Genomic DNA, 53,990 nt, shown 5'->3' with positions numbered 1-53,990 from the left:
GTGAACGGACCGTACAAATCGGACCACTACCGTTATTAACCTGCATTTCTCACAACGATCTGCTGCAATGGCGGATATGGCCGCATTGACGGCGTTATGCTCGGTCATTCTTCTCAGCCATAGTGCTGCTATGCCTTCGAATAATGCCTGTCGCATGCCTTGTCACTACAACCATCTACGCCATTTCGCGACAATCCTTGTGGGAAACACAGGTTAGGATAAACAGCCGGCGGGCCGGTAACGGTCCGCCGGAAAATCTTGCCGCCGGGAGCGCAATCCCGGCCAAGCAGCATTCCGCCTGCTTATCCGGATTGAGTATGCGCACTCCGGGTCGACTAATTGCTATTTCAGTTTTTCACTGCGGGCTTTGAGTTCATTCAACAGGTGCATGGCCTGCAAGGGGGTGATGGTGGAGATATCAATCTCTTTCAGACGTCCGCGAATGTCGTCCCAGGCCTCTATCACCGCTGAATCCGGGAAAAGGCTGCCGGCTTGCGGCCGGATTTCCTTGATCCGTCCGGAGATGCGTTCGGTGATCAGGCGATTGAGTTCTTTCTTTTCAAGGTTCAGCAACACCTCTTTGGCGCGTTCGATGACGGTATCCGGGATGCCGGCGATACGCGCGACGTGGATGCCGAAACTCTGGTCCGTGGCTCCCGGCGAGACTTTATGAAGGAAAACCACGTTGTCTTGCCATTCCCGCACCGCAATATGGTAATTGCGCACCCCGTCGAATATGTGGGCCAGCGCCGTCAATTCGTGGTAATGCGTGGCAAACAGGGTTCTGGGTCGCGGTGGAGATTCGTGCAGGGTTTCGATCACCGCCCAGGCTATGGAAAGCCCGTCATAGGTCGATGTGCCGCGGCCGATCTCATCCAGCAGGATCAGGGAGCGAGCCGTGGCGTTGTTGAGGATGACAGCGGTCTCGATCATTTCCACCATGAAAGTGGATTTGCCTTCCATTAACGAATCCGAGGCACCGATTCGAGTAAAAATCCGGTCACATACTCCAATCTCCGCGCTCTCGGCCGGGACGAACAAGCCGGCCTGGGCCATGATGACGATGAGGGCGTTCTGACGAAGGTAGGTGGATTTCCCCCCCATGTTCGGTCCGGTGATGACCAGCACCTGTTCCCCGCTCCCGTTCATTTTTGTGTCGTTGGGGACAAAGTTCACTTCCGGATTGGTCTCGACTACGGGATGTCGGCCCCCGCTGATATGGAGGCGGCAATGATCGCTCACAGCCGGGCGGACGTAATTTCTCCGCCGCGCCAATTCCGCGGCGGCCGTCAACACGTCGAGTCGACCCATCAGCTCTGAGTTTCGCGCCAGCATTGCGGCATGGTTCTGGATTCGCGATATGATCTTTGCGAACAACTCTTTTTCCAATTGGATGCTTTTTTCTTCAGCCCGCAAAATACGATCTTCCAATTCCTTGAGCTCAGCGTGGACGAAGCGTTCGGCATTGACCAGGGTCTGTTTGCGTGTATAGGTGTCCGGGACCAGTGCCAGATGGGTCTTGGTGACCTCGATGAAATACCCGAACACTCTGTTGTACTTGATTTTCAGAGAAGAAATTCCGGTCTTTCTGCGTTCTTCCCTCTCCAATGCGGCGATGAGTTCGCGCGCATCGCGACTGATTGCACGCAAGTTGTCCAGTTCCTTGTGGTATCCTGGGCGGATCACTCGTCCTTCATTCAGGTTCGGGGCGGGATCAGTATCAACGGCCGCATCGATCATGGCCACAATCGGCTCCAGGGGGTCCAATCCGGAGTGGATATCGTTGATAATCGCCGTGTTGAATGCGCTCACGAGTTCCCGCAGTTCAGGTATGCGGCGCAATACATCCGCCAGCTTTATCAAGTGGTGAGGCTGACCCACGTTCAGTGAAATGCGAGAATTCAAGCGGGCAAGATCTCCGGCATCCTTTAATACGCGGCGGATTTCCGTACGCGTGATCAAGTCGCCGGCACAGGCTTCAACTCCATCCAGGCGTCGCTCAATGGCTGCGGGGTCTGCCAGAGGGTAGGAAAGCCAGTTGCGCAGCAGCCGTTTTCCCATTGGCGTAACCGTAAAATCAACCGCCCATAATAAACTGCCCCGGTTTGTCTGAGTACGAAGATTTTTTAAAATCTCCAGATTGCGATAGGCAACGGCATCCAGGATCAGGTGTGAAGCCAGGGGGACAAATCGCAGTGAAGTGATGTTTTTCAGCGCGGTTTTGCGCACGGACTGCAGGTACTTGATCAGTACTCCGGCGGCGCATATTGCCGCGCCAAATCCGGATAAGCCCAAACCTTCGATGCTTTCGATCTGTAACTGGGTGGTCAGGCGTGTTTCGTTTTCCACCTGGTGGTATTCATGCGATGCCATTCTGGTTATGGGAATCCGGGTCAACTCCGGAACCAGCCGTTCCAGTTCGCGCCAGTCCGTTTCATTGTTTTCCGGGATGATGACTTCATTCGGGGCCTTGCGGTAGAGTTCATCCGCCAGGGACGCCAAATCCCCGCAGTCGACACTTCTCACTTCGAATTCCCCTGCCGCAATGTCCGTAGTGGCCAGCGCGCCATGCACATCGTCCAGGAAAAGCGACGCCACCACCCGGTTCTCGGTGTCTCCGGTATCCATTTCCAGGGCTGTTCCCGGAGTCAGGACACGCGTGACTTCCCGCCTCACGATTCCTTTCGCCACGGCCGGATCTTCGACCTGTTCACATACGGCCACCTTGTAGCCGCGGTTCAGCAGTTTCCTGGCATAACCATCCAGGGCGTGGTAAGGCACACCACACATGGGAACAGCGTTGACTTTGTTTTTGTCGCGCGTGGTGAGTACTACTTCGAGCAACGGCGCAGCCGTACGGGCGTCTTCAAAAAACATTTCGTAGAAATCCCCCATGCGAAAAAAAAGAATGGCATCCGGGTACTCTTTTTTGATTGCCAGGTATTGCCGCAGCATGGGTGTCAGCGAGCGATCCGGCATATCCAAATTATAGCACAGGGCGAGCCTGGCTCCCAAGGTTGCGTTTTGGAAATCACTTCATCAATCTGCTATAATATCCGCAAATGCCACGTCCGCATGACACGGTTAACCTGAATTTTTCCAGTAATTTGAAGTATACCGAGTTCTCTGTTCTGGTTATGGAGTATCTGGGCAACTTGCTGCAGATCAGCGATGAGCGGTTTTTTCAGATTGAGATCGCACTCAGGGAAGTCATAAACAACGCCATTGTTCACGGCAATCGTTCAGATCCCGAAAAGCGGGTAAATGTCAGTTTCTCCTGGAACAGTGAGTATCTGCGTATCCGCATCCGGGACGAAAATCCCGAGGACGTGGATTTCGAACGCCTCGTCCGCGAAGCGGAGCAAAAGGATGTACTTAGTCCCAGCGGTCGTGGAATGCTTCTCATGCAGAGTTACATGGATTCATTGAGTTTTGAGTCCACTACCGAGGGCTCGGTGATCACCATGGAAAAGCGACTGTGAGCCTGGTAGCCGGACTGGATACCACTTCACGCCATGCCTCAATCGCTTTGGTCCGCGACGACCAACTCGTCATTGAATATAACTTTGTAACCCGTGACGAGTTGTCGGCCACCCTGGTTCCCGCGATTTCTTTCGTGCTCAACAGCGTCGGTGTAGCTGTACGCGACATCGATCTTTTCGGGATTGGTGTCGGCCCCGGGTTGTTTACCGGCTTACGTATCGGTCTCACGACCCTGAAGGGGTTGCTCTTTTCGGATCCCCGCCCGGTGGTCCCCGTGGTCACCCTTGAAGCGCTGGCCTGGAAGCTGCGCCAGTCCCGGCGTGTCCTGGTGCCGCTGATCGACGCGCGGCGTCGGGAAGTGTACATGGCCGCCTACCGTTTCAGCGGCGATGACCTTCCGGAAGAGGTTCTTGCTCCAAGGCTGGTCTGCATAGACGAGTTGCCGGATATCCTTTCGGATTGGAAGGAAATGCGTTTCACCGGTAACGGCGTTTCCGCGTACAGGCGGGAACTGAATGCCATGTTCCCCGGTTTTCGCTCCAGGGGCCGCTCCTCTTTCCTGGCATCGGAGATCTGTCGCATTTCGGTTATCCGTCACGCGCGCAATGAATCGATCACTCGCCTTGAAGACCTCCAGCCGCTTTACCTGCGTCCACCCGATGCGGAAGCGACCAGGCGGGAATGATCATCCGGCCCGCTCAACCCGAAGACGTAACCGCGGTTACTCAAATCGACCACGCATGTTTTCGCGACGGCTGGAGTGCGGATTATTACCGGGATGAGATTGCGAATCCCATCGCCCGTCTGATAGTGACGGAAGAATACGGCGAAGTCAGCGGATTTCTCTTGTTCTGGTGCCTGCCGCCCCAGGCCGACATATTGCGCATGGCCGTGCCCATGGAACGCCGCAACGAGGGTATCGGTGTTCAATTGGTGGAAAATATGTTGAAAACGGCTCAAAGCGAAGGAACGCGTGAAGTGTTTCTGGAGGTTCGCCGTTCAAACGAAGTTGCCCGGCGACTATACCGGAAAGCCGGTTTTGTGCAAACCGGAATCCGCTCAGATTACTACCGCAACCCCCAAGAAGACGCGGTGTGCATGGTGTGGCGTCAGCGCAGGTAAAAATCGGGGTCCGCCTTGACGCGGCGGTCAAATGTTTCCCTTTCTCTCTGCCAGAATTCCAGGCCGGCATCGACAAAAACTTCCACCACGACGGGATCAAAAAGCTTGCTTTTGTTTTCCTGCAAATCATCCAAAGCGACCTGAAATGTCACGGCATCACTGTAGGGGCGCTTGGTCGTCATGGCGTCAAATGCGTCGGCAACCGCAAAGATCCGCGATCCCAGCGGGATTTTTTTTCTACGTAATCCATCCGGATAGCCGCTGCCGTCAAAGTGTTCGTGGTGGTGAAGAACGATCTGGGCGGATTCTTCAAGGAACTTGATTTTGCACAGGATTTCATATCCCAGGACCGGGTGGGTTTTCATGATTTCCCATTCAAGGGGGGAAAGGCGGCCGGGCTTGCGCAGGATGGCATCCGGGATGCCGATTTTTCCGATATCGTGCAAAAGTGCGGCGTACTCCAGAGCTTTCAGGAATTCCGGATCATTCAGCTCTAATCGGCGGGCCAATTCCATGGTATAACTCATGACCCGGAAGGAATGCCCCTGGGTTTCCGTATCCCGTGTGTCCAGTGCGGTTACCAGCGCGCTCAGAGTGAACCGATAGGTCTTGTCCAGTTCCTTGAGTGCATGTCGCAGTTCAATGGTGCGCGCCTCAACTTTGCGCTCCAGTCCACGCTGGTACTCACGGTTCTCCAGGATCAGGTGGCGTTTCTCAATGGCCTTGCCGGCAATGGCCGCGACTTCATTGAGTTTGAAAGGTTTGGATACATAGTCATATGCACCCTTTGACATGGCGGCAATCGCAGATTCCACGTCTTTGACCGCGGTGATCATTACCACCATCACATCATCGTCCAGTTTCTTGACGTCGTCGAGCAATTCGATGCCCGTACGACCGGGCATGCGAATGTCGGACATGATCAAATCGATGTCGGGGATGTTGCGAAACTTTTCCAGGGCTTCAAACGCGTCCGCCGCCAGGAGGCATTGGTAACCCTCTCCACTCATGAAATCCCCGAGCAATTCGCGGATATCCTCCTCGTCATCGGCGATGAGGATTGTACCTTTGTTCATGGATATCTATTTAGCATATCCGCCATGCATAGTAAATAACAGTTCAAACAACCGGATATCCGGCAATCCCGAGAATCAGATTCCGGCCAACTCACGGATTTTTTCGACGCGGTTTACCTGTTCCCAGGGGAAGGTGTCGCGACCGAAATGTCCGTATGATGCTGTTTTCAAGTAGATGGGTCGCCTCAGGTCCAATTCCCTCAGAATGTCGGCGGGTTTCAAGGGGAAGACCTGGCGCACGATCTGAACCGCGCGTTCTTCCGTTATCTTGCCGGAGCCGAAGAAGTTGACATTTACCGAAACCGGTTCCGCTACGCCGATGGCGTAGGCCAACTGGATTTCACATTTGTCGGCGATTTCCGCGGCTACCAGGTTCTTGGCGATATAACGGGCTACGTAGGTAGCGGAACGGTCCACTTTTGACGGGTCTTTGCCGGAAAACGCTCCGCCGCCGTGGCGTCCCATGCCGCCGTAAGTATCTACAATGATCTTACGTCCCGTAAGGCCGGCATCGGCAAACGGACCGCCACGCACGAACTGGCCTGTGGGGTTGACATAAAAACGTGTATCTCCGTTCAGCCAGTCACCGCAGACGGGCCGGATCACCTTTGCGATGACATCTGCCTCGATGCGATCATGGGGAATACCTTCATCATGCTGGTTGGAAATCACCACCGCGGTCACCCGCGTGGGTTTTCCGTCCCGGTACTCCACAGTTACCTGGGACTTGCCGTCCGGACCCAGGTAGTCCAGTTCTTTGGATTTGCGTACCTCGGCCAGGCGCTGGGTCAACTTGTGGGAGAGGTGGATGGCCAGAGGCATGAACTCGTGATTTTCTCGGCAGGCGAAGCCGAACATCATGCCCTGATCACCCGCGCCCTGCTCGTGCTCACTGGTGGCGGTCACGCCTTGATCGATATCCGGGGACTGCTCTTCCAAGTGTACCAGCACAGCGCAGGTTTCGGCATCGATTCCATACGATGAGCGGGTGTAGCCGATGTCTGTCAGGGTTTTGCGCACGATGTGGGGGATGTGAATGTAGCCGGTGGTCGTCAACTCACCCGCCACCACGACCATTCCCGTTTTTGTAAGGCATTCCACCGCAACCCGGGATTCGGGATCCTGGCGCAGGCATTCGTCGAGAATGGCATCGGAGATCTGATCGCAGATTTTGTCCGGATGCCCCTCGGTTACGGATTCAGATGTAAACAGATAGGTTCCTTTGACCATTTCGGTTTCCTCCAGGAAAAGAGACAGGATTGACTGTCAATATTAGCAAAAAACCGGGTAGGTGTCAATGCGGCCACGGCAGCCGGGAGCCATCCGCCTGGCTGCCGGGCGGTTCGGCATGATCACAGGTATTACTTCCCGGAATAAATCGCGAAGGCCTCTTCAACCGATTTGCCGTAAACCGTGATTGCGGTTACGGCGTTGGCCATGCGTACGGCTTCATCCAGGGGTTTTTGATGGATGTTTCGCCCGGTGGCGTTACCGGCGGCTCCCGAGACAAAAATCTGATCATGCAGCATCTGCATGAATGCCCTGGGTTCGATACTGGAACCGCCGGCACACAACACTTTTGTGCGACCGGCGGCGCGGGTGGCCTGTTTGAAAACCTCTTTGGAATCTTCTCCTTCCAGTTTTGGATAGTTCACCTTGACGAAGTCCGCTCCCAGAGTGGCGGCCACGCCGGTCGCACCGGCAATGATGTCCGGGTGTTTTTCGTCTTTTACCGCCTGTCCCCGGGGATAAATCCAAAGTACGGTGATCAATCCGTGCTGATGCGCCTGGAATACCGCCTGGGCGGCTTCACGCAGCATCAGGTGTTCGAATTCGCTGCCCAAATAGATGGTGTAGCCCACACCGAGAACATTGAGTCCGGAACGCCGCTTAAACGTAACCACCTGCTCGACGTCCACCATCTGCAGTGATACCGGATCACGCTGGACCGTTTTCACCAGGTTGGTCTTGGAATTCAATTTTACCAGGTACGGAACTTCCGGATAATCCCCGCCGTAAGCGGAGATCAATCCCAGCTGGGTGGCAAACACCCCGACTTCCGCGGTGTCGGCGATGCGGAACAGATGTTCCGGGTCATTGTCGTCCGCGGCGATTCCGTCACCAAAGAAATCCTTGTTCAGGTGTTCGATTTTCTGGTCGCCGGCAAACAACATCAAGCGATCGGATCCCAGAGTGATGTCGTCGTAGTTGTTGATATACTCGTTGATCCGGTCATTGGGCACATCGGCGGGAATATTGAACTGATCTTCCATGACAGCCTCCTGATTGCATACTACGCAATCAGGAAGGATTTTTCAAGGCAAGAAAGAAATCAATCATTCAAGGCGGGTGCGGGGGAGACGAAGTGATGTCTCCCCCGCCAGCCAATTCCGTGTTTAGAAACGATACGTAAAGGCGATATTGGGTACCACCATGGACATGCCGTGAATTCCCGGCATACCGTGTTTAAGGCCCACTGGAACCTCGCGATCCTCTCCGAATCCGAACTCCACCGCCACGTCCAGGCTGATTGAATCCGTGTGGTAGCCCACGCCCACAGTCGCCCAGTTGTAGGTAAATTGCGGCAACAGGATATTGGCGGTTTCCAGCGGTCCGGGAGCGGGATCGTAATAGTATCCGGCACGCAGGGCCCAGATGTCGTTCAGGCGGTATTCCATGCCGAAGCGCCACTGGATTTTACTCTCCCACTGCAGTTCGAACTTGCCGGCTTTGGCAAATGCCGCCTGCCAGGCCAGATTCTCGTAAGTGACCGGAATATCCGTCAGTTTTTTCCAGTCGGTGTACTGCAGGTCCGCAGTGATGGTGAGGCGGTCCATGGGTTTAACCGCAACACCGAATCCAATCCACATGGGCCAGTCGGCGGAACGTTCCGCATCCGAAGTAACGGAAAGCCCCAGGATGCCGGCACCGCTCATGGTTGCATCCCCTTTCATTTTCACGCTGATGGGAGTTTTAAAGGTCAAGCCGAAACTCAACATCTCAGAGGGCTGGAACATGGCGCTGATGGTTCCGCCCACGGCCATACCGGTCAGGTCTTCCTCGTATTGCACGAGTCCCGGGCGTTTGATCTTCAGCAGTCCGTAGTAAATGTTCAAGGCTGCTCCCAGGGTAAGCTGGTCGGTCACGCGTACAGCCACGGCCGGAGATAAGGCGATGATGCCCACCATGCTCTCCCATTCCAAAACAATGCCGGAGGACAGCGGAGTCAGATCGGCGCCGGGCCAGGTGGCCCCGGAACCGGAGGGCACGTAGCCCAGGATGCCAACCACCACTTTGTCGGAAAGTGGTTTGATGTAGCCGATGGCGCCCGATGGATAGGCTTTGCTTTCCGTTTCCGTGTTGATTCCGGCCATTGCGAATTCATAGGTCCCGTGGGGCATAATGGCACTGCCGTAAAGCGAGAAAATCGGTCCTTCCTGCTTGATCATGCCGGCGGGGTTCCAGAAAATGGCGCTGTAATCATCCGCCAGGCCCACAAAGGCGCCTCCCATCCCGATGGCCTTGGAGCCGACGCTGTTCAGGTTGAGTCCATTGGCCGCCAGGCTCGTGCTGAGAAGCAGAACCCCGGCAACCGCAAAAGCTTGTTTCAGAATGCGTTTCATGCAACCTCCTCTCTCAAATTGCAGTCCCGGAAATTATAATCAAAACGGTTTGCATTTGCAAACGTTAACATTTCACAAGATTAAAGTAGAAAAGTTGAAGAGTTGGAAAGTTCTCAACTTCTCGGTTCTTTTGTTTTCAGGGCTGTTTGCACCTTGGCGGCAAGTTCGCGAATGGTGAACGGTTTCTGGATGAAAAGGGTTTTGTTTTTTAGACTGATCTGTTTGTCAATGATCTCCTCTGAATATCCGGACATGAACATGATTTTACTGTCCGGGCGGTTGCGCGCCAGTTCGGCGGCAAGTTCGCAACCGTTCATGCCGGACATGATGACGTCGATGATCAGGAGGTCAATCCCGCCGGAAAATCCGCAGGAGACTTCAATGGCTTCATCCGCACTGTCGGCCGTCAGAACGTGGTAACCCAGTTCCTGAAGCATGCGTTGCCCCAGTTTCAATATGGGCGGCTCATCCTCAACCAGCAGGATGGTTTCTTTCCGTTGCCTGGGTGCACTCGGTTCCGGATCCGGCCCTGCAATGGATGGTCTCTCAATATGTCTGGGCAGGTAAATGTGAAAAGTGGATCCGCGGCCGGGCTCGCTGTAGGCGTGGAGGAATCCTCCATTCTGTTTCACGATGCCATAGACAGCGGATAAACCCAATCCGGGGGCCATGTTTGTTTCCTTGGTGGTAAAAAAAGGGTCAAACACGTTGGCCAGTGTTTCCCGGTCCATGCCGCAGCCGTTGTCACTTATGGAGAGGCGGATGTATTCACCCGGCAGAAAGCCGGCATGGAGGTTTAGCTGTTCATTCTCCACCGTCAGGTTTTTTGTTTCAATTGTGACCCGGCCTTTCCCGGAGATGGCGTCACGGGCATTGATGCACAGGTTGGCCAGGATCTGGTCGACCTGGGTGGGATCGATGTGTACCGGCCACACGTGTTCACCGGGTTGCCAGGACAATTGCACATGCTCGCCGATCAAATGTTTCAGCATGCGCACCATGCCGGCAATGGTGTCATTCAGGTTCAATCTTCGGGGCATTGCCGTTTGTTTTCGGGTGAATGTCATTAGTTGACGGGTCAGATCCGCGGAACGCCGGGCCGCGCGTCGGATTTCCTTTAATTCCATATGCAGGTCATCGGCGGGATCAACTTTCTCCATTGCTGTTTCGGCATGTTGCTTGATCACGCTCAGGATGTTGTTGAAATCATGCGCGACACCACCCGCCAGTCGTCCCATGGATTCCATTTTCTGGGCCTGGGCCATTTGCTCGCGCAAATATTCCCGCTCCTCTTCGCCGTGACGACGCTCGGTGATGTCCCGGATAATTCCCCCGACTCCCATGCGATCGCCTTTCAGGAGGATGGGAAACTTGGTGGTTTCAAATACCCTGTGGCCGATGTTTTCTTCCGTTACCCCAACCGAGTGGGTATTCAGCGTGCGCAGGTCAGATTCCCGGCGTTTTTCGGCCGCGGAAACTTCCATTAACTCGAAATCCGTTCGCGTGAGTACATCTTCGCGGGAACGTTTAAAGAACGCCACCATGGCATCGTTGACGACTACGTAACGGAATTGTTCGTCTTTCACAAAGATCATGTCGCGGTTGGCGTTTATGAAGGCCTGGTACAATTGCCGGCTTTCCTTTAACTCATCTTCCGCCCGGCGAATTTCGCTAATGTCCTCACCGGAAGAAAGTGTGCCGATAATTTGTCCGTGATCGTCCCTGATAACGGCGTTGTGCCAGGCAATCAGTTTTTGCTCGCCCCGCAGGGTCAGGACCGGGCCTTCCTGGTATTCACGACTTTTCTTTTTTTCCTGCACGATGTCCTGGAAAACATTTCGCACCTGGGCGCGTCGCGGTTCAGGAATGAAATGGCCAAACCAGTCCAGTCCCCGGATCTCTTCCGCTTGGCCTCCCAGTATCTCGCAACCGCGGCGGTTGATCATGGCAACCCGGCCGGAATTATCCAGCGCCAGTATCATGACTCCCGCCATATTTAAAAAGAGTTGGGCGCGTTCCAGTTCAAATCCGGGCAGACTGCGCAATGAACCGGTCAGGGTGGATTGATGCGGGCCATCCTTATTGTGAACCGGTTTCTTTTTTGCCATTGTGAATATCTCGGTCGAGGTTTTACTCTACTATTGTACTGAAATGATTTCAACATATCCAAAACGCGACACTTCGGCGATCATGAACCGGTTATGGTATACTTTGGTTATCCAAAGGAGCCTGATCCATGAAGTATCCCATTGTTTGCCTGATTATCCGCGATGGTTGGGGTTGGGGTCCCCCGGGGCCGGGCAATGCCATCCTGAACGCACAGACTCCCCACACCGACTATTACCAGGCGCGGTATCCCACTTGCCTGGTGGAAACTTCAGGCCGGGCGGTCGGCCTGCCGCCGGGGTACCAGGGAAACAGCGAGGTGGGACACCTGAATATCGGCGCCGGTCGTGTCGTGTACCAGAGCCTCACGCGCATTGATCAGGCCATTGAGTCCAAAGACTTTTACGAGAACGAGGAGTTAGTGGCGGCGGTCGAGATTGCCAGGCGCAACGGCACCTGGCTCCACCTGATGGGGCTGATCCAGGAAGAGGGCGTCCATGCCGCTACCCGCCACGCCCTGGCCATTCTTGAAATCTGTGCAAAAAGAGGGTTGGACCGGGTATGGATCCATGCCATCACCGATGGGAGGGATACACCGCCCCAATCCGCCCGCAAACACCTGGAATTTTTGCAGCAGGGAATGGAGCGTATCGGCGTGGGCCGAATTGCGACGGTAATGGGCCGCTATTACGCCATGGACCGGGACACACGCTGGGATCGCACACAACTGGCGTATGAAGCCGTGGCCGCGGCCAGGGGCTTTTCCGCTTCCGACTGGAGAGATGCCGTATCCCGGGCGTATAAAGAAAATGAAACCGATGAGTTCATCCGGCCGCGGGTACTGCCGGATTACCCGGGCCTGAAAGACGGGGCCGCGGTGATTTTTTTCAACTTCCGCTTTGACCGTACGCGCCAGTTGACGCGTGCCCTGGTGGAACCGGATTTCAGTGAATTTCCGGTTCAGCGCAGGGACCTGTACTTTGTGGCCATGACCCATTACTACGACAACGGCAATTTCAAAGAGGCTTTTCCGGAACTGGAGCATAAAAATGTTCTGGGCGAGGTGCTCTCTCTCAACCAAATCCAACAGTTGCGCATCGCGGAAACGGAAAAATTCGCCCACGTGACCTTTTTCTTTAACGGTTTGCGCAACGAGCCTTTCGCTGCTGAAGACCGTATCCTGGTCACCAGCCCGCGCGTGGCCACCTACGATCTGCAGCCGGAAATGAGCGCGCCGGAAGTGCGGGACCGCCTGGTTGACGACATCGAACATCTGCGTCACCCGGCGGTGATCTGCAATTTCGCCAATTGCGACATGGTGGGACATACGGGGGATTATCCCGCCATCGTGCGTGCCGTGAAGACCGTGGACGAATGTGTTCACCGGGTGGTGGAAGCCGTGCTGGCCAAGGGGGGCGTGTGCCTGATCACGGCGGATCACGGCAATGCTGAGCAGACCCGCTTGGAAGACGGATCACCCATGACCTCCCATTCCACGAATCCCGTACCCCTGACGCTGGTGGCCAAGGAACCCCCACGCTTGCGGTGCGGCGGCGGCCTGGCCGATATCGCGCCCACTTTCCTCAAATTGCTGGGCATCGACCCCCCCGCGGAAATGACGGGCAGATCATTGCTGGTCCTGGCTGATGAGGAGAACGAATGAATCGTTCCAGAGTCCGCCATATCCGCATTCCCGTGGGTGAACTGGAAACCAATACATACCTCCTGCATGCACCCGGTTCCGCTGATTGTCTGTTGGTGGATCCCGGGGCAGAGCCGGAGCGGATCCGGGACAGTCTGGAGCAACAGAAACTCATTCCCGTTTTAATCTTGTTGACCCATTGTCATATCGATCACACCGGGGCTGCAAGCGAATTGGCACGGCGGTACTCGGTTCCTGTATCTGCGCACGAACAGGCGGCTCCCTTGCTAAAGAATCCGTTCAACGCCGAGATGGCAGCCGCTTTCGGGTTGGACCTGCCCCCGGCCGCGGACCGCCTTCTCCGGGACGATGAGGTGCTGAGCGTTGCCGGGCTGTCATGGCGGGTGTGGCACACACCGGGTCATTCGCCGGGCTCAATCTGCCTGCTATGCGCTGACCTGCTGGTTTCCGGTGACACCTTGTTTGCCGGTTCCGTGGGCCGCACAGATCTGCCTGGAGGAGATTTTGCCCTGCTGCAGGCGTCATTGGATCGGCTCAAAACCCTGCCGCCCCATACTCGCATCCTGCCCGGTCACGGAGAAGAGTCCATCCTGGAGCGGGAACTGCGCCATAACCCTTTCATGTAATATCGGAGTCATCATGATGAATGACCGGGTGCGCAAGGGCACGGGTTGGAGCGATGCCGCCTTTGAGCGGGACCGGCGCAACTGGATGGCCTACCTTCGCATGGAGCGCGGCCTGGCGGAAAACACATCGTGTGCGTACGCCAACGCCCTGGATCACTGGGGACAATGGCTGAAAAAGCGCAACTGCCATCATCTCGCGATTCCCGACGTTTTGGTGGTGGAGTTTGTGCGCTACCACGCGTCGCGGGGTCACGGCGTGGCTTCACGCGCGCAGTTGATTTCGGCGTTGCGCAATTTCTACAACTATCTGCTGGCGGATGAAGCCGTGCCGGGGAACCCGTTTTCCGGGCTCCCCCTGCCGCGGCGTTGGAAGTCTCTGCCGCAATACCTGACGGTTGAGCAGGTCACCGATCTGTTGGAACGCCCCGACGTTTCCACCCCCCTGGGCCTGCGCAACAAGGCGATCCTGGAGTTGATGTACGGCACCGGCCTGCGCATCTCCGAGGTCTGCGGCCTGCGCCGGGAAGATGTCTACCTGGCGGAGCACTTTCTGCGCGTGACCGGCAAGGGCGGGCGGGAACGGGTGGTTCCCTGCGGCGACACCGCGGTTTCCTGGATAACCCGCTACGTGGAGAACGCGCGGCCGATGCTGCTCAAGGGTAGGGCGGCGGCGGAGATGTTCGTGAACCGCAGCGGGCGGCGCCTGAGCCGCCAGGGGCTGTGGAAGATCATCAAGGGTTACGCCCGGGAACTGGGGATTTCCACGGAGCTGACGCCCCATACCCTGCGCCACTCCTTTGCCACCCACCTGGTGGAGGAGGGGGCGGACCTGCGCTCCGTGCAGATGATGCTGGGTCACGCCTCCATCACCACCACGGAGATCTACACCCACGTCTCCCGCGGTAAGATCCGCTCCCACTATGAAAAATTCCACCCCCGCGGCGGAGACGCCCCCCCACAGGAAATGGATCCGGAAAAAGATAAATAGCCCGGCACCAACCCGCGGATAAAACCAGGGAACCAGGCTCCGAATCAGCCATGGAGCTTTTGGTGCCCGGTTTCGAGGTGGGAGCGGGTGTGCGTCAGTTGTACTCTTCGGGTTTGTCCAGGAAGTTGACCAGCTTGCGGGCCTTTTTCTTCAGTTTGCGCAACGCCTTGGCCTCGATCTGACGGATGCGTTCACGGGTGACCTGGAACTCCTGGCCGACCTCTTCCAAAGTGTGTTCGTTGCCGTCCCGAAGTCCGAAGCGCATCTCGATCACGCGGGCCTCGCGGTCGGTCAGGGAGGAAAGGATCGTCTCCAGTTGCTCTTTGAGGTTCATCTGCGAAACGATCTCCGGGGGAGATACGGTCCTATCATCTTCGAGGAAATCGCGCAGATGGGAATCATCGTCTCCCACCGGGGTTTCCAAAGAGATGGGCTCCTGGGCGATTTTCAAAATCTTGCGAATCTTGTCCGCGGAAAAGCCGGTTTCTTCAGCAATCTCATCTTCGGTGGGTTCGCGCCCCAGTTCCTGGACCATGCGGCGCTGGGTGCGGTTGATCTTGTGAATGGTCTCGATCATGTGGACCGGGATGCGGATGGTGCGTGCCTGGTCGGCGATGGCGCGGGTGATGGCCTGGCGAATCCACCAGGTGGCGTAGGTGGAGAACTTGTATCCCCGCTGATACTCGAACTTCTCAACCGCTTTCATCAGGCCGATGTTGCCTTCCTGGATGAGGTCGGAGAACTGCAGGCCCCGGTTGATGTACTTTTTGGCGATGGAAACCACCAGGCGCAGGTTGGACTCTACGAGGTCGTTCTTGGAGTATTCGATCAGGCGCTGGCCTTCTTCAATGTCATGACAGGTCTTGGCCAGATCCTCCGGCGTGATCTCGTATTTCTGGTTCAGGTTCTCCAGGCGCCGGTTGTAGTTGGCGATCTCCGCATTGATCTCCCGTCTTTTGGGCGATCGGGCGCGGTGGGCTTTGGCATCCGCGTTGAGCTTTTCTATCCGGCGGGAGACATGCCGGTAGTTTTCCTGGAGCTGGGTGATCTTGTTGATGAATGCCTTTTTGTGTTCGTAGAGAATCGACATATCCTGGATCAGGTGGGTGATTTCCACCATCTTCTTGGCAATGGTGAAGTTCGACACCTGGGATTTTTTCAGGGTTTTCAATTCCCGCTTGAAATGGTTCAGGTTCTCGAATTGTTTGAGAAAACGGCCTCGTACCCGTTGCTTTTTGGATTCATCGTAAATATCTTCGTTGACGTCAATGACCTCGTCGATGTCTTTGACCCCTTCCAATACATCCCGGCCCAGTTCGATGACGGAATTCAGCACGATGTTGGTCTTGGATAACGCCTTGATGACCTTTTTCTCTCCGCGTTCGATCCGCTTTGCGATACGGATCTCTTCTTCGCGGCTGAGCAGATTGACGCTGCCCATTTCCCTCAGGTATTGCCGCACCGGGTCACCCACGATCTCGTTGCGCTCTTCGGCCGATTTAACGGGTTTGTTACTGGGGACCTTGATGATTTTCAACTCGTGTTCGGTGAAGTACGCTTTCAGGAAGCGCAACTTGCTTTTTAACTCTTCTTCACTTTCAAAGAGGTTGTAAATAAAAGAGCTTTCAATCATGCCGAAATTTTTCCGAGCCCGTTTCTGTATGGATCGTAATTCCTTGCGGTGGGTTTCAAGGAAATCACTGTACTGCTTTTCAAAAGGCAGCGTGGACGCTGTTTCCCGGGGGGAAACGGTGATGTTGACCGCCATTAACCGATTCAAAACTTCTTTGCGACGCGAAACCAAACTGTTTTCGTGCAGGAAGCGGGTGAATTCCGCATGATCGATGCGTCCATCGTCATCATGCGACATCTCTACCAGTTCGTCTATGATTTTGGGCGAAACGCTCGCGGCCGAAACGGAATTTTCTTCAGTAGCGGCCGCTTCAGCGGATGCTTTCTCTGGCGCCTTTTTGCTCAAAGGGCTCCTCCTTGGATACCTTGTATTTCTTTTTCAGGTATTGGGATTTCTGTTGCATCAAGCGCAAAGCCTCGGCGGAATTGTTGTCTCTTTCCGCTACGCGGATGCGGGCGTTGATTTCTCGGATCCGTGCTTTGTTCAACCGTTCCTGGAAAGAAAGAAAACAATTGTGGACCTGTCTACAATTGGCTTCCTGGTCGACTGGGATTTCCTGGGCGGCCAGCAACATTTCCTGCAGCAACGCGGCCTCGGGCCCGGAAAGATCTTTCCATATGCCGTCCATCTGTTCAAAACATTGGGCGGCACCGTTGTAGCGTTGCATCAATTGACGCAAAAGATTGCGGCAGGTAAGGATGTTCACAAGTTCGTCCTGAAGCAGGGGGCGGATTTCGCTCAGTATCGCCGGGCTGGCCAACAGGGATTGCAAAAACTCCTTTTCCGAGGGGGAAATCAGCAAGGGTTGCCGGGATTCACGATTTGAGACAGATGGGGAGTGGACATGCCTTTGGGGAAGGTGATGCAAATCCACCTGGAACGCGTCAGCCGTACGGCGCCGGTATTCCTGACGGACAATGGGGTCGGAGATCTCGTTCACGACGCGCAACACCTGATCCAGGGCGCCGCGTTTGTGCTCGGGATGGCGGGGATCCATCTCTTCCATGAAGTGATTGAGCAGGAAGCGGAACCCGTCTTCAGCCGTCGCGATCCTTTCCTCTACACCGCGTGCTCCCTTTGAACGCACGAAATCATCGGGATCCTTGTCTTTGCCGCAGTCCATTACCCTGGGGCTGACATTGTGGGTCAGCATGCATTCCACGCCCCGCAGGGTGGCGTGAACGCCGGCGTTATCGCCGTCGTAGAAAAGGTAAATCTCATCGGTATAACGGTTCAGCAAGTGGACCTGCTCACCGGAGAGTGCGGTCCCCAAGGCGGCCACGGTGTTGCGGACACCGAACTGATGCAGAGTGATCACATCGAAATAACCCTCGACCAGAATGGCTCGTCCGGATTCACGAATGTGTTCCCGGGCCTGGTGAAATCCGTACAAATGGCGGCTTTTGTGAAATAGCGGGCTTTCAGGCGAGTTCAGGTACTTAGCGGAATCATCGAACAGGGTCCGTCCGCCGAAGGCGATTATTTTTCCGGATTCCGAGAGAATCGGGAACATGATACGGCCACGGAAGCGGTCGTAAACCCGGCCTTCACGGCCGCGGCCCAGTAAGCCGATTTCCACCGCTTTGTCCAGGTCCGCTCCGTCTTTTTGCAGGTGCCGAAGCAGGGAGTCCCAGCTGCTTGGGGCATAGCCGAGGGCGAATGATTCGCTGGTGGCCTCGGTGATGCCGCGTTTCGCCAGGTAGTCGCGGGCGTGTTTCCCCTCAACACCATCCAGCAGATTGGCCCGGAAGTGGCGCAGAGCGCTGTCGTTGGCCGTCACGTAGGCGTCCAGGGAGGGGCGGGGGGAACCGGCTTCTCTGCGTTGTCGCTCAATCGGAAGGTTGAAGCGCTCGATCAGAAAATCCATGGCTTCAGGGAAACTGAGGTTTTCCATTTCCTGCACCAGGGTGAAGATATCACCCGATTTGTGGCATCCAAAACAATGAAAGATATTGCGTTCCGGCATAACGGAAAAGGAAGGGGTCTTTTCACTATGAAACGGACACAAGGCCTTGAAGTTTTTTCCGGATGGTTTTAACTGTACGTAGAGGGATGCCACGTCAATTATGGATAGACCTCTTTTAATCTGTTCTTTGGTGTCCATGAAAAAAAAGTGAACAACCAAGTATGTTGTGATAATTAAGGGGATTTGTCAACACTGCGTTGACACACTGCGTTGACACACTGCGGCCGGTCAAAGAAGTACAAGAAATGCCAATCCCGCCGAGAAGCCGCCCATTTGAATGGTTTCCGTGACAGCGGTAATGGAGGCATCGGTGTAATGAACGGCGATCTCAATAGAAAAGCGCGAAGACAGGGGAAATCCGGCCCCCACCGTCAGGTCATATCCTCCGCCCTGTTCGTTGGTTTCCCCAATGGCCGAGGTTTCCGTAACCAGCAGGTAGTGATACCCGGCTTCGAGAAAGGGCTGCACGCGCTTCAACCGGAACGTGTGGCGCAATCCCAGCGTCAGCGGATAGAGTCTGAGGCGGCTGATTTCTCCGGTAAATGATGTTTCGCCGTTGCGCTGGTAATGCCCCGCTCGCAGACGCAGCGAAAAACCCCGCCAAACTGTGGCATCAAGCTCCAGCCCATAGGTCAGATCCGGGTCCTCGCCGTAAATCTGTTGAAAAACGGCGTCTCGGGGAAGGAATCCCCCCACGTAAGCGCCGAACTTCACGCCCCTGGCCGGCAGGGTCACGGCTGCCATGAAAAGGAAAAGCAGGAGCGGGTGCAAGCGTTTCATGCCCAGTTAGTAACATGAGCCGGGCAAAAAGTAAACCCGGTGGATTTCAATACGCTCCGGGACCCGGTATAATGGAAAAACAACCTGGGAGAAATACCATCGATCTAGCGACGTTCAGAATCCGGATTCAAAAAAGAATTTTCTATTCCGAGACCACGGGTTTCGGTGTTTTCCGTGTCAGCGGGTTACCCGCCGGAAAAAACCGCGTAATCGTAGGCGAGTTGCTGGATGTGTCTGAAGGGGACACCTTGGACGTCAAGGGCCGTTTTATCCACCATTCCCGATTCGGAGAGCAATTCCGCGTTGAGGAATATCGCGCGGTTATGCCCGGAGATCATGCGGGCATTACGGCCTATCTCTCTTCCCGGGGCATCAGGGGCCTGGGGCGAAAGACAGCTGAAAAAATCGTTGCCCAATTCGGCAAGGAAACTTTAGAGATACTTCAAGAACGTCCACAGGATCTGCTGCGTGTGAAAGGCGTGGGGCGATCCCTGGTTGAACAGATCCGCACCTCGTTCAAAGACCGGCGGATCTTGAGAGAGCTTACGGTGCGCCTGGCTCCAGCGGGTATCGGCACGGCCACTATTCTGCGTGTCGTGCGGGAATATGGTGAACAATCGTTGCTGGTATTGGAATCCGATCCCTATGTCTTGGTTGACTCCGTGCGCGGAGTCGGATTCCGCATTGCCGATACCATCGCCCGGGCAATGGGGATTCCGGCCCAGGATCCGCGCCGCTTAAACCGCGGAATCGATCATGTGCTGGAGCAGGCGGAAAACCAGTACGGCGACTTGTTTATGGAGCGCCATCGCTTGGTTGTCGCCGCGGTGCGCTTACTTGATGTCGATGAAGAACTGGTTCTGGATGCGGTTCAGAATCAGATTGAACGCGGTCGACTGGTTGAGGAAAGGGATACGGAGCCCCTTGTCCTGAGTCTGCGCAACCATTGGGTGGAAGCGGAATCCGCCCGGATGTTAAAGAGGATGGTTGACAGGGAAATTTCGAAGGCCGTCTCCGATTTGGGTCCGGCCCTGAAGGGTATTGACCCCCCATTGACATCGGAACAACGCGATGCGGTAAGCGCGGCGGTTTCCCATCCGGTCACCGTGATCACCGGAGGTCCGGGTACGGGGAAGACCACCATTATCCGGGCCGTAATTGAAACCTTCTCCATGTCCCACTTGCGGGTGAAAGTCGCGGCACCGACCGGACGGGCGGCCAAACGGATCGAGGAAGCGACCGGTTTTCCCGCGTCCACCATCCACCGATTGCTGAAAGTCAGTCCGGAGACACGGCGTTTTACCCATGACGAGAGCAACCCGTTGCCGGTGGATGCGGTGGTGGTGGATGAATTCTCCATGGTGGACATTCACCTGTTTTACGCCCTGCTACGGGCCCTGGATGCCCGTACACGCCTTGTGGTTATCGGTGACAAAGACCAGCTTCCTTCCGTGGGGCCGGGCAATGTGTTGCGGGACATGATCCAGAGCGGGTATTTCCCCCTGGTTTCCCTGCATCGCAATTTCCGTCAAACCGGTGACAGCCTGATCGTGGAAAACGCCTACCGCATCAACTCCGGAGATTCCCTGGTCTTGAAGCCCTATGGCCCGGAGCTTGATTTTGTTTTTGTGCGGGTGTCCACTCCAGCCCAGGCGGCGTCCAAGGTGCTCGGCATACTGGAACACCTGGCGCCCCGTTATATGGTCAACTCGGCGGAGCTGCAGATTCTGGCGCCCATGTACCGGGACGAGGCCGGGATCGACCGTCTCAATGCCGTGATTCAGGAGCGGTTCAACCCGGAACCGGTTTGCCTATCCAGGGAGCAGATGCGGTTTAAGCGCGGCGACAAAGTCATGCAACTGAAGAACGATTACGACCGGGATGTGTTTAACGGTGAGCAGGGCGTGGTGACTGATTTCAATGACGATGAGAAAAAGATCATCGTTGATTTCGACGGCCGGTTCACCGAGTACGCGGTGGATGAGACTGAGGATTTGACCCTGGCATATGCCATGTCGATTCACAAGTCCCAGGGCTCCGAGTACGATTGTGTGATTCTCGTTCTTTTGCCCCAGCATGCAATGATGCTGAATCGTGAAATATTCTATACGGCGGTGACTCGCGCCCGCAAGCGTCTTTTCCTGGTCAGTCATGAGGCGGCCCTGCAGCCGGCCCTGGCCAATTCCACTCCGAATCGTCGCCGGACCCGTTTGCCCCAACGCCTCAGGGAGACCTTTGAAAACCGGAGTCCGGAGGCAAGCGCGGATGAGTATGGTATAATGCCTGTATGAATGCAACTCGGCGCGCATCATTCACGCAGGTTTTGCGGATCGTACTCTCCCTGGCCATCATCGGTTATGGCTTGTGGACGTCCAACTGGGTGGGCCTGCTGGGGCTGGTAACGCTGTTGAGCGCGTTGAGCGGAACCTGTCCGCTGGTCGTGCGTTTTCCCTCCCGCCACTGAGGTTCTTTATCCATGAACCAGATGGCTGCGAATCGTTCCCCGCAATTGGAGCAGTGCCTGCGGCGGGACGTCATGCTCTGGGACGGCGCCATGGGTACGTCCATCCAGCAACGGAACCTTCCGCCCGGCGCCTGGGGAGGGTATCCGAATTGCCAGGAGTACCTGGTCATCAGCAATCCCCAAACCATTCGTGATATCCACAATGATTTTCTGGATGCCGGCGCCCGCGTGGTTGAGACCAACACTTTCGGGGGCAACCGCCTGACGCTTGAGAATCACGGTCTTGGAGGGCGTACCCGGGAAATCAATCGTGTTGCCGCCGCACTTGCGCGGGAATGCGCGACAGCCCATTCCCGTTCCGGCCGGCCTTGCTTCGTGGCCGGATCCATGGGCCCGGGATCCCTGTTACCCAGCCTGGGGCACGTGGGGTTCGACACCTTGCGCGATGCATATTACCTGCAGGCGCTGGGCCTGGTGGAGGGGGGGGTCGACCTGATCCAGGTGGAGACCGCCCAGGACCTGCTTCAGGTCAAGGCCGCAGTTGCCGGGGTACGGCAAGCGTTTAAAGAATGTGGACGCTCCATGCCCCTGGTTCTGCAGGTTACCCTTGAAGGCGGAAAAATGCTTCTGGGCAGTGATGTGCTGACGGCCATGCATACTTTGCTGCCCCTGAAACCGGCGGCCATCGGCATTAATTGCGGCACCGGGCCGGAAGGAATGGGGGAAGCGGTGGAGCGTCTGTCCCGTCATTGCCCCTTACCCCTGATCGTGGTTCCCAACGCGGGCATGCCCCGAATTGAGAATGGTGTACCGGTATTTGATTTGTCTCCCGGTGACTTCGCCGTGACCATGAGTCGATTCGCGCGTGATTGCGGGGTTCGCCTTCTGGGAGGCTGCTGTGGAACCACTCCGGCGCATATCCGCTCATTACAGCAAGCGCTTGAAGGCATAACCCCCTCTTTTCATGCAGCGGAATATCAACCCGAATTTACATCGCTGTTTCTGCACCAGGCCAGCCGGGTGGAGCCGGCGCCGCTGATCATCGGCGAACGGACGAACGCCAACGGCAGCCGCGCCTTCCGCCGCGCCCTGCTGGCCGAAGACGTGGACGCAATGGTGGAAATGGCGCGCCTTCAGCAGGATGAGGGCGCCCATATGCTCGACTTGTCCGTTGCCTATGCGGGGCGCGACGAAGCCGCCGACATGGCGGCCGTGACCCGGCGCCTGAACCGGGAATTGCTGATCCCGGTGGTGTTTGACTGCACGGACACCGACGCCCTGGAGGCCGGGCTGAAGCACTACGGCGGTCACGCCTTGATCAATTCCATCAACCTCGAGGACGGCGGTACGCGTGCCGCCCGGGTTATTGAACTCGCGAAAGGCTATGGCGCGGGTCTGATCTGCCTGGCCATTGACGAAGAAGGCATGGCCCGGACCCGGGAACACAAGCTGGCGGTCTGCCGTCGCCTGTATGACTTGTGCATGTCAGCCGGCATTTCACCGGGGGCGCTTTTTTTTGATCCGCTGACGTTCACCCTGGCTTCCGGAGATGAGGGGCTGCGCGACGCGGGGATTGAGACCCTGGAAGTCTTGCCCCTGTTGCGTCGCTACTTGCCGCAAGCCCGCACCATCCTGGGTGTCAGCAACATTTCCTATGGACTGAAACCGGCCGCGCGCAGGATCATCAACGCCGTGTTTCTATACCATGCGGTGCGCAAAGGTCTCGATGCCGCCATTTTTCATGCCGGCAAGGTCCTGCCCCTGAACATGATCAAGGCCGACGAACGCGGGCTGGCTGAGGACCTGATATTTAACCGCTCCTCTGCGAGCGTTCTTCCCCTGGAGAGGGTCCTGGATCATTTTTCCCGCGAAAAAGACAGCCTTCCCGCAACGGGAACTCCATTGGAACCCGTGCTGGAACGCCTGGCCGCGGCGGTTGTGGAAGGGCGCACCGCCGGCCTTGAAGCCATATTGGCCGCGGCCCGCCAGAATCTTTCCGCGCTCGACATCATCAACCGGCACCTGTTGCCCGCCATGCAACGAGTCGGCGGGTTGTTCAGTTCCGGTCGCATGCAATTGCCCTTTGTGCTGAAATCCGCCCAGGTAATGAAGGCGGCGGTCGACTACCTGGCTCCCGACCTGGAATCAGCGCAACGGGTCACCCGGGGGACCATGGTGCTGGCAACGGTGCGCGGCGATGTTCATGATATCGGCAAGAACCTGGTGGATATCATTTTGAGCAACAACGGTTACCGTATCGTGAACCTGGGAATCAACCAAGGCAGTAACGACATTATCGACGCCGTGCGCGAACATGGTCCCGACGCCCTGGGGATAAGCGGCTTGCTGGTGCAATCCGTCCACGAGATGAGGGAATTGCTGCTGCAGATGCAGAGAAAGAATTTGTCTTTGCCCGTGATCTGCGGCGGCGCCGCCCTGACCCGGGATTTTGTTTGCAAGGAACTCGTCCCGGTTTATTCCGGTCCCGTCCATTACGCGGCTGATGCGTTCGAAGCCTTGCGCATTCTGCAGGGAAACGCCGCGCCGGCACCGCATCAGCCTGGGCCATCGCATGTTTCCCCGCCCCCTCCCAGGCGGGCCGTGACCCCCACCGAATCCCTGAACGCGCCTTTCCGGGGGGTGCGCCGGATCTCGCTGACCCTGGATGAGATCCTATCTTTCCTGGATCGCGGGACCCTGTTTCGCACGCGCTGGAAAATGGGTGAGGGCAGCGAGTCGGCGGCGCAGTTGGAAGGGATTTTAGAGAGATTGCGGCAAAAGGATTGTACGGAATTTGCCGCAACCTACGGATATTTCAGTGGCCGGGTTACCGCGAACGGCAATGTTCTGGCCCTTGAGGCGAACAGTGAAGCGCTGACTTTTGCCCCCGCCCCCATTCCGCCGACCGCCTGGTTTTGCCGCGAGCGGGATGTGGTGCCATTACTGGCCGTGACTACTGGGGCTTTTCTGGCATCACTGGTGCAACAGCGTTTTGCTGCGCAAGACTATGTGGGTTACCTCTTGTGGTATGGGTTCAGCGCCCAACTGGCCGAAGCCATGGCCGAAGCCGTTCACCAGATTATCGTGGATGAAATGAAAATAACCCGCCGCGACAGCCGGCGTTTCAGCCCGGGATATCCCTCCTGGCCGGATCTCTCCGAGCAGCGGGTGTTGGCGCGCCTGCTGGATTTTCCGCGTCTGGAACTGGAACTGACGGAAAACTGGCAACTGGTGCCCGAGGCTTCGGTCACGGCCCTGGTGGTGCCGAGGTATAAAGTTGAAAAGAAGGTGACAGGAAGGCATTAAGTGAAAAGTGAAAAGTGAAAAGTTGAAAAGCTGAAAGTATAACCCGCGTACTTTCGAGATTCTGCTTTTTTCTACATTCTACCTTCTACAAGTACCGAAATGGCCAGTGGAGGGCTTTTTTATTATCTATTCGTTATTCATAGCTTTTGTTTTTTCATCACAGGTCCGAAGATTTTCTCATCACAAGCACTCGGGAGTCCCCATCACAAGTACTTGAACGATCTCATCACGAGAACGAGTTGAAGAAACGGGGACATTTGCAAAGGAATCGGGCTTAATTTGAGTCCTGAAGGGCCTGTTCGATCATGTCCGTGATGCGCAGGCCGAATTCTCCATCGCTCAGGGGTGGGCGGCCTTCACGAATGGCGGAAATGAAATCCGCCACCATCAGGCTGAGGGGCTCGGATGAATCGATACGCGGGCTGATTACATCCCCCACCCGGTATGCCAATTGAAACTCACCGAAATCGCCGGGTTCCAACTCTTCCACTTTTTTATCGTAAATCTTGATTTTTTCTTCCGGCTCCGTGTCGTTGTAGATCAGCATGCGCCGGTTGCCCACAATGATGGTTTCACGGAGTTTGCGTGGCGAAAGCCAACTGACAAGGCCTTCCATCATGGTGGCGTTGTCAAATTCCATGAACACAAATCCCACATCGGGATGCTTTCCCACTGAAGTCTTCAGAAAGCAGCGTGCGTGGCGCAGTCGCACGTCGCCCAACCAGTAAAGCGCCATGGAAAGATCATGGGGCAGAAGATCCCACAGCACGTTTACCGCCCGCTGATGGATACCGAGATTGATGCGACGGAAAGAGATGAACTCCACCCGGCCCAAGTCGCCCCGTTCAACAATGCGCTTGATCTCGCGTACGGGTGGGGAATACAGGAATGTGTGGCCGCTCATGAGTTGCAGGGAATGTTTCGCAGCTCGTTTTACCAGGTCGCGCGCATGGTCGCTGCAGATGGCAAAGGGTTTCTCGATATACAGGTGCTTGCCCGCATCCAGGACGCGGCATCCCATTTCATAATGCGTTTCCGGCGGAGTAACAACGAAAACGCCGGTCAGTTCCGGATCATTAAGGAAAACTGAAATATCTGGGACGGTCTCGACTGTAGGGAATGCGGCGGCAATGGAACGCAAAGCTCCCGGATCCCGGTCGCAAACCACCAGGGAATCCACTTCCCTTTGGCGCGAGAGATTTCGCACGATGTTCCGTCCCCAGTAGCCGGTACCGATCACGCCTATGCGCATGCCGCCTCCTTTATCTGCTGATTCCTTTGTAGAGAGCCAACCGAATGGGGCACCATTATAGCATGAGGAACCGGTTCAGTATACCCGGGAAAAAGCGAAAACCGATCGCAGTGTCCGAAGGGAAATAAGCAAGTCCAGCCAAAAATCATATTCCATCGTGTAATAGCCATCCAGGAAAAGGGATGTATGCAGGGGCATCATTCCCCTGCCGGACACCTGCCACAGCCCGGTGATGCCCTGGGGGGAATCCAGGCGCTTTCCGGCCCAGGCGGGGTACATCTCGACTTCATAGGGAAGGGCGGGACGCGGTCCCACAAAAGACATGTGTCCGGCCAGGACGTTGATGATTTGAGGCAGCTCATCCAGGCTGGTCTTGCGCAACATCGCGCCGGGGAAACTGATCTCTTCCCGGTGGCGCATTTTGCGCACCCGCTGGTCAACGGATACGAGGCGGCCGGAATCGAGGCGTGCCTGTTCCTCTTCTTGCAGAAGTGTTGCGATGTATTCACGGTGACGTGAATCCACATCTCCGGCATTGGAACCAGATACCAGCCGCATGGTGCGGTATTTGAAAAGGCGGAAGGGGTTCCCCCGGCGCCCCAGCCGGATTTGACGGAAAATGATCGGCTTCCCGAATTCCAGGCGCACCACCAGGGCCACGAAGGGGTGGAGCAAGGCCAGCAGGGGTAGCAGCAGCATGGCCAAGACCCGGTCCAGCATAGGCTTGGCCATGCGGCGGTAGCACTTATGCCCATGTCCGGACAAGGGCAACCCGCCGAAATCACCCAATGCCATGATGGTTCCCTCGTGGTTCAGTTCCGTGTTGTAGAGGTTGAATATGATAACGGTTGCCCGGTAAGCCAGAGCTTCTTTTTTGGCGGTATTGAGAAAATCGCTGTATTCCCGCCACAAGTCGGCCCGGGTCGATGCGCGGGCCGAAGGTTGAAATTCCAGCAGCAAAAGACCGCCGCGCATGGTACCTGGGGGCTCTCCCGGATCCATCGCTTCCAGTCGCGTGAGGATGCGGCCCGGTCCTTTCACTAGCAGGTCTCTAAGCACGGTTGACAATCGATACCGGGTCGGGGTTCGCCGCAACAACCAGCGTCCAATCGCCATGCGCAGCGTAAGTGGGTACAAGAGTCCGAATCCCATGAACAATCCGACCAGGAGAAGGCGTGAAGCCTCCGGCCATTGGGTTTTGAGCAGGAACCACCATGTGCCCCAGAACAACACGAACACCACCAGTACGGTGCGCATGACGCGCGAAGCGTATTGCAGGCGGTTGAAAAACACCTCTACCCGATACAAGCGATAGTACCAGAAAACCACCAGGAAGAGGCCGAGCAGTACCGCAGCGGTAACGGGGATGGCCGGACGTTTGAACAGGGTCCGCAATCCGGCATAAGTGCCGATGAAAGCCAGGATATCGGCGAATGCCAGGTAAAGGCCCTGTTTATTCATTCTGTTTCATTAATCGCAACACCCGGGCGGGATTTCCCGCCGCCACGGCGTTGGCGGGGATATCGCGTGTAACGACGGAGCCGGCGCCCACGATGGCCCCCTCTCCCACGGTGACGCCTCCGAGGATGGTCACGCTCGAACCCAGTGAAGCCCGTCGGCCGATTCGTGTCTTTTCCACTTTCCAATCAGCCTCCGTCTGGGGTTTTCCGTCCGGATTGCAGGCCCGGGGATATTTGTCGTTGATAAAAGTGACATTGTGTCCCACGAAAACTTCATCTTCGATTTCCACTCCTTCACATATGAAGGTATGGGAAGAAATTTTGCAGCGCTTGCCGATCACGGCGTTTTTCTGGATCTCCACGAAAGTGCCGATCCGGGTTTCGTCACCGATTTCGCAGCCGTACAGGTTAATAAAGCCGTACCAGCGCACATCGCGGCCAAGACATACATTCACGATTCGTACATTCTCTTCAGTGATGGACACCTGTTTGTTGCTCATGCAGCTCCTCGTGGATTCCTTGATCCAGGATGGACCATTATACCCGGAACGCTTATGGGCGAAAACCCCCAGAGCGCATCACGAGCCTGTGCAGGCCTCTGGGAGAGGTGGGAACCATGTGGGGCGGTGCGTGGCCGGGATGATTCATCCATTAACTATGCCTGAGTTCCGGACTCTCCGGCAATCTGAAGAACACCACCGCCATTGCCAGGCTGAACCCGCATGCTTCACTGATCAGGCGGGCCGCGAGTACGCCGGATGCAGAGAGAAAAACTCCCAGAACGACGGTCAACAGGATCAGCGTTCCGGCGCCGGCGAGATGAATCATAAATTGCTGTTTCTGATAGCGGGAAGAACTCATGAATGCACCCAAGGTGAATGCCGCCATGCGCAACGGAACCGCCAGGGCCAGCCAGCGCAGCCACACTCCTCCGGTGTCAATTGCCGGCCGGAACAACGAGATCAGCCAATTCCCGGACACACCCAGGAGGATCCCCAGCAGAAGCCCGCAGCCTGTGAAGATCAGCAACATGTGCCGCAGAAGTTTTCCCATGGCGAGGGACTCCATGCCATGGTAGGTGCGGGAAAAGAAGGGCACCAGGGCGCGGGTCCCGACTTCGGCGAAGATGCCCACGGCCAGGTAGATGCGCAGGGCCAGGAAATACACTCCCAGCTCTTTCAGGCCCACGAAGAGCGAGAGCAGCAGGATGTCCGCCTGGCGCAGGAAATATCCCGCGATATGGTCGAGCCAGTAGTAACGGATGTCGCGGAAGCAGCTCATCCGGGGCAGGGTGATACCTTTCCGCCAGTATGGTTGCAGAACCGCGGCTTTCACCCCGATTCCCAGCGTTGATCCCGCGGCCCTTAAAGCGAATACGCCGGCCAACCCGATATGGCTGGACCAGATCGCCAGGGGCAGGAGCAGAGCCAGTGAAGAGCCCAGGTTGACCGCGGTTTCCACTTCCGTCCGCTCAAGTCCCAGCAAAAAACCGTTCAGGTTCATGTCCAGGCCCAACAGCGCACCGCAGGCCGCGGCCAGGGCTAGCAATCCCCCTGAGACATCCCCGTATATCCATTGGGCCGCCCCCCATACAGGTAGGGTGATGACCGATCCGATCGCAGTGGCCGTGACTGCTTTGCCGAAGAGGTTTTGCATCCGCTGCAGGTTGTCCCTGGCCACGGCTGCCTCTTTGCCCAGGAACACCTCGAGGTTGAAGGAGGTTAATGTATAGACCAGGTACATCACGGCGAAGCAGATTCCGTAAACGCCCAGACTTTCGGCATCCAGGCATCGCGCCACGAAAAACATCACCCCCAGATTCGTTCCCGTGGTCAAAGCCCGCGACAGGGAAACAAAAACAGAAGTGTTGAACAATCGTCTCAACATTTCATTTTTTCAGGGCAATTCGTATGACATGAAGCAAGCGGCTTTCGAATCGTTCGAGGGTAAAGCGTTCCAGAAACCGTTCCCGCCCGGCCCTGCCCATTTGCGCACACTGCTCGCTCTTTATCAGAAGGCGCTCGATGCAGGCGGCCAGGTCGTGCGCATCATTTTTGCGGCACAGCAGACCGCTTTTTCCCTCCGATACAATCCAGGGTATGGAGCCTTCACGAGTGGCCACAACCGGCAGGCCGGTCCGCAGCGCTTCCAGGCACACATGAACCCCCTTGTTGACCTTCAGGTTGGAAAGGAACGGCAACATGGGCGGTTTCTTCAGCGGGATTCTCTCCCGTTCCGGCTCAGGCAGATCGGGGAGTCCGTTGGGCACGGCATGCAAACACTCAGAAGAAACCCAGGCGACCAGGTCGCGGGAATGGGAGTAGTCTCGGGGAGTCACCACCACGTAAACCAGGTCGGGACGGTGAAAAACCAGCTCCCCCACCAGTTTCAGTGAAATGCCCGGGGCATGGAACACCTTGATTGGGGAGAATCGACCCAGCGATGCCGGCTGCTCTGTAAAGCGCAAGGGCAGCACCCGGATTTGGAAAAACCTTTTCAGCAGGCGGGAATTTACGACCTGCCGGCTGATCAGGCCGGCGCCATGCACAGGGGGAGGGAGCGGGACCATCAGCAACATTCGCGGTTGCCGGGTCATGGTTCTCTCTTTTGGCCGGGAAACGAGCGCCGACAGGAAATGAGAATCTTTACAGCTGTCGGCAGACTACGCAGGTAACGGGGCAACATGCGCAGGGGCTCCTGCATAATCCGATACAACCATTCCATGCCGCATCGCCGCATCCAATTCGGGGCCCTTTTTTTTGTTCCGGCGAAAAAATCAAATGCCGCACCGATGGCAACCGCCACGGGAACGGTTAACTGGTTGCGCTGACGGTGCAGCCAGACCTCCTGGCGGGGGGCCGTGATTCCCACCCAGAGAATATCCGCGTGGCTGTTGTTCACCGCGGTTACCAGTTCCCGATCTACCTGTTCTTCCCAATCTCCGAACGGCGGGGAAATAGATGCGCTTACCGTGATACCCGGGTATTCATTCAGTAGGCGCAATCGCATGGCTTTTAGTACCTCGGGAGTTGATCCCAGCAGGCAATAACGCATTTGATACATTGAAGCTGTCTGCGAGAAAAGCTCGAAAAAGTCCGGTCCGGAAAGACGTTCGCGGATTGGGTCCCCACACCATCTCGACATCCAAACAACTGCCATGCCGTCAGGCAGAACCACTTCGCTGTGATCAATGGCGTCGTGGTAATCCGCATCTTGTTGGTACGGTGCCAGCATTGGGAAACTCATGGTCATCACTGTGTGGCAGCGCCTTTTACGAATCCATTCCAGCATATTCGTTTTCAGTGTGGAAAAGTTACAGGAAGAAATGGGAAGTCCCATCCCACGGCAATCTGGTTTCATATAATCTACTTCCATTTCCTCGCTTTCGGCATTTTTTTATTCCGCCTTTCCAATTGGATGTTGCTCTTGATCCATGCCAAGGCGAAAGGCGATGCTTTATATCGAGCTATAAGCAAGTACATGAACGGTAATTTACATAGGTGGTCCGAATCGCGGCTTCAAGTTCATGCCCCGGCGACCAGCCGAGATTGCGCAGGCGGGATACATCCAACAATTTTTGCGGGGTGCCGTCCGGTTTCTTTGTGTCCCAATTAATGTTACCGGAAAAACCCACAATGACCGCAACCATCTCTGCCAATTCGCGGATAGAGAGATCTTCACCGCTTCCGATGTTGATGATTTCACCCACATCGCTGTAGTTGAAATTTTCCATGAGAAACAGCAAGGCATCCGCCAGGTCGTCTACGTACAGAAATTCGCGTTTTGGTGATCCGGAACCCCATAAAATCACCTGGACGTCTTTGCCCCCACTGCGGATGCCATGTTTCTTCAGGATGCCTTGAATATCATTCTCATCACTTTGGCCAGTCACACCATCCACGGGTCGATGCGACAGATCACGACGCAGGTCCGCCCAGTCTTCGCGTTCAAGGCAGCGCGCCAGGTGGAATTTACGGATCATTGCGGGAAGAACATGGGATGATTTTAGATCATAATTATCGTTTGGGCCGAAGAGGTTAGTTGGCATGACGGAAATAAAGTTGGTGCCATATTGTTCGTTGTAATAGCGACACATCTTCAGGCCGGCTATCTTGGCGATCGCGTAGGCCTCATTTGTGGGTTCCAGTGGTGAAGTGAGCAAGTACTCTTCCTTAAGAGGCTGTGGAGCTAGTTTTGGATAGATGCAAGAACTGCCAAGGAACATGAGTTTCTGAACTTTGAATCGATAAGCGGCATCCACCACATTGACGGCAATCGAAAGGTTGCTGAAAATGAACTCAGCAGGCTGGGTTTTGTTGGCCCAAATGCCACCGACTTTGGCGGCAGCCAGGACAACATAGTCGGGTCTTTCTTTTTTAAAAAAGGCATTTACGTCAGCTTGGTTTTCAAGGTTGAGCTCGTTGTGGGTACGGGTGAGGATGTTTGTGTACCCTTCATGTTTTAATCGGCGTACCATCGCTGAGCCTACCAGGCCTCTGTGTCCGGTCACGAAAACTTTTTTCTCGCGGTTCAGATTATCCTCCTGTGCACAATCACCAATTGCCGGAATCAGACTTTAGCACTATAGCTAGTGATTGACAATCTTTTTGCCGGAGCCGGGAGGCCTGTTTCTCTCTATGGGAGGAATGTGAATCTTTATTTGGCTTTCACCTTTGAATCCAGGGGTTGCTTGCTGAACAAGCGGCTTCAATCCCGGCTTTCGAGCATTTGCTCGATGACATTTCGAACCTGGAAGATGGTGGGATTCCGGGGAATCAGGCCGGGTTGCGAGCAGGAAATAAAGGCGTTGTCGCGGCGGTGAGTGCCGCGGAACCTGTCTGAGTGGAATGCCGACTGGCGTGAAAAACCGGCCTTGAGGTCAAATCCGGGCATGCCTTCCAGTACCAGATCCGGCCCGCGATGTCGCAGGGGAAGTCCGTAAATCTCTTCGGCGCGGTGAACCGCGCGAATCACCGGCCTGTTGTTAAAATGGAAGCCACAAAAGCCGGTGGTCAGTTCATCCATGAGGCGTTTTTTCTCTCGCGGTTCCACCCGGCCTGAGGGGAATCGGTTTCTGGTGTTGAGGTAGATCCGCCCCGGGTCAAGTGCAAATGCATGGCTGTGACTTACCGGGAGGCGCATCCCTTCCGCATCCGCAGCTTCAGGCATGGCATATCCCCATTCGCGCAAAAGTGGGTTGATATTGACTTCCGTAACCAGTGATTCGAACCCGTGATCGGACAGGATCAGCCATTCCAGGGGTTTGTGGCGGCGGGCTTCCATGAGCAGTTCGCCCAGCACTTTGTCGAGTTCCATGTAGTAATCGACGAAGTCCTTGTGCCGGGGATGATCGTTGCGGTTCCAGGCATCGAAAAAAAAGTGATGCAACCGGTCCGTTCCCGTAACCGTGAACATGAAAAGGTTCCACTTTTCATGACGCATCAGGTGGAGGGACAAATTCAATCGTTGTCGCAGGGTGGTGTAGAGATCTGACAGGAATCTTTCCGGCTCCTTGTGCGCCTGTCCGAAATCGACGTCAACAACGTAGCCGGATTTTTTAACCAGGGGGTACAGTTCCTGCGGCCATACGGCTTTCTGCAGGTTTGGGGCTACGAATCCGGAAATAAGAATCCCCTTGAACGGCCGGGCGGGATAGGTCGCCGGCAGGTTGACTACAATGGAGCGCCTGTTTCCCTGCATAAAAAAGGGCGTTTCCCGCAGGTCCCGTGAGTCGGGGAACCGCACCCGGTAACTGTGCTCTTCCAGGTCGGTAAACCCGAAGATTCCGTGATAACCTGAATCCCGGCCGGTCATGAAACCGGACCAGGAAACCGCGGATACATCCGGAAGGCTGACCGTCATGGCTTGCGGGGAATGGCCCCGCAGCAATTCACCCAAGACGGGCATGGTGCCGTTTTCAGTGTATTGTCGCACCAGTTCAACAGGGACACCATCCAGGCCGATGATCAGCAAGTGGTTGGGGTGGTGGATTCGGCTCATGGCCGGGGTGGCCGGGTTCCCAGATTCATTTCTCGGCCACCAGGTAACTCTTTGGAACGATCAGCTTGCTTGAGAAATGAACATTGGTTAAAAGAATGACCGCGCGCTCGTTATCGGGCAGTTCTTCGTAAAATACTCCTTCCCAGCCGTCAAAATCCCCTTCATCCACCCGGATCACATCTCCGCGGGAAAAACGTTGTGGACGCTCTTTTAGTACCACCACGCCGTCTTTTTCCCGCTCACGAATACTCTGGATCAGGACATCATCAATGGTCCATAGCCCGTGTTGGCCACCCAGGACGGTTTTGACACCCCGACAGTAGCGAACTTTGTGGAATAACGATTCCACGGGGAACTGGGCGAATAGGTAGCCTTTGAAAAGGGGGGACAGGATAGGAACTTTGGTTTTATTGCGTTTGATACGGGCGTAGTAAAGAGGTAGGTATACCCGGATGTCTAAAGACAACAGGCTGCACTCAGCCACCGATTCCTGGCGTGGGCGGGTATGGATAATAAACCACTGATCCTCCCGTTCCCTTTCCATGCCTCAATCTTAGCCCAACCGCGATGTGGGTGTCAACCGCGTTTGTCTCAAATGACGCCCTGTATTTGGCTTTTCGGCTGTGGTACAATTCATCTCCTGGTGGTTTCGCCAGTTTGAATGATGGGGGTTTATGTGAGCAGTACACATCGCTCGCCCGTAAGTGAAGAACCGGTTGTGTTGAACAACGGCATTTTTGTCGCGGGTCATCCCCGCAGCGGCACTTCACTGGCCTGCAAGTTATTGCAGAGCGCCGGAGTCCATTTTCCGTCCGACCTCAGCGCGGATCACTACAATCGGGACGGGTATTTCGAGCTGGCGGAGGCCAAGGAGTTGGAAAAGGAGTTGATCAGCCATGCCATGACGACGGAGAACACTGCCGTCATGAACCGGGTGGTGAGGTTGCTCAACAACACCCGGGGATTGGCCGGACTGAAGATCGTCCATATCCCCGCATTGTTTTTTTACCGCCATATCAGCAAGAACATTCGGACGGTGCTGATTTTCCGTCACCCTGCCGATGTGTACAGCAGCATGCTCAGGCGGGGGATTTCCAGTTTTCGCCTGGATTGGTTTGCCAATAACAACGCTTTGGTTGCGGCTCACGAGAACATTCAAAAGAGCATTGTGATCAGCTACGAATCGCTGATTCACGGTCACCCGCGCATTCGTGAGGCCTTCCAGCGCCTGGGTTTTTCCGTGGATTTGGGCGTGATCAAGCAGTCTTTCCGCACACAGGCGGGCAGCCGTTTGGTATTGACCGAACCAGAGCAGCGCCTTTATCGGCTGTTGCAGAAACTCGAGCGCCATAGCTTGCGTTCCCGCTGATTCTCATTACCGGAGTGTTTATGTCTGAAAAAGAATCTTTTGAATTGATTGACGAGGGGGCCGAGCACCTCTATGCCAACCTGATCTCTTTTAATACCAATCCCGAAGAAGTATGCATGGGACTTGGTATCCGTGACATCCGTGATCCGGATGTGGTCAATGTTCATTCCTACCTGCATTTGACCATCCCCCATTTCCTGCGTTTTGCTGAAGCGGTGAACAAGCAGATGAACCTGCTGATCGAACGGGGCGTGATCAGCCGGGAACCGGAGCAGTAAGTCTTTCATGCTCTGGCGGGCATGCCCCCCATCCGCACCCTTACGCTTGTCTGGACTTGAACCGGTCCAGGCGATTCCGCATGCCGCTTCCCGGGGCTGGGAAAGACGGTGCCATGGCCGGGCGAGAGAACTTGTTGCGCATTTCCCCGCTTGCGTAATCCAGCTCGGATCCCCACATGGAATGCGGGATCAGGGTAACGGCCAGCATCAATACCGCCGCGGCAAAAACCCACCAACGGCTGCGACGGTAAAGAAAAAAGGCTGCCAGCCAGAACAGGACCATCACCAGAGTTTTGTTGTCCGTGAGGTCGGTTCCCACGGGGAAACCGGTCCAAAGGTCGCCGAAAGCAAAATATTGAACCAGAGGGCCGAAGACCAGGCCGCCCAGGATTACGGCGGAAAGGGTAACCCCCACCAGCCGCGACAGGCGGGCATCCGGACGCAGACATTCCAGGCCCGTGCGGGCGCACAACAAGATGGCGGACATCATGAACAGGATGTGAAAAATGAGCCAAACCGTGGGCACGTGTCCCTTGAAGCGCGCCACGATTGAAGAAGGCAGCAACGGTTTTAACTCTGCGGCAGTGCCGGAATAGACCTGGTATTCGATTTTTCCGGCCGGGGGTTGGCCCGATATGTGGGCCACGTAACCGTCACCGTCCCAGTGCATGACCGTTTCATGCCACTCTTCGTTAGCGCGGAAACGGCGATATTTTAATGCCAGATTCAGCCCGTTATGCCGGGTTTTTACGCGCACCTCCAGAGGCGTATGGGCCGTTTGACTGCGCAAAAAGCGGTACTGGACCGGCATGTTGTTGACCTTTTCCTCTCCACGGACCGGCCAGGTCGGTCCGGTGACGCGCTGAAAAACAGCGATCGCCAAGGTGAGGCAGAACGCGATGATCCATAACAGAATTGAGACGTGATATCTTTTCATGATGGTGTCGGCGGCAATTATAGGGCTTGAAAGATGAAAAATCAACACTTCCGCATCTTGATCCCGGCGACCGAAGCACATACAATACAGCTTTCATCACGGGGAGTCGGCCGCCGTGAATCAAGGAAAACAAATGAACGCGAATATCAGACATATGTTTGCCTGGAAGCAAGCCAGGGACATGGTCAAGATCGTGCTGGGGAGCCTGATTATGGGACTGGGCTACGCCTTGTTCCTGATTCCTCATCACCTGGTTCCGGGAGGCGTTTCCGGCATTGCCATTATCCTGAACTATTTTTTCAACCTTCCGGTCGGCATCCTCATTATGATTTTCAATATCCCGGTTTTTGTCCTGGGAATCCGGGTGATGGGCAGTCGTTACGGGGTCAAGAGTTTGTTTGGCATGGTGCTCTCTTCCCTGCTGATCGACTTTTTTTACGAGATTCTGAAACTGCCGGGCGCCACGGACAACCCCCTGCTGGCTGCCATCTATTCGGGGGTGTGCATCGGTGTCGGGCTGGGAATCATTTTTCGCAGCAAGGCGTCCACCGGGGGTACCGATACCCTGGGGCAGGTCATCAGCAAGTGGACGGGAATGACGGTGGGAATGGCCATCATGGCAGTGGATTTCGTGATCATTTCCGCATCGGGGCTGTCGTTCCGTTCGTGGGAAGCGCCCCTTTATGGCTACATTGTGCTGTATATTTCCACCTGGGTGATCGACCGCATCCTGGAGGGATGGAATCACAGCAAGATGGTCTTTATCAACTCAAACAAGGGCAAACAGATCGAGGAGTTTATCCTGTTTTCTCTGCACCGCGGAGGAACGGCGTTGAAATCCCGTTCCATGTATCTCAAACGCGACCGGGAACTCCTCATGTCCGTGATCCATCGCAAGCAGATTCCCGAGTTGCGTGAGTTCGTCAAAGAGATCGATCCCGAGGCTTTTGTGGTGATTTCCGACACCTATGCAGTGCTGGGGAAAGGGTTTCGCTCCCAGCTCATGTCTTAGTCCTCATTTCTCACAGCGAACCGCCCCTACCCCGTAACCTGACACCTTTTCTCCAACTTTTCCCGGTTGACATCCCGATTGCTTTTTCTACAATATATCTATCATGGAGAAAGTCGGAGAGGCTTTGCGGGAGATCCGCGTCAGTCACGAGTGTTCCCTGGAGGAACTTTCCCGCCGTACCCGGATATCTGAACGCGTACTCTCGGAAATGGAAGCGGGTGATTTTCATTCCGTTCGGGGGCAGTTTTATCGCCATCATTTTATCCGTGAGTACCTGCGGGCTTTGGGAGAGGATCCCGCATCGTTTTTGGCCCGGTACCCGATTCAACCGCCTTCCTCTCCAACCGGAGAAGGCCATGCCGCCCATACTGTTGAGAAAATCCAGGTATATCGGTTCCGTCGCCGCTACCGGCTGAGGTTCCTGCTGGTTGTATTGCTGCTGGTGGTTGCCGCGGCATTTCTCTTTGCGACAAACCGCAATCGTGTGTTTAACTGGTTTGCCGCTGCGCCCGATTTCCACTTAACCGGCGCGGCTTTTGAGCCGGGATGGATGCAGCCCGGATTGCAAACGCCTGTCGAGCCCCGGCGTAAAGGCAGTCTTTGCACCTGGTTGGATCAGGAAACCCGGGTCTGGGGTGTTGCCACCCCTCCCGCCGCCATATATGCACGGTTTTCCTCCCGCTGCTGGGCGCAGGTTCGCCGCGGGGGGCGGGTGGAGATATCGCGGGTGTTTCTGCCCGGTGAAGAATTCGTGGTGAATGGATACGATCTTCAACTCAGCCTGGGAGATCCCTCGGTGGTCAAGCTGACCTTGAACGGGCGGGAGGAATCCGGTTATCGGTCACAGAGCCACCCGGTAACGGTCCGTGTACAACCCCTTTCTCCATTCCAAACACAGACTCATGAGCACGATCCTGTCCCGTAATCCGCTGGTTGAGCAGGTGGTTTCCGCTGATGCGGGTGCGGATCTGACGGCCATGCTGCTTTCCCGTCAGTTGCCCCTGACCGAGGAGGAATATCTGGAAGCCCTCGTCTATTGCATGAAAAACCCGGAGAATTCCGCAAGGGCCCGCCAGCTCCTGAATGAGTTGTCTCCGGGAACCAAGTCCACATACGTGCGTAAGCGCAACTGCGATCACCGGGTGGCTTATTACGTGATGGTGGACGGCGTGAACCGCAAAGACATGGAAGCCATTGCCGGCGCGGTTCACAATCAGTCTCTGCCACCGGAGTTTTTAAAAAAAATCGCCCAACACGGCGATGAAACCATGCTGGAGTGTCTTCTCGAAAACCAGATCAAGTTGATCGCCTATCCCGGAATCATGGATGTCATGGCCGCAAACCCCGCTTGCGGCTCCTTTATCCAGGCACGGATCCAGGATATCCACAAAAGCTACCTGAGCGATGTCCCGGCGCAGGAGATTCCGGCGGATGAGGTGATTGAGGATTTGAAGGAAGCAATCAGTGAAGAGCAAACGGAACGGGCTCAAGGGGAAGATAGCGACAATCTGGACGAACTGATCGAAGAGCAGGTGCAGACCACGTTGCAGCGTATCAATCAGATGCCCGTCTCAGATCGCATCAAACTGGCCCTGACCGGGAGCAAAACGGAACGCTTGATCCTGATTCGCGACGCCAACAAGATGGTCTCTGTGGCTGTGATAGAGAGTCCGAAGATCAGCGAGGACGAAGTGCTGCTGGTGGTACGAAACCGCAGCATTTCGGGAGATATCATTCAACGTATCGCCGCCAACCGGGAGTGGACGAAAAACTACAACCTGGTAGTGGAACTGCTCAACAACCCCAAAACTCCGGTTAAAGACGCACTGGGATTCATAAAAAAACTACACGAACGTGATCTGCGGATGCTGCAGGCCAACAAGAACGCCAGCCCGGTAATCCGCGGGCTGGCCCTGAGCTTTATTCAGCAGCGAGCAAAAAAAAAGACCTGACCGGCGGGCGCGGGATGTCGCCCGCCGGCTTCATTGCGTGTTTTACGCTTCGGACTTGAGGTCCGCAAACAGCGCTGCCACGAAGTCCCAGATTTTGCCGATGTCACTGACGGATACTTTTTCGTCAGGGGAATGGGGATACTTGAGGGTGGGGCCGATTGAGATCATGTCCATGCCCGGGTATTTGTCCCCGATTATGCCGCATTCCAGACCGGCGTGGATCACTTCGACCACGGGCTCCTTGTTGAACAGTTTCTGGTACACTTTGATGCTGCGCTTCAACAGGGCGGAATCCATGTCGGGCGGCCAGGGTGGATAGCCTTCACCGCTCAGGGCGTGACCGCCCGCCAGCAGTGCGACCGACTCAATACGGGCGGTATGGGCTTCCAAGCGGGACATCACAGAGCTCCGCTGGCTGCTCAGAACGCGCATGATGTTTTCTTCAATGCGGATATTGGCGAAGTTGTTGGAAGTTTCTACCAGTCCTTCAATGTCCGGAGACATGGCGGCTACGCCGTGGGGCATGGCCAGAATCATCTGGATGGCCCGCGAGGTGGTGGCGCTGGAGTAGGCTCCAGCTCCAGGCGGATCAATTTTTTCCGCACTCAGGAAGAGGTTGGGTTCATTGCTGCGATACTCTTTTTTCACCACGGCTTCGAAATCCCGGACAATCCCGGTGACCTGTTCACGGGCTTCCTCCGGCACCGCGATTATGGCTTCGCAATCGCGCGGGATGGCGTTGTGCGCGCTTCCGCCCTTGATGTCTACCAACAGGAACTTGACCGACTTGGCCACTTCGCGAAGCAGCCGGCCCATGACGATAATGGCGTTTGCCTTGCCCAGGGCGATGTCGATGCCGGAATGGCCGCCTTTCATGTTGCCGGCCTCAAGCCTCAAGGTTACGTGTTTTTGCCCAAGATCAACTGGAACCATGGGCAGGCTAAGGGAAGTGTTGATGCCGCCGGCACAGCCGACGGTAAAGATGCCTTCGTCTTCGGAATCGATGTTGATGAGGATCTTGCCCTTGATGAAACCGGGCTGCAGCGCATTGGCCCCGGTCAGGCCGGTTTCTTCATCAACTGTAAACAGCAACTCCAGGGGGGGATGGGGTGTGTCTTTATCCGTGGCCATGACCATGGCCATGGCGATGGCGATTCCATTGTCGGCACCAAGCGTGGTTTCGTCCGCCGTAAGCCAATCCCCGTCATATACAAAGCGAATGGGATCTTTGGAAAAATCGTGAGTGGATGTCTTGGTTTTCTCGCACACGATGTCCTGATGGCCTTGCAATACAACCGAGAGCACATCCTCGTATCCCGGCGAAGCCGGAACCTCAATAACGATGTTGCCTACATCATCCATGCGGGCGGGAAACTCGTTTTCGGCCGCCCAGTCCATAAGCCAGCGACCGATCTTTTCCTCGTGCTTGGAACACCGGGGGATGGCCGCGATCTTTTCGAAAACATCCAGGATCTCCTGGGTCTTGGCGTGGTTGATATTCATGCTATTCTCCTTTATGTCAACCACCGACTATAAATGAAAGACCGAAACAATGTCAAGGCTGCGCGCAGAGAGCAATTGCCACGCGGTCGGCAAGCGACTTGCGCGATTTGCTTGAAGCCGCCTTATGGAGAGTGCATACTAAGCGGCGTGGTGCTGCTTGCACCGTAGTGGAAAGGAGGCGATATGGATCTGGAAAAGGTTTTGAAAACGAGGCGCTCTTTGCGTGCGCTTGAGCAGGTATCCGTAAGCGTATCGGATGTCGAGGAAATGGTCCGGGCGGCTTCATTGGCCCCTTCCTGCTTTAACAATCAGCCCTGGCGGTTCGTGTTCGTCCGGGATCAGGCCCGGTTGGAAGCGCTGAAGCAGGTTTTCTCAAAAGGCAACGAATGGGCTCATCATGCTTCGCTCGTGATCGCGGTTTGTGCCCGCAAGAAAGATGATTGCGTCGTGAAAGGGCGGGAGTACTACCTCTTTGATACCGGTATGGCCACGGCCCTGCTTATGCTGAAAGCCACGGAGCTGGGGCTGGTGGCCCATGCCATCGCCGGATTCAAGACAGATCTCGTGCGTGAAATCCTGGAAATTCCGCAGGATCAGATGTTGGTTACGCTGTTAATTTGTGGACAGAGGGCAAAAAACCCTGAAGATTTGTTGAACGCGTCTCAACTGGTCAGCGAGCGCGAACGACCCGAGCGCCATCCTTTGAAAAAGATCATGTTGCTGGAGCGATATTCCGAGGAGTGAGGGGGTCAAACATCTTCCAGGTCCAGGTTCTCCAGATCGGACGAGTAAATGGTGGTGCGGTTGCGGCCGGTTTCCTTTGAAACGTACATGGCCCGGTCCGCGCGGTCGAGAACGGTGTCTTCCGTGTCCCCGTGTTCGGGGAAGCTGGAGATGCCCAACGAGATGGTCACCCGGCCCTGAGGCTGAAATTCACCTCCGCTGAACACTTCTTTTTCCACCCGCTCCCTCAATCGCTCCGCGGCCAGGTAAGCTCCGACCTTATCTGTTCCCGGCAGAATCATTACGAATTCGTCTCCTCCGTATTTTGCCAGAATGTCGCTTTTGCGGAAAGCACGCTTCATGATTTTTCCCAGCTGTTGCAGGGCGAGGGAACCACGGATGTGTCCATTACGGTCATTGTAGTTCTTGAAGTTATCTACATCGAAAATGACCAGAGAGAATGGACGGTTCCGTGCGCGGGATTCCGTGATCTGTTTCGTGAGTAAATGAAAAAAGTGGGTCTGGTTGAACAGGCCGGTCAAGCCGTCGGCTACCGATAGTTCCCGTGTTTTCTCCAGCAGATCCTGAAAAAGCCTCTCCTTGCGGAAGGCGTGGCGGGCCGTTCTGTAAGAGAGCAGGAAAGCCAGTAGGAAAAGCAGGTTGCTCAACAACAGCCGGATCAACTGCGCTTGAGAAAGCAACAGCCCGTCGCTCAGCAACACGAACAGTGTGAACAAAAACATGATGGCCAGGGTGTTGCGCAACGCTTTCTCAAAAACCAGAAAAAACACGGAAACCACGATGTGGAAAATAAAGAGAACCCAGAGCGGGTTGTTGACGGGGTGGGTCAAGTACACCACGATTGCGATCGCCGCCAGGTCAAAGTCCAATTGCAGGGAGGTTAGCTGGTACAGGTGGCGGTAGGCGTTTCCGGATGCGCATGCGGGTTTTTGCAACCACCACAGCAGCATCAGGTTGCCCATGATCAACAGTGCAACAACCAGGAGGAGTTGGTCCGGGTGAGCGAATCCGGGTTGCGGAAAGAGTGATACCAGTCCCCACAGCAAAACGAGGATACCCGCGAAAACCCAGCGCAGGTTGATCAGCCAGCGGTTTTTGTCTCGTATCTGCAACTCCGCCAGGTTTTCGGGGTCCAGCGGTTCGGCAGGCGTTGCGGGCATCTCGCCGGTCATGGTTTCAAAATATTTTTTCTCGGGGAAAATGTCAAACCGATTGTACCTTTTCTTTTTGCATTATAGAATGGATGTACCTTTTTGTAACGTGGACGTGAAACGATTAAGGAGGTGACGAGTTGTACAAACCGCGAAAACCCTATGATTTGTCCTACACACATTTTGTCGGCTCATGGGCCTGGCTTTTGCACCGATTGTCGGGACTGGCGCTGATCTTCTACCTTTGCTTGCATGTCTGGGTCATTCATACCCTCACACTGGGTCCGGAATCTTTTAACAAGCTGATGGCCTTTCTCACGTCTCCGCTTTTCCGCATCCTGGAAGCGGGGCTGTGGGGCGTCATCCTGTACCATGCCTTTAACGGAGTCCGGGTGATCATCGTGGATTTCTTCGGCGGGTCCCTGGCCCAGAAGAAACTGTTCTTTGTTTTGATCGCCGTGGCCTTTCTGTTGTGGGCTGCGGGCAGTGCGGTCATTATCGGCCATATTCACTGAACGGAGAGGACAATGCCGGGAAAAAACTATCGTGAAACTTCGCGCCGGGGCGGAATGCTCTGGTTGCTGCAACGTGTATCGGCAGTGGTTATTTTTGTGTTGCTGATCATCCATTACGTGACCTATCACTTCATTGGTGACGGGACCATAACTTATGACAGGATCATTGCCAAGATGGCTTCACCCTGGTTCAACCTTGCCCAGATCCTGTTTCTTGTCACCGCGCTTTTCCACGGCCTGAACGGCGTGTGGATGGTGACGGAAGACTATATTCACCAGCGGGCGCCACGCCTGGTGCTGGCCGCGATTCTTTTACTGCTGGGTTTGCTCCTGCTTTACGGAGGTACTTCGACTGTACTGAACGCGGGTTATCCCGGAGGAGTATCACAATGAGACCAGAAGAAGCCAGACATATGCACCAGATCGATGCCGTGGTTGTGGGCGCCGGGCTCGCCGGTCTCCGGGCCGCGCTGGAACTGGCCCGCAACGGCATCGAGGTGGCGGTGCTGACCAAAGTCTATCCCACCCGCTCCCATTCCGGGGCCGCACAGGGCGGCATTGCCGCGGCCCTGGCCAATGTGGCGGAAGACTCCCTGGAACTGCACATGTTCGACACGATCAAGGGCAGCGACTACCTGGGAGACCAGAATGTGATTGAGCTGTTCGTGCAGGAAGCGCGCAAAACCGTGTATGATTTCGAGCATCTGGGTGTACCGTTCTCCCGAACAGAAGACGGACGCATCAATCAGCGGCCGTTCGGCGGACACAGCTCCCCCCGCGCCTGCTTTTCCGCCGACATTACCGGGCATGTGTTGCTTCATACCCTGTACGAACAATGCGTGCGCCACCGCGTGCATTTTTTCAACGAGTTCCAGGCGGTGTCTTTGATGATCGAGGACCATGTATCCCGCGGCGTCGTGGCCTGGGACATCCGCCACGGGGGATTGCACGTGTTTCACGCCAAAGCCGTGCTGTTGGCCACGGGCGGTTACGGCCGCGCATTTAAAATCACATCCAACGCGCATGCCAATACCGGGGACAGCCTGTCTCTGATCCTGGAGGCCGGGCTGCCGCTGGAAGATATGGAGTTCGTTCAATTTCATCCCACCGGCCTGTACAAGCACGGTATCCTGTTGTCTGAGGCGGCTCGCGGAGAAGGCGGCTACCTCTTAAACGGCAAGGGAGACCGCTTCATGGCAACCTATGCCAGGGAAAAGATGGAACTGGCTCCGCGCGACTTGGTTTCCCGGGCCGAGCAAACGGAAATCAACGAGGGCCGGGGTGTGGGCGGCATGGATTATGTCTATCTGGACCTGCGCCACCTGGGGCGGGAAAAGATCATGGACCGCCTGCCCCAGGTATGGGAACTGGCCTTGAACTACCTCAAGGTGGATGCCATTGAAGCCCCGGTTCCCATTCAGCCCACGGCCCATTACTCCATGGGAGGAATCCCGGCCAACATCCATACGGAAGTGATTTTCAATGCGGCCGGAGACGTGGTCACGGGCCTGTACACCGCCGGGGAGGCTTCCTGCCTGTCGCTTCACGGGGCCAATCGACTGGGAACCAACTCTCTCCAGGACGCCGCCACTTTCGGGCGGTTGGCCGGCGGGCGCATGACCGGTTTTATTCGTCAAGCCGGATTTTCCCCTGTGTCTTCCAATCCCCTGGATCGAGCGACAGAACGAATCGAGCGTTTGATCTCGGGAGGCAACGGAACGGAAAGGCACGCGCGGCTTCGGGAAGAACTCCAGGAAAACATGACCCGTCACGCCGGTGTGTTCCGTAACGCCGAGGGCCTGGGGCAATTGCAGAAAACGGTTCGGGAACTCCAGCAGCGTTACCGCAATGTTCGCATAGACGATGCGGACCAGCCTTTTAATCTGGACCTCATCGAAGCCCTGGAAGTGGGGCATCTGTTGAATTTCTCCGAGGTCATCGTAGAAGGGGCGCTGGTACGGACCGAGTCCCGGGGCGCGCATTTCCGTACAGATTATCCCAAGCGGGACGATCAGAAATGGTTGGCACATACCCTGGCCTGGAAAACCGATTCAGGAGTTCGCTTGAGTCATGACAAGGAAGTTGTGATTTATATGGATCGCTTCCCGCCCCAGGAACGCAAGTACTAGGAGGCCATCATGAAAGAATCAGTCATTGTAAAGATACTGCGTTATCAACCGGCAAAGGATGAAAAACCCCGTTGGCGGACGTATCGCCTAGATGTGTCCGGGGATTCCACCATCCTGGATATCCTGAACGAGATCCATTGGCACCACGATGGGACCCTGGCCTACCGGCGTTCCTGTCGCAGTGCCATTTGTGGATCATGCGCCATGAAGGTCAACGGGCGAAACGTGCTTGCCTGCGAAACCCCGATGCATCAGTTCCGGGGCCACAAGCTGAAGATCGAACCTTTGCCCGGTTTTCCCATTATTAAAGACCTGATTGTGGATATGGAAGGATTTTTTGACAAACTGCAGCGGGTAAAACCGTACATGGTCGTCGACAAGCCGATACCGGACAAGGAGTTTCTCCAGAGTCCCGAGGCGTTTTCCCGTATTCGGGAATCCGCGTACTGTATTCTGTGCGGAGCGTGTACCTCATCCTGTCCCAGCCTCTGGGCCAATGAGAACTACCTGGGGCCGGCCGCCCTGCTGAAAGCCTATCGCTTCATTTTCGACAGCCGGGATGACGGCACGGACGAACGCCTGGATATCATTAACGATCGCAACGGTTTGTGGCGGTGCCACACCATTTTCAATTGTGTGGAGGCGTGCCCGAAACACATCGACATCACCGGTTGTATTTCCCACCTGAAGAACCGGGTGGTGGACAACTCACTGTGATTGATAAATTCTATCGGCACATTCCGGGAAAACAGAACATTGTTTCGGTTGATGACATGTGGAAGGAATCGCACGAGAGTCCGGAATGAACCGCGCTGATCGTGGAAGCGTGCTGGTGGCGGGAGGGGCCGGATATATCGGCAGCCATGTATCCAAGGCGCTGGCCGCGGCCGGATATCGTCCCGTGGTGCTTGACAACCTGAGTACCGGAAACGCCGCACATGTGGTGGATTTTCCGTTGATTCACGCGGATATCGCGGACAACGGCCGGGTCGCTTCTCTCATCAGAGAACACGAGATCCGCGCCCTTCTGCATTTTGCCGCCGCCATCCAGGTTGAGGAATCGGTCCGGTTCCCCTTGAAGTACTACGAAAACAATGTTTGTCGTACCCTGCAATTGCTCAGGACCTGTTCGCAAAACGGTGTGCGCACAGTGGTTTTTTCTTCCACCGCGGCGGTATACGGGAATCCGGAAAAGTTGCCTATTTCCGAAGAAGCCCCTTTACGCCCCATAAATCCGTATGGCCGTTCCAAAGTGATGGTGGAGATGGTGCTGAAGGACATGGCCGCGGCCCTGCCGGATTTTCATTACGCGGCCCTGCGTTACTTTAACGTGGCCGGGGCGGACAGGGGGGGGCGCATCGGACAATGCTATCCGCAGGCAACCCACCTGATCACCCTGGCGTTGCGCGCCGCCCTGGGCTTGCGTCCGGAACTGGCGGTGTTCGGTACGGATTATCCCACCACGGATGGAACGGCCGTGCGTGACTACATTGACATTGAAGACATCGCCGCCGTGCATGTGCACGCGCTTGATGCCCTGTTGGAACGCCCCGGAAACCTGGTTATGAACTGCGGATATGGTCACGGTTTCTCTGTGAATGAAGTGGTTCGGACCGTAAAGCAGGTGACGGGCGTTGATTTCCCCGTGCGTAAGGCCGGCCGCCGGCAAGGAGATCCTCCCGTATTGGTGGCGGATTCCAGCCGGGCGCGTAAAGAACTGAATTGGTCGCCCCTGCATGACAACCTGGAAAAAATCGTTCGCGCGGCATGGGCATGGGAGCAGAAACTTCATTCCGGGAAGGCGAAAAAATGAACAAGACATCCATGGCAAGCAGGATATTTCCGGTGGCGCTTTTGCTCGCTTCTTTGACTTGCGGGGCACGAACGGTTGCTGAAACCGTTGACCCGTCCGACGGGCCGGAACCGGTAGTGGAATACGCCATTGACGCGCGCCTGCTGCCGGCCAACCGCGACCTGGAAGCCACACAGGTTCTGACCTGGCGCAACCCGACACAAATTGCGGCAAAGACCCTGCGTTTCCATTTGTATTACAACGCTTTCCGCGGCCCGGAAACAACTTTCATGCGGGAACATGGCCTACGGAGGTTCAAAAGCCGTAAGAAAGACAGGGAGCGGCGCTACGGCGGGATCGATATCCTGGAGTTGAATCGTATCGGCGGAGAAAACCTGACGAAAAAAATCACTTTTATGGCTCCGGATGACAACAACGAAAATGATCGTACAGTGATTGAAGTGCCATTACTGGAACCAGTGGCACCGGGCGATGTCATTCGCCTGCGCTTCCGCTTCCAACTGAAAATTCCTGAAATTTTTGTCCGCACCGGCTGCTGGAAGGATTTCTTTTTCATGGGTCAATGGTTTCCCAAGATCGGTGTGTTTCAGTCGGATGGGACCTGGCATTGCCATCAGTTTCATGCCAACTCCGAGTTCTTCGCGGATTTTGGTCGATACCGGGTTGCCGTTACCCTGCCGGAGGAATACGTGGTCGGTGCCACGGGAAATTCCGTTTCGGCCGTCAACCACGCGGATGGTACGGTGACCCACACCTTTGCTCAGGACCGCATTCATGATTTCGCCTGGACGGCCTGGCCGCAATTCAAACAATTGCGGCGCAATGCGACGGTGCCCGGGCGGGAGCGGCCCGTTGAAGTCGTGCTGCTTCTGGATCCGCAACACGAGGACGCCCGGGACCGTTACTTTCACTCCGTCATATTCGCCATGCGTTTTTTATCGGAAAAGTTGTTTCCCTATCCTTATGATCGCATTACCGTGGTGGATCCGCCATTGGGAGCGGCCGGCGCAATGGGTATGGAATACCCCACCCTGATTACCGGGGGGCATATCTCTTTTTTGCCCGACGGGATGCATTTTACGGAAATGGTAACCATCCATGAATTCGGCCACCAGTTCTGGTATGGCCTGATCGCCAGTGACGAGTTCCGTGAAGCCTGGCTGGATGAAGGCATCAACACCTTTTTTGAGGGCGAGATCATGGACGCCTATTTCAAGGAAAGCCCGTCACTGTTGGATTGGTTCGGTATCCGTATCGGGGATGCTGAAAGCCGCCGCGGCCCGCTTAAGGGTATCCCGGTGGTGGAACGGGTGAACCAGCCGTCCTGGCATTTTCTGTCGGGCGGCAATTACTCCAACCATGTGTACAACCGAGCCGCTGTGTTTATCGATACCTTGAAAGGTTATCTGGGAAAAGAGCAACTCTACGATTTTTTTGCCCAGTATGCACGAAAATATGCATGGCGGCATCCTTCCACACATGATTTCGTCACCACATTAAACGAAGTCACCGGCCGGGATCTGGGGTGGGCGTTCGAGCAATTCATCAACGGTACCGGGCGGCTCGACCTGGCGGTCCATTCCCTTTCGTCGCAACGGCTGGAAAGTGATCCGGTTAGTTATCGCAACGAAGTCCTCCTGTTACGCAGAGAGGGGTTTTTCCCCGCCGAGGTGTTGATTCGCCTGCGCAACGGTCGCGAGGTACGCCACTTGTGGAAAGATCCGGGCCGTTGGAAACGCCTGGAATTCACACACGAGTCTCCGCTTCATGCCGTTGTGATTGACCCGGAATTCCGAATTCCCCTGGACCATGACCTGATCAACAACTCCAAGACCGCGCGACCAGCGCGCAGAGAATCGCAAGGCGCTGCCTTGAAACTGGGTTTTTTGTTCCAGACCCTGCTGGGAATGCTGTTTATGTAAAGAGGTCACACCATGAAAGCAGTTCAAGCCTATGTGGCGAGTTTTCGCGGGCGAACCGTTGCCGTGGCGGTTTATCTCTGGGCGGCCGGTCTCATTTTCAGTTTGCCGGCTTACCTGGGATTTTCGCGCTTGATCTCATCTACCCTTGGCGACAGCCTGCTTCTGGAAATGACTGAAAAATACGGATCCTTTACCGTATGGTTGGAGTTGTTCTCTCGTGGCAAAATGGGTTTTCGCTTGCTTTTGTATCAACTGGGAGTTTTGGTACTGGTGTTTGCGCTTTTTTCTCTTTTTCTTTCGGGCGGCGTGTATGGTGTTTTTGTGTCTCGCGATTCACCACGGTTGTTTAATTTCCTGAGCCGTGCCTGGAAAAACTTGCCGGCTTTCTTTAAACTGTTTCTGACTTGCTGGCTGATCTGGATTCCGATGCTGGCCGTTTCCCTGCTGGGGTTTGTCTTGCTGGCCGGGTTTCTTCGTGAATCAGGCAACGAAACACTGTTTCGCTGGCTGTTTCTCACCTGGGGCGGGGTGACGCTGATCATGATCGGCTACACCATGGCCGTGTACGATCTTTCCCGTATCCGGCGACTGCAAGGAGTGAGGGGGACCTGGAAGTCTTTTCGTTCCGGCATGAACTTTGTCCACCGCCACGTTCTCGTGTTGATCACGCTCTTTTTTCTTTTCCTGGTCCCGCTGTTGTTGATCTTTTGCTTAACTTCGGCATTTTCAGATATCGCCGGACCTTTGCCGCATATTGTCACGTTTGCGGGATTTCAGGTGCTGATGTGGATGCGTTATTTTTTCAAAAGCGTTTTTATGCATGCGGAAACCCGGGTTGCAGGTGAGTATCCGATCCATCTTCCCCCTGAACTTGACGCCGAAAGGGAAACTGATACAATATGAGTTCGCGGTAATATCCAGCGAAGCAATCCAACAGCGAGGTGAACATGGCTGAATACACGTCTTCACAACTCATGCAAATGGAGCATGAATTTGGTGCCCACAACTATCATCCCCTGGAAGTAGTGATCGCCCGGGCGGAAGGGGTGTGGGTGTGGGATCCGGAGGGCAACAAGTACATGGACTGCCTGGCCGCGTATTCCGCGGTCAACCAGGGCCATCGCCATCCGCGCATCATCCAGGCATTGAAGGATCAGGCCGATCGACTGACCCTGACCAGCCGGGCATTTTATAATGACCGCTGGCCGCAGTTCGCCCGCAAGCTGGCGCAGACGGTGGGCAAAGAGATGGTACTGCCCATGAACACGGGTGCTGAGGCGGTAGAGACGGCCATAAAAGCGGCAAGACGCTGGGGTTACGAGAAAAAGGGTGTTTCCGCGGATCAGGCGGAGATCATCGTGATGTGTGAAAATTTTCATGGCCGCACCACAACCATTGTCAGTTTCTCCACTGATGAAGTGGCCCGTACAAATTACGGGCCCTATACCCCCGGATTCAAACTGGTTCCGTACAACGATGTCGAGGCGGTTCGCTCCGCCATTACCCCCAATACAGTCGCGGTTCTGGTTGAACCCATTCAAGGCGAAGCCGGCGTGATGGTTCCGGATGACGGTTATCTGCGCGGCCTGCGAGAGGTCTGTGATGACAGCAACAGCTTGTTGATCTGTGATGAAGTGCAGACCGGTTTCTGCCGTACCGGTAAGTTGTTTGCCTATGAGCATGAAGGAATCGTTCCCGATATCATCATCATGGGCAAGGCGTTGGGAGGCGGTGTGTATCCCGTCAGCGCCATTGCGGCCGACAAAGCCGTAATGGAGGTTTTTACTCCCGGTTCCCACGGCTCTACTTTCGGTGGAAATCCCCTGGCCTGCGCGGTTGCCGAGGCCTCAATCGATGTCCTGCTGGATGAAGACCTGGCAGGAAACGCCCAGCGTCTTGGTGAACACTTCCGCGAAAGCCTGCGGCGCATGAATTCACCCAAAGTGGATATCATCCGCGGCAAAGGCCTCTTGAATGCCGTGGTTATGAAACGCGAAGCCGGTAAGGCCCGAAAATACACCACGGCTTTAAAGGAATCCGGTGTGTTGGCCAAGGAAACCCACGATTGGATCATCCGCTTTGCACCACCGTTGACCGTGACGCAAGATGAGCTTGACTGGGCGCTTGAGCGCATTCGCGCCGTGCTTGCGTGATGATTCTATTCTGGACGGATCCGGCCGCTCCGGGCGGCTGGCCCCGGCTGGAGCGCAGTGTCAACCTCGGGGTTCATGCGGCTCCACGCCGTCACCTGGTGGTGGCCGCGCCTCGAAGTCGCAGGGTGGAAAAATATCTGGCCGCTCGTCGCGTACCCGCTGTTTGGCATGAACAGGTATTGCGGGATTTCCCGGAGGTGGTTCGCTTAACCATCGTGGATGTGGGACAGTACAATCAACCGTTTCTGCGCATGGTTGCCATGTGCGGGGAACGGGAAATCCCCGTGATTCCAATCCGTGATCCCGGCGATCCCGCTTTCGAGTGGAAAGAAGGCTGTCTGGGAGGATGGCCGCCTGGAGGGGATTCCCAATCACCGCCGGGACCGGCCTGGGCGATTCTCCATCCCCGCTTTCGCCACGTTAACCGTGCCAGGCGAACCTATTCGCGGCGGGTACGCAAAATTTTGCTGAACCTGGAAGACCGTTTGGGATACCGGGAACTGCGTGACCTGATTGATTGCCTGTGGCGCCTGGGATATCGCCTGCGCATCGGCCCGACTTTTCTTGTGCGGGACAACCTGAAACGGGCCCTATCCAGAAAATACCCGGGAATCCGCTGGGTCGGCGCCGTGGAATGTATGGCGCGCCCCCTTTTTGAAGCGGATGCCGCCATTGTCGCACCGGGGGCGGCGGCCCTTGAAGCCGCGGCCGCCGGTACGCCGGCATTCTACTTCAGCCGCAATGCCGGGGAGCGGGATATCGCCGTTCAACTGCAGGCTCTGGGTATGGGAATGGTTTTGACTTCTTTTAAAGAACCCCTGGAGTCACCCAATCGGGACACGTTGCGTCAGTGGGGAGAAAACGGCCGCAAACTCGTCGATGGGCGCGGTTTGTTTCGCACCCTGGAGTATCTTCGTGACCAGGGCCACCTTTCTCATGCATTGAATGGAGCCGCGTCATGATTCAGGTCGGACTGACCGGCGGCATTTGCACCGGCAAAACATTTGTATTGGAAATATTCAAGAAATTGGGGTGTTACACGCTACAAGCGGACGAATTGTCACAAAAGATTATCTTTGCGCCGGATTCGCCGGTGGCGAAAGCGATTGTGGATAATTTCGGCGCCGGGATCCTGAACAGGGCCACGGGAGAGATCGACCGTGAAGCATTCTCGCGGATACTGTTTGAGGACAAAGCAAAACGTGATTACATCAACAAGCTGGTCCACCCCCTGGTCCGGTCTGAGCGGGAGAAGTTGATCAAGGAAATCGGCAAGACCACGGTATACGACATTTTTGTCTATGAATCCGCCTTGATGGTGGAGTCGGGGATATGGCGTGATTTTGACGCTGTGGTTGTGGTGTTCGCCCACGCGGATGAGCAGATCCGGCGCTTGATGGAGCGAAATCAGTTGTTCCGTGAAGAAGCCGAATCGCGTATCCGCTCGCAGTTTCCCCTGAGTGAAAAACTCAAAGTGGCCCACTTTACCATTGATACCACCGGGTCTTTCGAAAAAGCGGAGGCCCAGACCCTGGAAACGTACCACTTCCTGCGCAAGCGTTTTAAGCTTGACTGAACTGTGGTACAATTGGGGGGGGATGGAAGGAGACCGGTTATGGACAGTGAGGCCCTGGTGAAATTGGGGTTGTCAGGGGATCCGGGGTCTGGGGAAATCCGCAAGGCTTACCTGGCGCGAACCACGCAACCCCGATTTCAGGATGTGATAGTCCAGGACCTGTCACTGAGTCAGGAATTTTCCCGTCTTCACGAGGCTTACATCACCCTGATGCGCGAATTGGCCCAAACCGGAGTTGAAGTGTCCGCGCCCTCCTCTACATCGGACACCGTGCAGTTGCTGTACAATCAAGGCGTTTACGCCATGATCCATCAGAATTTTTTGCGGGCGGGGGAAAAATTTCAGGAAGCCGACCGCATCCAGCCTCGCAATCCCCTGGTCCTGCTGCACCTGGGGATCCTGCTGCTCAAGCGGCACAGCTTCTATGCTGCGGAGAAGTACCTGCGGGACGCAGCTGAATTGCTTCCCGACAACCACGCTCCCTGGCTGTACCTGGCGGAAACCTATGAACAGGCCGGCAAACCCGGGGCGGCGCAAGCTGCTTTACGCAGGGCATTGGCGCTCAACCCTTCACTGTCGGGTATTGCCGCTCGCATCAAAACGCTTGACAAAAAGGGCAAATCCGGCAAAGACTCCAATGACCGGCGCTTATCCCTGCTGGAGCGGTTGCTGGGAAGGCGCCGCTGAGGCTGGATCCATCTTCTCTGGAGAACTGATGAAGGCGTTCCCATACGCCCACGCATGCTTTTTGGGTAATCTATAACAGTCGGGCCGGGTTATTGCTTTCCCTGAGACTTCCGGGTTAACACGATCTCGACCCGGTCGCGATCCTCGGGTAGGCGATCCAGGGAATCCACCAGGCCCTCGCAGACACCACAAAATATTCTGCTCACAAAGGGATTTAAGGCAATGTCTTTGCCGTTGACCTTGAGGTTGATTTCATAATCCATTGTATTCCTCCATGAATCTTGTCAGGCGGTCCATATCGTTCCAGCCGAATCGCGGCCGGGGGAAGTCATCTTGGCGGTCCGAGATTACGGCGGCCAGCCGCTCACCCGGCGCGCGGATCTCAGGCCTGTCTTCTGACAGTACTTCCAGAAAGGGCACGTCCGTGAATGCCCGGCCTTCCAGTAGTACCACGTCGTATGCCGTCCACTGGTTGCGCAGCAACCGTGCCGCTTCAGCCGCATCGGTACAACGCCGCACCTGCATCAACTCCGCTCCCGACAGCACGGCCGCGCTATTCGCACCGGCTTCCAGAAAGGTGCGGGAGTCTTTGGCTTCGGGTTCGAGCTGAGCGCTGTGTCCGGTGTGCTTTACTGCCAGTACCCGCAGACCCCGGGAACGGAACGCTTTTATGAGCTCAGTAATCAAGCGGGTTTTCCCCG

General features: G+C 55.7%; 48 protein-coding genes. 26 read left to right on the top strand and 22 right to left on the bottom strand.

All coding sequences use genetic code 11. The features are described 5' to 3' along the window. Positions 1–342 precede the first annotated feature (342 nt). The gene (mutS, locus tag ENN40_02220; GenBank protein HDP94157.1) at positions 343–2,979 is read right to left on the bottom strand and encodes a DNA mismatch repair protein MutS; all 2,637 of its coding nucleotides are present in this window, start codon (positions 2,977–2,979) and stop codon (positions 343–345) included. Between the two features lie 83 nt (positions 2,980–3,062). Here mutS and ENN40_02215 point away from each other — a divergent pair, with 83 nt between their 5' ends. From ENN40_02215 to rimI, 3 genes are read left to right on the top strand one after another with little or no spacing between them, the layout of a single operon-like run. Next, positions 3,063–3,482 carry an ATP-binding protein gene (locus ENN40_02215; protein ID HDP94156.1) on the top strand — a complete coding sequence of 140 codons (420 nt, stop codon included), beginning with the start codon at positions 3,063–3,065 and terminating at the stop codon, positions 3,480–3,482. Further along, positions 3,479–4,168, top strand: a complete 690-nt coding sequence (gene tsaB / locus ENN40_02210; GenBank protein HDP94155.1) for a tRNA (adenosine(37)-N6)-threonylcarbamoyltransferase complex dimerization subunit type 1 TsaB — start codon at positions 3,479–3,481, stop codon at positions 4,166–4,168. The genes ENN40_02215 and tsaB overlap by 4 nt, the downstream gene beginning before the upstream one ends. Continuing rightward, entirely contained in the window at positions 4,165–4,605 is a 441-nt protein-coding gene (gene rimI / locus ENN40_02205) for a ribosomal-protein-alanine N-acetyltransferase (protein ID HDP94154.1), read from the top strand. The genes tsaB and rimI overlap by 4 nt, the downstream gene beginning before the upstream one ends. Here rimI and ENN40_02200 read toward each other — a convergent pair. The 5 genes from ENN40_02200 to ENN40_02180 all read right to left on the bottom strand — a co-directional run bounded on the left by ENN40_02200 (position 4,593) and on the right by ENN40_02180 (position 11,412). Next, the gene (locus ENN40_02200) at positions 4,593–5,681 is read right to left on the bottom strand and encodes a response regulator (protein HDP94153.1); all 1,089 of its coding nucleotides are present in this window, start codon (positions 5,679–5,681) and stop codon (positions 4,593–4,595) included. The genes rimI and ENN40_02200 overlap by 13 nt on opposite strands. Before the next feature lie 75 nt (positions 5,682–5,756). Next, positions 5,757–6,911, bottom strand: a complete 1,155-nt coding sequence (locus ENN40_02195; protein HDP94152.1) for a methionine adenosyltransferase — start codon at positions 6,909–6,911, stop codon at positions 5,757–5,759. A 131-nt stretch (positions 6,912–7,042) separates the two neighbouring features. After that, entirely contained in the window at positions 7,043–7,954 is a 912-nt protein-coding gene (locus ENN40_02190; protein HDP94151.1) for an aldolase, read from the bottom strand. 123 nt (positions 7,955–8,077) lie between these two features. After that, positions 8,078–9,304, bottom strand: coding sequence for a hypothetical protein (locus ENN40_02185; protein HDP94150.1), 1,227 nt, complete (start codon positions 9,302–9,304; stop codon positions 8,078–8,080). Positions 9,305–9,417: 113 nt separating this feature from the next. Further along, complete coding sequence (locus ENN40_02180) at positions 9,418–11,412, bottom strand: PAS domain-containing sensor histidine kinase (GenBank protein ID HDP94149.1); 1,995 nt, start codon at positions 11,410–11,412, stop codon at positions 9,418–9,420. Between the two features lie 128 nt (positions 11,413–11,540). Here ENN40_02180 and ENN40_02175 point away from each other — a divergent pair, with 128 nt between their 5' ends. The 3 genes from ENN40_02175 to xerD are packed head-to-tail and all read left to right on the top strand — an operon-like array spanning position 11,541 to position 14,687. Further along, positions 11,541–13,073 (top strand): 2,3-bisphosphoglycerate-independent phosphoglycerate mutase, encoded by a 1,533-nt coding sequence (locus ENN40_02175; GenBank protein ID HDP94148.1) that lies wholly within the window; start codon positions 11,541–11,543, stop codon positions 13,071–13,073. Continuing rightward, positions 13,070–13,699: an MBL fold metallo-hydrolase gene (locus ENN40_02170; GenBank protein ID HDP94147.1), complete on the top strand. Its 630-nt coding sequence runs from the start codon at positions 13,070–13,072 to the stop codon at positions 13,697–13,699. The genes ENN40_02175 and ENN40_02170 overlap by 4 nt, the downstream gene beginning before the upstream one ends. 13 nt (positions 13,700–13,712) lie before the next feature. Further along, on the top strand, positions 13,713–14,687 hold the full coding sequence (gene xerD, locus ENN40_02165; protein HDP94146.1) for a site-specific tyrosine recombinase XerD: 975 nt from the start codon (positions 13,713–13,715) through the stop codon (positions 14,685–14,687). A gap of 94 nt (positions 14,688–14,781) precedes the next feature. Here xerD and rpoD read toward each other — a convergent pair whose 3' ends face one another. From rpoD to ENN40_02150, 3 genes are all read right to left on the bottom strand, one after another. Then, positions 14,782–16,665 carry an RNA polymerase sigma factor RpoD gene (gene rpoD / locus ENN40_02160; protein ID HDP94145.1) on the bottom strand — a complete coding sequence of 628 codons (1,884 nt, stop codon included), beginning with the start codon at positions 16,663–16,665 and terminating at the stop codon, positions 14,782–14,784. Then, complete coding sequence (gene dnaG / locus ENN40_02155; GenBank protein ID HDP94144.1) at positions 16,631–18,424, bottom strand: DNA primase; 1,794 nt, start codon at positions 18,422–18,424, stop codon at positions 16,631–16,633. Before dnaG ends, rpoD begins: the two co-directional genes overlap by 35 nt. Positions 18,425–18,514: 90 nt before the next feature. Beyond that, positions 18,515–19,066 carry a porin family protein gene (locus ENN40_02150; protein ID HDP94143.1) on the bottom strand — a complete coding sequence of 184 codons (552 nt, stop codon included), beginning with the start codon at positions 19,064–19,066 and terminating at the stop codon, positions 18,515–18,517. A gap of 14 nt (positions 19,067–19,080) precedes the next feature. Here ENN40_02150 and ENN40_02145 point away from each other — a divergent pair, with 14 nt between their 5' ends. From ENN40_02145 to ENN40_02135, 3 genes are read left to right on the top strand one after another with little or no spacing between them, the layout of a single operon-like run. Next, positions 19,081–21,357, top strand: a complete 2,277-nt coding sequence (locus ENN40_02145; GenBank protein ID HDP94142.1) for an ATP-dependent RecD-like DNA helicase — start codon at positions 19,081–19,083, stop codon at positions 21,355–21,357. After that, positions 21,354–21,530, top strand: coding sequence for a DUF2892 domain-containing protein (locus ENN40_02140; protein ID HDP94141.1), 177 nt, complete (start codon positions 21,354–21,356; stop codon positions 21,528–21,530). The genes ENN40_02145 and ENN40_02140 overlap by 4 nt, the downstream gene beginning before the upstream one ends. A 12-nt stretch (positions 21,531–21,542) precedes the next feature. Next, the gene (locus ENN40_02135) at positions 21,543–24,836 is read left to right on the top strand and encodes a methionine synthase (GenBank protein HDP94140.1); all 3,294 of its coding nucleotides are present in this window, start codon (positions 21,543–21,545) and stop codon (positions 24,834–24,836) included. 274 nt (positions 24,837–25,110) lie between these two features. On the opposite strand, the gene ENN40_02130 is transcribed toward ENN40_02135, so the two are convergent. From ENN40_02130 to ENN40_02090, 9 genes are all read right to left on the bottom strand, one after another. Continuing rightward, positions 25,111–26,088, bottom strand: a complete 978-nt coding sequence (locus tag ENN40_02130; protein HDP94139.1) for a Gfo/Idh/MocA family oxidoreductase — start codon at positions 26,086–26,088, stop codon at positions 25,111–25,113. A 75-nt stretch (positions 26,089–26,163) separates the two neighbouring features. Continuing rightward, positions 26,164–27,549: a sugar transferase gene (locus ENN40_02125; protein HDP94138.1), complete on the bottom strand. Its 1,386-nt coding sequence runs from the start codon at positions 27,547–27,549 to the stop codon at positions 26,164–26,166. After that, on the bottom strand, positions 27,542–28,048 hold the full coding sequence (locus tag ENN40_02120) for an N-acetyltransferase (GenBank protein HDP94137.1): 507 nt from the start codon (positions 28,046–28,048) through the stop codon (positions 27,542–27,544). The genes ENN40_02125 and ENN40_02120 overlap by 8 nt, the downstream gene beginning before the upstream one ends. 151 nt (positions 28,049–28,199) lie before the next feature. Continuing rightward, positions 28,200–29,435, bottom strand: coding sequence for a hypothetical protein (locus ENN40_02115; protein ID HDP94136.1), 1,236 nt, complete (start codon positions 29,433–29,435; stop codon positions 28,200–28,202). 1 nt (position 29,436) lies between these two features. Then, the gene (locus tag ENN40_02110; protein HDP94135.1) at positions 29,437–30,144 is read right to left on the bottom strand and encodes a glycosyltransferase; all 708 of its coding nucleotides are present in this window, start codon (positions 30,142–30,144) and stop codon (positions 29,437–29,439) included. Beyond that, on the bottom strand, positions 30,141–30,923 hold the full coding sequence (locus tag ENN40_02105) for a glycosyltransferase (GenBank protein HDP94134.1): 783 nt from the start codon (positions 30,921–30,923) through the stop codon (positions 30,141–30,143). The genes ENN40_02110 and ENN40_02105 overlap by 4 nt, the downstream gene beginning before the upstream one ends. 91 nt (positions 30,924–31,014) lie before the next feature. Next, positions 31,015–32,082, bottom strand: a complete 1,068-nt coding sequence (locus ENN40_02100; protein HDP94133.1) for a GDP-L-fucose synthase — start codon at positions 32,080–32,082, stop codon at positions 31,015–31,017. A gap of 173 nt (positions 32,083–32,255) precedes the next feature. Continuing rightward, positions 32,256–33,548: a hypothetical protein gene (locus ENN40_02095; protein HDP94132.1), complete on the bottom strand. Its 1,293-nt coding sequence runs from the start codon at positions 33,546–33,548 to the stop codon at positions 32,256–32,258. A gap of 25 nt (positions 33,549–33,573) precedes the next feature. Next, positions 33,574–34,092: a hypothetical protein gene (locus ENN40_02090; GenBank protein ID HDP94131.1), complete on the bottom strand. Its 519-nt coding sequence runs from the start codon at positions 34,090–34,092 to the stop codon at positions 33,574–33,576. A gap of 117 nt (positions 34,093–34,209) precedes the next feature. On the opposite strand from ENN40_02090, the gene ENN40_02085 reads away from it, so the two are divergent. Continuing rightward, on the top strand, positions 34,210–34,917 hold the full coding sequence (locus ENN40_02085) for a hypothetical protein (protein ID HDP94130.1): 708 nt from the start codon (positions 34,210–34,212) through the stop codon (positions 34,915–34,917). Between the two features lie 20 nt (positions 34,918–34,937). Then, a complete protein-coding gene (locus ENN40_02080) occupies positions 34,938–35,195 on the top strand; it encodes a hypothetical protein (protein ID HDP94129.1) in 258 nt (85 codons plus the stop codon). 40 nt (positions 35,196–35,235) lie between these two features. Here the strand turns inward: ENN40_02080 and ENN40_02075 are convergent, their stop codons facing one another. Continuing rightward, positions 35,236–36,132 (bottom strand): hypothetical protein, encoded by an 897-nt coding sequence (locus tag ENN40_02075; GenBank protein ID HDP94128.1) that lies wholly within the window; start codon positions 36,130–36,132, stop codon positions 35,236–35,238. A gap of 133 nt (positions 36,133–36,265) precedes the next feature. Between ENN40_02075 and ENN40_02070 the strand changes: the two genes are divergently transcribed. From ENN40_02070 to ENN40_02060, 3 genes are all read left to right on the top strand, one after another. Beyond that, positions 36,266–37,144 carry a YitT family protein gene (locus tag ENN40_02070; GenBank protein ID HDP94127.1) on the top strand — a complete coding sequence of 293 codons (879 nt, stop codon included), beginning with the start codon at positions 36,266–36,268 and terminating at the stop codon, positions 37,142–37,144. A 103-nt stretch (positions 37,145–37,247) separates the two neighbouring features. Further along, the gene (locus ENN40_02065; GenBank protein ID HDP94126.1) at positions 37,248–38,069 is read left to right on the top strand and encodes a helix-turn-helix domain-containing protein; all 822 of its coding nucleotides are present in this window, start codon (positions 37,248–37,250) and stop codon (positions 38,067–38,069) included. Then, complete coding sequence (locus ENN40_02060; GenBank protein ID HDP94125.1) at positions 38,047–39,096, top strand: hypothetical protein; 1,050 nt, start codon at positions 38,047–38,049, stop codon at positions 39,094–39,096. The genes ENN40_02065 and ENN40_02060 overlap by 23 nt, the downstream gene beginning before the upstream one ends. Positions 39,097–39,138: 42 nt before the next feature. Here ENN40_02060 and ENN40_02055 read toward each other — a convergent pair whose 3' ends face one another. Then, positions 39,139–40,599 (bottom strand): aminoacyl-histidine dipeptidase, encoded by a 1,461-nt coding sequence (locus ENN40_02055; GenBank protein HDP94124.1) that lies wholly within the window; start codon positions 40,597–40,599, stop codon positions 39,139–39,141. Positions 40,600–40,782: 183 nt separating this feature from the next. Here ENN40_02055 and ENN40_02050 point away from each other — a divergent pair, with 183 nt between their 5' ends. Next, positions 40,783–41,343 (top strand): nitroreductase, encoded by a 561-nt coding sequence (locus tag ENN40_02050; protein ID HDP94123.1) that lies wholly within the window; start codon positions 40,783–40,785, stop codon positions 41,341–41,343. A 5-nt stretch (positions 41,344–41,348) separates the two neighbouring features. On the opposite strand, the gene ENN40_02045 is transcribed toward ENN40_02050, so the two are convergent. After that, positions 41,349–42,515: a GGDEF domain-containing protein gene (locus ENN40_02045; protein ID HDP94122.1), complete on the bottom strand. Its 1,167-nt coding sequence runs from the start codon at positions 42,513–42,515 to the stop codon at positions 41,349–41,351. 119 nt (positions 42,516–42,634) lie between these two features. Here ENN40_02045 and sdhC point away from each other — a divergent pair, with 119 nt between their 5' ends. The 11 genes from sdhC to ENN40_01990 all read left to right on the top strand — a co-directional run bounded on the left by sdhC (position 42,635) and on the right by ENN40_01990 (position 53,289). Next, entirely contained in the window at positions 42,635–43,009 is a 375-nt protein-coding gene (gene sdhC / locus ENN40_02040) for a succinate dehydrogenase, cytochrome b556 subunit (GenBank protein HDP94121.1), read from the top strand. Positions 43,010–43,021: 12 nt separating this feature from the next. After that, positions 43,022–43,402 (top strand): succinate dehydrogenase, hydrophobic membrane anchor protein, encoded by a 381-nt coding sequence (gene sdhD / locus ENN40_02035; GenBank protein ID HDP94120.1) that lies wholly within the window; start codon positions 43,022–43,024, stop codon positions 43,400–43,402. Between the two features lie 20 nt (positions 43,403–43,422). Continuing rightward, complete coding sequence (sdhA, locus tag ENN40_02030) at positions 43,423–45,138, top strand: succinate dehydrogenase flavoprotein subunit (GenBank protein HDP94119.1); 1,716 nt, start codon at positions 43,423–43,425, stop codon at positions 45,136–45,138. Positions 45,139–45,147: 9 nt separating this feature from the next. After that, on the top strand, positions 45,148–45,855 hold the full coding sequence (locus ENN40_02025) for a succinate dehydrogenase iron-sulfur subunit (GenBank protein ID HDP94118.1): 708 nt from the start codon (positions 45,148–45,150) through the stop codon (positions 45,853–45,855). Between the two features lie 85 nt (positions 45,856–45,940). After that, the gene (galE, locus tag ENN40_02020; protein HDP94117.1) at positions 45,941–46,951 is read left to right on the top strand and encodes a UDP-glucose 4-epimerase GalE; all 1,011 of its coding nucleotides are present in this window, start codon (positions 45,941–45,943) and stop codon (positions 46,949–46,951) included. Beyond that, on the top strand, positions 46,906–48,873 hold the full coding sequence (locus tag ENN40_02015) for a M1 family peptidase (protein HDP94116.1): 1,968 nt from the start codon (positions 46,906–46,908) through the stop codon (positions 48,871–48,873). Before galE ends, ENN40_02015 begins: the two co-directional genes overlap by 46 nt. Before the next feature lie 12 nt (positions 48,874–48,885). Then, positions 48,886–49,776, top strand: a complete 891-nt coding sequence (locus ENN40_02010; GenBank protein HDP94115.1) for a hypothetical protein — start codon at positions 48,886–48,888, stop codon at positions 49,774–49,776. Positions 49,777–49,820: 44 nt separating this feature from the next. Continuing rightward, positions 49,821–51,026, top strand: a complete 1,206-nt coding sequence (rocD, locus tag ENN40_02005) for an ornithine--oxo-acid transaminase (GenBank protein ID HDP94114.1) — start codon at positions 49,821–49,823, stop codon at positions 51,024–51,026. Next, positions 51,026–51,988 carry a hypothetical protein gene (locus ENN40_02000; protein HDP94113.1) on the top strand — a complete coding sequence of 321 codons (963 nt, stop codon included), beginning with the start codon at positions 51,026–51,028 and terminating at the stop codon, positions 51,986–51,988. The genes rocD and ENN40_02000 overlap by 1 nt, the downstream gene beginning before the upstream one ends. Further along, the gene (locus ENN40_01995) at positions 51,985–52,602 is read left to right on the top strand and encodes a dephospho-CoA kinase (GenBank protein ID HDP94112.1); all 618 of its coding nucleotides are present in this window, start codon (positions 51,985–51,987) and stop codon (positions 52,600–52,602) included. The genes ENN40_02000 and ENN40_01995 overlap by 4 nt, the downstream gene beginning before the upstream one ends. Positions 52,603–52,641: 39 nt before the next feature. Then, entirely contained in the window at positions 52,642–53,289 is a 648-nt protein-coding gene (locus ENN40_01990) for a tetratricopeptide repeat protein (protein HDP94111.1), read from the top strand. A 252-nt stretch (positions 53,290–53,541) separates the two neighbouring features. Here the strand turns inward: ENN40_01990 and ENN40_01985 are convergent. Beyond that, positions 53,542–53,990, bottom strand: a 449-nt coding sequence (locus ENN40_01985; GenBank protein ID HDP94110.1) for a hypothetical protein, incomplete at its 5' end; no start/stop codon positions are given.

This window comes from Candidatus Aminicenantes bacterium (genome assembly GCA_011049425.1).
In the GTDB taxonomy this organism is placed as follows: Bacteria; Acidobacteriota; Aminicenantia; order UBA2199; family UBA2199; genus UBA876.
This window is presented reverse-complemented; position numbering and strand designations above follow the sequence as displayed.

Excerpts from the sequence above, each read along its gene's own strand:
- mutS (HDP94157.1), bottom strand. The coding sequence starts at position 2,979 with ATGCCGGATCGCTCGCTGACACCCATGCTGCGGCAATACCTGGCAATC.
- ENN40_02215 (HDP94156.1), top strand. The coding sequence starts at position 3,063 with ATGCCACGTCCGCATGACACGGTTAACCTGAATTTTTCCAGTAATTTG.
- rimI (HDP94154.1), top strand. The coding sequence starts at position 4,165 with ATGATCATCCGGCCCGCTCAACCCGAAGACGTAACCGCGGTTACTCAA.
- ENN40_02200 (HDP94153.1), bottom strand. The coding sequence starts at position 5,681 with ATGAACAAAGGTACAATCCTCATCGCCGATGACGAGGAGGATATCCGC.
- ENN40_02195 (HDP94152.1), bottom strand. The coding sequence starts at position 6,911 with ATGGTCAAAGGAACCTATCTGTTTACATCTGAATCCGTAACCGAGGGG.
- ENN40_02190 (HDP94151.1), bottom strand. The coding sequence starts at position 7,954 with ATGGAAGATCAGTTCAATATTCCCGCCGATGTGCCCAATGACCGGATC.
- ENN40_02185 (HDP94150.1), bottom strand. The coding sequence starts at position 9,304 with ATGAAACGCATTCTGAAACAAGCTTTTGCGGTTGCCGGGGTTCTGCTT.
- ENN40_02180 (HDP94149.1), bottom strand. The coding sequence starts at position 11,412 with ATGGCAAAAAAGAAACCGGTTCACAATAAGGATGGCCCGCATCAATCC.
- ENN40_02175 (HDP94148.1), top strand. The coding sequence starts at position 11,541 with ATGAAGTATCCCATTGTTTGCCTGATTATCCGCGATGGTTGGGGTTGG.
- ENN40_02170 (HDP94147.1), top strand. The coding sequence starts at position 13,070 with ATGAATCGTTCCAGAGTCCGCCATATCCGCATTCCCGTGGGTGAACTG.
- xerD (HDP94146.1), top strand. The coding sequence starts at position 13,713 with ATGATGAATGACCGGGTGCGCAAGGGCACGGGTTGGAGCGATGCCGCC.
- dnaG (HDP94144.1), bottom strand. The coding sequence starts at position 18,424 with ATGGACACCAAAGAACAGATTAAAAGAGGTCTATCCATAATTGACGTG.
- ENN40_02150 (HDP94143.1), bottom strand. The coding sequence starts at position 19,066 with ATGAAACGCTTGCACCCGCTCCTGCTTTTCCTTTTCATGGCAGCCGTG.
- ENN40_02145 (HDP94142.1), top strand. The coding sequence starts at position 19,081 with ATGAGCCGGGCAAAAAGTAAACCCGGTGGATTTCAATACGCTCCGGGA.
- ENN40_02140 (HDP94141.1), top strand. The coding sequence starts at position 21,354 with ATGAATGCAACTCGGCGCGCATCATTCACGCAGGTTTTGCGGATCGTA.
- ENN40_02135 (HDP94140.1), top strand. The coding sequence starts at position 21,543 with ATGAACCAGATGGCTGCGAATCGTTCCCCGCAATTGGAGCAGTGCCTG.
- ENN40_02130 (HDP94139.1), bottom strand. The coding sequence starts at position 26,088 with ATGCGCATAGGCGTGATCGGTACCGGCTACTGGGGACGGAACATCGTG.
- ENN40_02125 (HDP94138.1), bottom strand. The coding sequence starts at position 27,549 with ATGAATAAACAGGGCCTTTACCTGGCATTCGCCGATATCCTGGCTTTC.
- ENN40_02120 (HDP94137.1), bottom strand. The coding sequence starts at position 28,048 with ATGAGCAACAAACAGGTGTCCATCACTGAAGAGAATGTACGAATCGTG.
- ENN40_02115 (HDP94136.1), bottom strand. The coding sequence starts at position 29,435 with ATGTTGAGACGATTGTTCAACACTTCTGTTTTTGTTTCCCTGTCGCGG.
- ENN40_02110 (HDP94135.1), bottom strand. The coding sequence starts at position 30,144 with ATGACCCGGCAACCGCGAATGTTGCTGATGGTCCCGCTCCCTCCCCCT.
- ENN40_02105 (HDP94134.1), bottom strand. The coding sequence starts at position 30,923 with ATGGAAGTAGATTATATGAAACCAGATTGCCGTGGGATGGGACTTCCC.
- ENN40_02095 (HDP94132.1), bottom strand. The coding sequence starts at position 33,548 with ATGAGCCGAATCCACCACCCCAACCACTTGCTGATCATCGGCCTGGAT.
- ENN40_02090 (HDP94131.1), bottom strand. The coding sequence starts at position 34,092 with ATGGAAAGGGAACGGGAGGATCAGTGGTTTATTATCCATACCCGCCCA.
- ENN40_02085 (HDP94130.1), top strand. The coding sequence starts at position 34,210 with ATGATGGGGGTTTATGTGAGCAGTACACATCGCTCGCCCGTAAGTGAA.
- ENN40_02080 (HDP94129.1), top strand. The coding sequence starts at position 34,938 with ATGTCTGAAAAAGAATCTTTTGAATTGATTGACGAGGGGGCCGAGCAC.
- ENN40_02075 (HDP94128.1), bottom strand. The coding sequence starts at position 36,132 with ATGAAAAGATATCACGTCTCAATTCTGTTATGGATCATCGCGTTCTGC.
- ENN40_02070 (HDP94127.1), top strand. The coding sequence starts at position 36,266 with ATGAACGCGAATATCAGACATATGTTTGCCTGGAAGCAAGCCAGGGAC.
- ENN40_02065 (HDP94126.1), top strand. The coding sequence starts at position 37,248 with ATGGAGAAAGTCGGAGAGGCTTTGCGGGAGATCCGCGTCAGTCACGAG.
- ENN40_02060 (HDP94125.1), top strand. The coding sequence starts at position 38,047 with ATGAGCACGATCCTGTCCCGTAATCCGCTGGTTGAGCAGGTGGTTTCC.
- ENN40_02055 (HDP94124.1), bottom strand. The coding sequence starts at position 40,599 with ATGAATATCAACCACGCCAAGACCCAGGAGATCCTGGATGTTTTCGAA.
- ENN40_02050 (HDP94123.1), top strand. The coding sequence starts at position 40,783 with ATGGATCTGGAAAAGGTTTTGAAAACGAGGCGCTCTTTGCGTGCGCTT.
- ENN40_02045 (HDP94122.1), bottom strand. The coding sequence starts at position 42,515 with ATGACCGGCGAGATGCCCGCAACGCCTGCCGAACCGCTGGACCCCGAA.
- sdhD (HDP94120.1), top strand. The coding sequence starts at position 43,022 with ATGCCGGGAAAAAACTATCGTGAAACTTCGCGCCGGGGCGGAATGCTC.
- sdhA (HDP94119.1), top strand. The coding sequence starts at position 43,423 with ATGCACCAGATCGATGCCGTGGTTGTGGGCGCCGGGCTCGCCGGTCTC.
- ENN40_02025 (HDP94118.1), top strand. The coding sequence starts at position 45,148 with ATGAAAGAATCAGTCATTGTAAAGATACTGCGTTATCAACCGGCAAAG.
- galE (HDP94117.1), top strand. The coding sequence starts at position 45,941 with ATGAACCGCGCTGATCGTGGAAGCGTGCTGGTGGCGGGAGGGGCCGGA.
- ENN40_02015 (HDP94116.1), top strand. The coding sequence starts at position 46,906 with ATGGGCATGGGAGCAGAAACTTCATTCCGGGAAGGCGAAAAAATGAAC.
- ENN40_02010 (HDP94115.1), top strand. The coding sequence starts at position 48,886 with ATGAAAGCAGTTCAAGCCTATGTGGCGAGTTTTCGCGGGCGAACCGTT.
- rocD (HDP94114.1), top strand. The coding sequence starts at position 49,821 with ATGGCTGAATACACGTCTTCACAACTCATGCAAATGGAGCATGAATTT.
- ENN40_02000 (HDP94113.1), top strand. The coding sequence starts at position 51,026 with ATGATTCTATTCTGGACGGATCCGGCCGCTCCGGGCGGCTGGCCCCGG.
- ENN40_01995 (HDP94112.1), top strand. The coding sequence starts at position 51,985 with ATGATTCAGGTCGGACTGACCGGCGGCATTTGCACCGGCAAAACATTT.
- ENN40_01990 (HDP94111.1), top strand. The coding sequence starts at position 52,642 with ATGGACAGTGAGGCCCTGGTGAAATTGGGGTTGTCAGGGGATCCGGGG.